This window comes from Vibrio sp. MED222 (genome assembly GCF_000153005.1).
Taxonomy (GTDB): Bacteria; Pseudomonadota; Gammaproteobacteria; order Enterobacterales; family Vibrionaceae; genus Vibrio; species Vibrio tasmaniensis_A.
The window spans coordinates 54,570-112,240 of sequence record NZ_CH902609.1; the positions used below are offsets into that span (position 1 = coordinate 54,570).

Annotated in this window: 45 protein-coding genes and 1 riboswitch (1 of these 46 only partly in view); of the genes, 12 read left to right on the forward strand and 33 right to left on the reverse strand. The window is 43.8% G+C overall.

Features of this window, described 5'->3' with window-relative positions; genetic code table 11:
• Window positions 1-129 precede the first annotated feature (129 nt).
• The gene (gene ispB / locus MED222_RS06765) at window positions 130-1,101 is read left to right on the forward strand and encodes an octaprenyl diphosphate synthase (RefSeq protein ID WP_009847832.1); all 972 of its coding nucleotides are present in this window, start codon (window positions 130-132) and stop codon (window positions 1,099-1,101) included.
• A gap of 88 nt (window positions 1,102-1,189) precedes the next feature.
• Here ispB and MED222_RS06760 read toward each other — a convergent pair whose 3' ends face one another.
• Window positions 1,190-1,381: a hypothetical protein gene (locus MED222_RS06760; RefSeq protein ID WP_009847833.1), complete on the reverse strand. Its 192-nt coding sequence runs from the start codon at window positions 1,379-1,381 to the stop codon at window positions 1,190-1,192.
• A 130-nt stretch (window positions 1,382-1,511) separates the two neighbouring features.
• Window positions 1,512-2,447, reverse strand: coding sequence for a malate dehydrogenase (gene mdh, locus MED222_RS06755; RefSeq protein ID WP_009847834.1), 936 nt, complete (start codon window positions 2,445-2,447; stop codon window positions 1,512-1,514).
• Between the two features lie 332 nt (window positions 2,448-2,779).
• Between mdh and argR the strand changes: the two genes are divergently transcribed.
• The 4 genes from argR (at window position 2,780) to MED222_RS06735 (ending at window position 7,942) form a co-directional block, all read left to right on the forward strand.
• Window positions 2,780-3,250 (forward strand): transcriptional regulator ArgR, encoded by a 471-nt coding sequence (gene argR / locus MED222_RS06750; protein ID WP_004735909.1) that lies wholly within the window; start codon window positions 2,780-2,782, stop codon window positions 3,248-3,250.
• Window positions 3,251-3,593: 343 nt separating this feature from the next.
• Window positions 3,594-4,562, forward strand: a complete 969-nt coding sequence (locus tag MED222_RS06745) for a TAXI family TRAP transporter solute-binding subunit (protein ID WP_009847835.1) — start codon at window positions 3,594-3,596, stop codon at window positions 4,560-4,562.
• Window positions 4,563-4,817: 255 nt separating this feature from the next.
• Window positions 4,818-7,397, forward strand: a complete 2,580-nt coding sequence (locus tag MED222_RS06740; RefSeq protein ID WP_009847836.1) for a TRAP transporter permease — start codon at window positions 4,818-4,820, stop codon at window positions 7,395-7,397.
• 107 nt (window positions 7,398-7,504) lie between these two features.
• The gene (locus MED222_RS06735) at window positions 7,505-7,942 is read left to right on the forward strand and encodes a universal stress protein (protein ID WP_009847837.1); all 438 of its coding nucleotides are present in this window, start codon (window positions 7,505-7,507) and stop codon (window positions 7,940-7,942) included.
• Between the two features lie 92 nt (window positions 7,943-8,034).
• Here MED222_RS06735 and MED222_RS06730 read toward each other — a convergent pair whose 3' ends face one another.
• Window positions 8,035-8,997, reverse strand: a complete 963-nt coding sequence (locus MED222_RS06730) for a D-2-hydroxyacid dehydrogenase (RefSeq protein ID WP_009847838.1) — start codon at window positions 8,995-8,997, stop codon at window positions 8,035-8,037.
• A gap of 34 nt (window positions 8,998-9,031) precedes the next feature.
• A complete protein-coding gene (locus MED222_RS06725; RefSeq protein ID WP_009847839.1) occupies window positions 9,032-9,766 on the reverse strand; it encodes a pseudouridine synthase in 735 nt (244 codons plus the stop codon).
• A gap of 158 nt (window positions 9,767-9,924) precedes the next feature.
• On the opposite strand from MED222_RS06725, the gene MED222_RS06720 reads away from it, so the two are divergent.
• Complete coding sequence (locus MED222_RS06720; protein ID WP_009847840.1) at window positions 9,925-11,196, forward strand: NRAMP family divalent metal transporter; 1,272 nt, start codon at window positions 9,925-9,927, stop codon at window positions 11,194-11,196.
• 116 nt (window positions 11,197-11,312) lie between these two features.
• On the opposite strand, the gene rapA is transcribed toward MED222_RS06720, so the two are convergent.
• Window positions 11,313-14,222 carry an RNA polymerase-associated protein RapA gene (gene rapA / locus MED222_RS06715; RefSeq protein WP_009847841.1) on the reverse strand — a complete coding sequence of 970 codons (2,910 nt, stop codon included), beginning with the start codon at window positions 14,220-14,222 and terminating at the stop codon, window positions 11,313-11,315.
• A 419-nt stretch (window positions 14,223-14,641) separates the two neighbouring features.
• On the opposite strand from rapA, the gene MED222_RS06710 reads away from it, so the two are divergent.
• Window positions 14,642-16,021, forward strand: a complete 1,380-nt coding sequence (locus tag MED222_RS06710) for a PhoH family protein (protein ID WP_009847842.1) — start codon at window positions 14,642-14,644, stop codon at window positions 16,019-16,021.
• A gap of 104 nt (window positions 16,022-16,125) precedes the next feature.
• Here the strand turns inward: MED222_RS06710 and tldD are convergent, their stop codons facing one another.
• The 26 genes from tldD to MED222_RS06580 all read right to left on the reverse strand — a co-directional run bounded on the left by tldD (window position 16,126) and on the right by MED222_RS06580 (window position 47,373).
• The gene (gene tldD, locus MED222_RS06705) at window positions 16,126-17,571 is read right to left on the reverse strand and encodes a metalloprotease TldD (protein WP_009847843.1); all 1,446 of its coding nucleotides are present in this window, start codon (window positions 17,569-17,571) and stop codon (window positions 16,126-16,128) included.
• A 19-nt stretch (window positions 17,572-17,590) separates the two neighbouring features.
• Entirely contained in the window at window positions 17,591-18,403 is an 813-nt protein-coding gene (locus tag MED222_RS06700) for a carbon-nitrogen hydrolase family protein (RefSeq protein ID WP_009847844.1), read from the reverse strand.
• Between the two features lie 135 nt (window positions 18,404-18,538).
• A complete protein-coding gene (locus MED222_RS06695) occupies window positions 18,539-22,411 on the reverse strand; it encodes a YhdP family protein (RefSeq protein ID WP_009847845.1) in 3,873 nt (1,290 codons plus the stop codon).
• Between the two features lie 10 nt (window positions 22,412-22,421).
• Window positions 22,422-23,891, reverse strand: a complete 1,470-nt coding sequence (gene rng / locus MED222_RS06690; RefSeq protein WP_009847846.1) for a ribonuclease G — start codon at window positions 23,889-23,891, stop codon at window positions 22,422-22,424.
• A gap of 20 nt (window positions 23,892-23,911) precedes the next feature.
• Window positions 23,912-24,544: a Maf family protein gene (locus MED222_RS06685; protein ID WP_009847847.1), complete on the reverse strand. Its 633-nt coding sequence runs from the start codon at window positions 24,542-24,544 to the stop codon at window positions 23,912-23,914.
• A 7-nt stretch (window positions 24,545-24,551) separates the two neighbouring features.
• Complete coding sequence (gene mreD, locus MED222_RS06680; RefSeq protein WP_009847848.1) at window positions 24,552-25,040, reverse strand: rod shape-determining protein MreD; 489 nt, start codon at window positions 25,038-25,040, stop codon at window positions 24,552-24,554.
• Window positions 25,030-25,917 carry a rod shape-determining protein MreC gene (mreC, locus tag MED222_RS06675; protein ID WP_009847849.1) on the reverse strand — a complete coding sequence of 296 codons (888 nt, stop codon included), beginning with the start codon at window positions 25,915-25,917 and terminating at the stop codon, window positions 25,030-25,032. Before mreC ends, mreD begins: the two co-directional genes overlap by 11 nt.
• Before the next feature lie 94 nt (window positions 25,918-26,011).
• Window positions 26,012-27,055 carry a rod shape-determining protein gene (locus MED222_RS06670; RefSeq protein WP_009847850.1) on the reverse strand — a complete coding sequence of 348 codons (1,044 nt, stop codon included), beginning with the start codon at window positions 27,053-27,055 and terminating at the stop codon, window positions 26,012-26,014.
• Window positions 27,056-27,203: 148 nt separating this feature from the next.
• Window positions 27,204-31,418: a DUF6701 domain-containing protein gene (locus MED222_RS06665; RefSeq protein WP_009847851.1), complete on the reverse strand. Its 4,215-nt coding sequence runs from the start codon at window positions 31,416-31,418 to the stop codon at window positions 27,204-27,206.
• Complete coding sequence (locus tag MED222_RS06660) at window positions 31,418-31,846, reverse strand: hypothetical protein (RefSeq protein WP_009847852.1); 429 nt, start codon at window positions 31,844-31,846, stop codon at window positions 31,418-31,420. The genes MED222_RS06665 and MED222_RS06660 overlap by 1 nt, the downstream gene beginning before the upstream one ends.
• The gene (locus MED222_RS06655; RefSeq protein WP_009847853.1) at window positions 31,836-32,558 is read right to left on the reverse strand and encodes a PilW family protein; all 723 of its coding nucleotides are present in this window, start codon (window positions 32,556-32,558) and stop codon (window positions 31,836-31,838) included. The genes MED222_RS06660 and MED222_RS06655 overlap by 11 nt, the downstream gene beginning before the upstream one ends.
• The gene (locus MED222_RS06650) at window positions 32,558-33,109 is read right to left on the reverse strand and encodes a type IV pilus modification PilV family protein (protein WP_083784122.1); all 552 of its coding nucleotides are present in this window, start codon (window positions 33,107-33,109) and stop codon (window positions 32,558-32,560) included. The genes MED222_RS06655 and MED222_RS06650 overlap by 1 nt, the downstream gene beginning before the upstream one ends.
• A complete protein-coding gene (locus MED222_RS06645) occupies window positions 33,100-33,651 on the reverse strand; it encodes a prepilin-type N-terminal cleavage/methylation domain-containing protein (RefSeq protein ID WP_009847855.1) in 552 nt (183 codons plus the stop codon). Before MED222_RS06645 ends, MED222_RS06650 begins: the two co-directional genes overlap by 10 nt.
• A 139-nt stretch (window positions 33,652-33,790) precedes the next feature.
• Window positions 33,791-34,345, reverse strand: a complete 555-nt coding sequence (locus MED222_RS06640) for a type II secretion system protein (RefSeq protein ID WP_009847856.1) — start codon at window positions 34,343-34,345, stop codon at window positions 33,791-33,793.
• A 34-nt stretch (window positions 34,346-34,379) separates the two neighbouring features.
• Window positions 34,380-34,955, reverse strand: coding sequence for a prepilin-type N-terminal cleavage/methylation domain-containing protein (locus MED222_RS06635; RefSeq protein WP_009847857.1), 576 nt, complete (start codon window positions 34,953-34,955; stop codon window positions 34,380-34,382).
• A gap of 79 nt (window positions 34,956-35,034) precedes the next feature.
• The gene (locus MED222_RS06630) at window positions 35,035-35,490 is read right to left on the reverse strand and encodes a hypothetical protein (RefSeq protein WP_009847858.1); all 456 of its coding nucleotides are present in this window, start codon (window positions 35,488-35,490) and stop codon (window positions 35,035-35,037) included.
• A 3-nt stretch (window positions 35,491-35,493) separates the two neighbouring features.
• Window positions 35,494-36,717: a type II secretion system F family protein gene (locus tag MED222_RS06625; protein WP_009847859.1), complete on the reverse strand. Its 1,224-nt coding sequence runs from the start codon at window positions 36,715-36,717 to the stop codon at window positions 35,494-35,496.
• 12 nt (window positions 36,718-36,729) lie between these two features.
• Window positions 36,730-38,454 (reverse strand): GspE/PulE family protein, encoded by a 1,725-nt coding sequence (locus tag MED222_RS06620; RefSeq protein WP_009847860.1) that lies wholly within the window; start codon window positions 38,452-38,454, stop codon window positions 36,730-36,732.
• On the reverse strand, window positions 38,444-39,619 hold the full coding sequence (locus MED222_RS06615) for a tetratricopeptide repeat protein (RefSeq protein ID WP_009847861.1): 1,176 nt from the start codon (window positions 39,617-39,619) through the stop codon (window positions 38,444-38,446). The genes MED222_RS06620 and MED222_RS06615 overlap by 11 nt, the downstream gene beginning before the upstream one ends.
• Before the next feature lie 2 nt (window positions 39,620-39,621).
• On the reverse strand, window positions 39,622-40,461 hold the full coding sequence (locus MED222_RS06610; RefSeq protein ID WP_009847862.1) for an ExeA family protein: 840 nt from the start codon (window positions 40,459-40,461) through the stop codon (window positions 39,622-39,624).
• A gap of 56 nt (window positions 40,462-40,517) precedes the next feature.
• Window positions 40,518-42,206 (reverse strand): pilus (MSHA type) biogenesis protein MshL, encoded by a 1,689-nt coding sequence (mshL, locus tag MED222_RS06605; protein ID WP_009847863.1) that lies wholly within the window; start codon window positions 42,204-42,206, stop codon window positions 40,518-40,520.
• A gap of 15 nt (window positions 42,207-42,221) precedes the next feature.
• Complete coding sequence (locus MED222_RS06600; protein WP_009847864.1) at window positions 42,222-42,554, reverse strand: hypothetical protein; 333 nt, start codon at window positions 42,552-42,554, stop codon at window positions 42,222-42,224.
• Complete coding sequence (pilO, locus tag MED222_RS06595; protein ID WP_009847865.1) at window positions 42,547-43,194, reverse strand: type 4a pilus biogenesis protein PilO; 648 nt, start codon at window positions 43,192-43,194, stop codon at window positions 42,547-42,549. Before pilO ends, MED222_RS06600 begins: the two co-directional genes overlap by 8 nt.
• Entirely contained in the window at window positions 43,194-44,636 is a 1,443-nt protein-coding gene (locus MED222_RS06590; protein ID WP_009847866.1) for an MSHA biogenesis protein MshI, read from the reverse strand. The genes pilO and MED222_RS06590 overlap by 1 nt, the downstream gene beginning before the upstream one ends.
• A 2-nt stretch (window positions 44,637-44,638) precedes the next feature.
• Window positions 44,639-46,654 carry an RNase E specificity factor CsrD gene (csrD, locus tag MED222_RS06585; protein ID WP_009847867.1) on the reverse strand — a complete coding sequence of 672 codons (2,016 nt, stop codon included), beginning with the start codon at window positions 46,652-46,654 and terminating at the stop codon, window positions 44,639-44,641.
• Window positions 46,655-46,815: 161 nt separating this feature from the next.
• A complete protein-coding gene (locus tag MED222_RS06580; protein WP_009847868.1) occupies window positions 46,816-47,373 on the reverse strand; it encodes a single-stranded DNA-binding protein in 558 nt (185 codons plus the stop codon).
• Window positions 47,374-47,651: 278 nt separating this feature from the next.
• Here MED222_RS06580 and MED222_RS06575 point away from each other — a divergent pair, with 278 nt between their 5' ends.
• From MED222_RS06575 to MED222_RS06560, 4 genes are all read left to right on the forward strand, one after another.
• Complete coding sequence (locus tag MED222_RS06575; RefSeq protein WP_009847869.1) at window positions 47,652-48,299, forward strand: LuxR C-terminal-related transcriptional regulator; 648 nt, start codon at window positions 47,652-47,654, stop codon at window positions 48,297-48,299.
• A 154-nt stretch (window positions 48,300-48,453) separates the two neighbouring features.
• Window positions 48,454-49,326, forward strand: coding sequence for a UTP--glucose-1-phosphate uridylyltransferase GalU (gene galU / locus MED222_RS06570; protein WP_009847870.1), 873 nt, complete (start codon window positions 48,454-48,456; stop codon window positions 49,324-49,326).
• Between the two features lie 197 nt (window positions 49,327-49,523).
• Entirely contained in the window at window positions 49,524-52,355 is a 2,832-nt protein-coding gene (uvrA, locus tag MED222_RS06565) for an excinuclease ABC subunit UvrA (RefSeq protein ID WP_009847871.1), read from the forward strand.
• 96 nt (window positions 52,356-52,451) lie between these two features.
• Window positions 52,452-54,215 (forward strand): PglL family O-oligosaccharyltransferase, encoded by a 1,764-nt coding sequence (locus tag MED222_RS06560; RefSeq protein WP_009847872.1) that lies wholly within the window; start codon window positions 52,452-52,454, stop codon window positions 54,213-54,215.
• Window positions 54,216-54,326: 111 nt separating this feature from the next.
• Here MED222_RS06560 and MED222_RS06555 read toward each other — a convergent pair whose 3' ends face one another.
• A complete protein-coding gene (locus MED222_RS06555; protein ID WP_009847873.1) occupies window positions 54,327-55,466 on the reverse strand; it encodes a pyridoxal-phosphate-dependent aminotransferase family protein in 1,140 nt (379 codons plus the stop codon).
• Window positions 55,467-55,642: 176 nt separating this feature from the next.
• Window positions 55,643-55,820: riboswitch (Lysine riboswitch) on the forward strand.
• A 109-nt stretch (window positions 55,821-55,929) separates the two neighbouring features.
• On the opposite strand from MED222_RS06555, the gene lysC reads away from it, so the two are divergent.
• Window positions 55,930-57,297 carry a lysine-sensitive aspartokinase 3 gene (gene lysC, locus MED222_RS06550; protein WP_009847874.1) on the forward strand — a complete coding sequence of 456 codons (1,368 nt, stop codon included), beginning with the start codon at window positions 55,930-55,932 and terminating at the stop codon, window positions 57,295-57,297.
• Window positions 57,298-57,412: 115 nt separating this feature from the next.
• Here the strand turns inward: lysC and metH are convergent, their stop codons facing one another.
• Window positions 57,413-57,671 carry the 3' end of a methionine synthase gene (metH, locus tag MED222_RS06545; RefSeq protein ID WP_009847875.1) on the reverse strand. The gene runs 3,419 nt beyond the window's last position, so the window shows 259 of its 3,678 coding nt (coding positions 3,420-3,678); its start codon lies off the right edge, out of view; it ends in the stop codon at window positions 57,413-57,415.

Consider the following 57,671-nt stretch of genomic DNA (forward strand, 5'->3'; position numbering starts at 1 on the left):
ATGTTCGCCAAAGAAAAGTGCGGCAATGATGCCTTTAAGTGATGTATTAATCAACGTTTTTTAGTGTATTATTCAACAATTAAATACAACGTATAAGCCTTACAGGGTCTAACTTCAGCCGGATGAACAATGGATTTTAAAGCTATCCAAACGCTTACTGCCAATGATATGGCAAAAGTGAATGAAACAATTCAAGCCCAACTTAATTCTGACGTAAGTTTAATCAACCAGCTTGGTTTTTATATCGTTAGCGGTGGTGGCAAACGCCTACGCCCTTTGCTTGCTCTTTTATCAGCTCGTGCACTTGGTTACCAAGGTGAAGCTCACATCACCTCAGCCGCTTTTATTGAGTTTATCCACACAGCAACACTGCTTCATGACGATGTTGTCGACGAATCAGACATGCGACGTGGCAAAGCTACAGCGAATGCGGCTTTTGGTAATGCAGCTAGCGTTTTGGTTGGTGATTTTATTTACACCCGCTCATTCCAGATGATGACGACGCTTGGATCTTTAAGGATCCTTGAGCTAATGAGCGAATCAGTAAATGTGATTGCCGAGGGTGAAGTTCAACAATTGATGAACTGTAACAACCCAGACACCACAGAAGAAAGCTATATGCAGGTGATCTATTCAAAGACCGCTCGTTTGTTTGAAGCCGCAACCCAAATCGGCGCAATTCTTACAGAGTCTACACCTGAGATCGAAACGGCGATGCAAAACTACGGTAAGTACCTAGGAACAGCATTCCAGCTTATTGATGATGTGATGGACTACACCGCTGATGGTAAAGAGATGGGTAAAAATGTTGGTGATGACCTAGCAGAAGGCAAACCGACGTTACCGTTGCTTTACGCAATGCGCAATGGTTCCCCAGACCAAGCAAGCATGATTCGTGAAGCGATTGAAAAAGCTAATGGTATGGAACGTCTCGACGACATTATGTCTGTCATGAAAGAGACTGGCTCGTTAGAGTACACGACCAATAAAGCCTATGAAGAAGCTGATAAAGCTATTGCTGAGCTTTCTATTCTTCCTGAGTCAGAATACAAGCAGGCTTTAACTACGCTAGCTCACCTTGCAGTAAAACGTAGCAAGTAAATAGAAGCTAAGTAGTAAATAGACAGCTATATAATAAAAAAGAGCCTGTTGGCTCTTTTTTTGATCCTGCTAGATAATACTCTGGGTCTCAATAACGACTCGATTCTAACGATAGAGGTAGTTGCGCTTCGATCTCTTCAAGTTCTTCCAACGGAACTGCATATTGCTTATGACTATTGTAAGACTCAAACAACGCGAACTGCTCTTGCTCATCGATAACCAATATCTTGCCCAAGCGACCTAGATAGTTAACATTCATCCCTTTTTGTACTCTAGTCATCGTTCAATACCCTAATTCTTCGTGGTTATAAAAAGATTACGAGTGGATTGAATACAAGGATCAAAAAAGCCGATCGCAATGATCGGCTTTCGTTAACTGTCGTTTTTAGCAGAGTTCAGTTATCTATCGCTTATTTAGCGAATTCAACACCAATCTCAATATCGCCATTTAGCGTTTCTAGCATGCTGTCTAGTGCATTGCGTTCGAAGTCGCTCAGTTCACCGTAGCTAAGAATCGCTTCAGCGCCTTCTTTGCCAAGTTTAACTGGTTGTGCGAAGAATGGTGCGTGCTCGCCTTCACCTTCAACGTAGGCACACTCAATCACGTTCTCTTCGCCTTGAAGTGCTTTCACTAGAGCAAGACCGAAGCGACAAGCCGCTTGACCCATAGATAGGGTCGCACTACCGCCACCCGCTTTAGCTTCTACTACTTCAGTACCCGCGTTTTGGATGCGAGTTGTTAGCGCTGCGATTTCTTCGTCAGTAAACTCAACACCTTCAACTTGAGAAAGCAGAGGAAGGATCGTTACACCTGAGTGACCACCGATAACAGGAACACGAATGTCGCCTGGATCTTTATCTTTCAGCTCAGCAACGAACGTTTCAGAACGAATGACATCAAGAGTAGTAATACCGAATAAACGACGCTTGTCGTAAACGCCCGCTTTCTTAAGTACTTCAGCAGCGATTGGCACTGTTGTATTTACTGGGTTAGTAATGATACCAACACAAGCAGTAGGACAAGTAACGGCAATTTTTTCAGCTAGAGACTTAACAATGCCAGCGTTCACATTGAAAAGATCCGCACGATCCATACCAGGTTTACGAGCAACACCCGCAGAAATAAGCACAACATCCGCACCTTCAAGTGCTGGAGTTGGATCTTCACCCGCGTAACCTTTGATCGAAACAGGCGTTGGGATATGGCTAAGATCGGCAGCAACCCCCGGGGTTACCGGAGCGATGTCGTAAAGTGCAAGATCTGAACCAGCAGGCAGGCGGTTCTTTAGTAGTAGGGCTAGGGCTTGACCGATGCCACCAGCGGCACCAATAACAGCTACTTTCATTGTTATTCTCCTTGAGAGCTTTCTCTTATAGATTCTTTGTAGGGTAATTCTTGAGCTAAATTTAAGTTAAAAAACTATATTAATCACAAAGTGATTACAATCAATTAACGCTAGCTTTGCGACTTCGCGCAAGTCAATAAAACCGTGCTACACAGCAAGTTCGCATTATGGCGATAATCATTTGAAATGACAAAACAACTCGTCTTAAATAACACATTATCCTATTAAATTTTTACAGTGATATGACTAACAAATTACCGTGATATTTTGGCGAGAACTGAATATATATGCGAGAATATGCAAACATCTTTGTTAATGAATAAGAATGACATATGCGCAATACAGAAAAACAAGACAACTTAGTTCGAGCTTTTAAATCACTACTAAAAGAAGAACGTTTTGGTTCGCAAGGCGAGATTGTCGATGCTCTGAAGCATGAAGGCTTTGAAAGTATCAACCAATCTAAAGTTTCGCGTATGTTAACTAAGTTTGGCGCCGTGCGAACACGCAATGCAAAAATGGAGATGGTTTATTGTCTTCCTGCTGAACTTGGTGTTCCGACGGTTTCGAGCTCTTTAAGAGAGTTAGTGTTAGATATTGATCACAACAATGCATTGGTTGTGATACACACTGGCCCTGGTGCCGCGCAGCTTATTGCTCGCTTATTAGATTCATTAGGTAAGTCAGAAGGCATACTGGGGGTAGTTGCTGGAGATGATACTATCTTCATTACTCCAACCTTATCAGTTACCACTAAGCAACTGTTCGATTCTGTATGCGAACTGTTTGAATACGCAGGATAATTGCTCACAGTTTCATAACTATCAGCCATTACTATTGGATCACAAACACCTATTTAGTTCGTGATCCAAATCACATCCTAAGATATCTATCCCGCCTCTCCCAAAAATCACTAACTCATTGATTTTAAAAAACTCAATAGCAAATCAAACACGAGATCCAACCGTCATTTGTTAGATTTTTTCGCTATATCTTTTAACATTTGAGTAATTTTCTGCCAATTTTTGATATTATTCAGCCACTTTTTCATCACATGGATTGAAAAAGGTGCCGTTTCCAAATAGGAAACTCCAGAAACGACTACACTTGTTTCAGGGTTAATAATGAATAAAGGAAGGGAAATTCATGGCATTTACCAAACTGATTAAAGTTGGGGCTATTGCAGCTGCTGTAATGGGCGCTGGCGCAGTTAACGCTCAAGAGTTCATCACAATTGGTACTGGTTCAGTAACGGGTGTTTATTACCCGACTGGTGGTGCAATTTGTAAGCTAGTGAACAAAGGCCGTAAAGACCACAACATTCGTTGTTCTGTCGAGTCTACTGGCGGTTCAATCTACAACGTTAATACCATCCGTGCTGGTGAACTAGATTTCGGTGTTGTTCAATCGGACTGGCAATACCACGGCTACAACGGTACAAGTAAGTTCAAAGACCAAGGCGAATACAAGAAACTTCGTGCTATGTTCTCTCTACATACAGAACCGTTCAACATCATCGCTCGCACCGATGCAGGTATTAACAATGTTTCAGACCTAGCTGGTAAGCGTGTCAACATTGGTAACCCGGGTTCTGGCGACCGTGCAACGATGGGTGTTGTAATGGACTCTATGGGCTGGACTAACGATAGCTTCAAGCTTGCTTCTGAACTGAAAGGTTCTGAGCGTTCACAAGCACTTTGTGATAACAAGATTGATGCATTCATCTACATGGTTGGTCACCCGAACGGATCAATTAAAGAAGCGACAACGTCTTGTGATGCAAAACTGGTTTCTGCAACAGGTCCACAGATCGACAAGATCGTAGCTGAAAACCCATACTACGCATACAGCACAGTACCTGCTGGTATGTACCGCGGTACAGATGCTGACGTAAATAGCTTTGGTGTTGCTGCAACTATGGTAACAACTTCAGACGTTTCAGATGAAGTAGCATACAACGTTGCTAAAGCAGTATTTGAAAACTTCGCAACATTCAAACGTCTGCACCCAGCATTTGCTAACCTGAAAAAAGAAGACATGGTTAAAGCGGGTATCTCTATCCCTCTTCACCCAGGTGCCGCAAAATACTACAAAGAAGTAGGTCTTCTAAAGTAACTCTACTTTAAGCCTACTAAACCAATAAGGAGGCTAGTCCTCCTTATTGGATTTTCACGTTTTATAAAAATAATTTAAGTGAAAAGAACAACCCTTTAAGTTTCTCCAATTTGGAGGATTTACCTTCGTATCAAGCCTAAGACAAAGACGAACAAAGAACGCATTTCTCTATCCATTCACTACACTAGATAGGAAAGAAATCACGTTTAGTTGTTCGTAACAAAAGGCAGACCATCAATAATAAGGATAAAGTACATGACGCAGACAACATCACCGTCTCCAGATGTGCAAGAAATGGTGGCACAATCAGATACTGGTGCGCGTAGCCCTCGTGGTATCCAAGGCCGTATTTTATGGTTTGTGCCTCTATGTTGGTCACTGTTCCAACTTTGGTATGCATCTCCGCTGCCATTCATTTTTAACTTCGCAATTTTAAACGACACTGAAGCTCGAGCAATTCACCTTACGTTTGCTATTTTCCTAGCCTTTACCGCTTATCCAGCCATGAAGAATTCGCCTAGGGATCGCATCCCAGCTGTCGACTGGATACTAGCGCTTGTAGGTAGCTTTTCAGCTTCTTATATCTATATTTTCTATACTCAGCTCGCTGAACGCTCGGGTGCACCAACAACATTCGATATTGTTGCGGCCGTATTCGGTATGGTTCTACTGCTTGAGGCAACACGACGCGCTTTAGGTCCACCTCTTATGGTTGTGGCAGCAGTCTTCTTACTTTACACCTTTGGCGGTCCACACATGCCAGACGTTATCGCCCACAAAGGTGCGAGCCTGAACAAGGCAATGTCGCATCTGTGGTTAACAACAGAAGGTGTGTTCGGTGTTGCTCTTGGCGTATCAACGTCATTTGTATTCTTGTTTGTACTGTTTGGTGCAATGCTTGAGCGCGCGGGTGCAGGTGCTTACTTCATCAAAGTGGCATTCTCTCTGCTTGGCCACATGAAGGGCGGCCCAGCGAAAGCAGCCGTTGTAGCATCTGGTTTATCTGGTCTGGTATCAGGTTCTTCGATTGCTAACGTAGTTACCACTGGTACCTTTACTATCCCGCTAATGAAGCGTGTTGGTTTCCCGGGAACAAAAGCGGGTGCAGTAGAAGTCGCAGCTTCAACCAATGGTCAATTAACACCACCGATCATGGGTGCAGCAGCATTCTTGATGGTTGAGTACGTGGGCATCTCTTACGTAGAAGTAATCAAAGCAGCACTACTGCCCGCTCTGATCTCTTACATCGCCCTGATTTACATTGTTCACTTAGAGGCATGTAAAGCAGGTATGACGGGCTTACCTCGTCGTCACACACCAACTATCGTGCAAAGCCTACTCTCTTTCACTGGTACTATCTTAGGCCTATGTGTCATCAGTGCAGCGGTTTACTACGGTGTCGGCTGGACAAAAGATGTCTTTGGCGCTGCAGCCACACCAATTGTGACTGTTGCTCTATTAGTCTCTTATGTCGCTCTGGTTCGTGTTTCTGCTAAATACGCAGCTGAAGGTGGCATGGAAATCGACGAGAACCTAACAGAAGTACCTGATCCAGGCCCAACGATTAAGTCTGGCCTTCACTTCCTACTGCCTATCGTAGTTCTAGTTTGGTGTTTAACGGTTGAACGTTTCTCTCCAGGTCTGTCGGCATTCTGGGCGACCGTGTTCATGATCTTCATTCTGATCACTCAGCGTCCTTTAATGACTCTGATGAACAAATCAGACGATCTCGCAGAACAAACAAAAGCAGGCTTCGTTGATCTAGCAGAGAGCTTAGTTTCAGGCGCACGTAACATGATCGGTATCGGTGTAGCGACAGCTGCAGCTGGTACGGTTGTAGGCGTGGTAACGCTGACAGGTATCGGCCTTGTAATGACCGATTTTGTTGAGTTCATCTCAGGCGGTAGCATCATTCTAATGTTGTTATTCACTGCGGTAATCAGCTTGATCTTAGGTATGGGCTTGCCAACAACGGCGAACTACATCGTTGTATCAACATTGATGGCACCAGTAATTGTTACCTTAGGTGCAGCGCACGGCTTGATCATTCCACTGATTGCGGTTCACTTATTCGTGTTCTACTTCGGTATTCTTGCGGACGATACACCTCCGGTAGGTTTGGCTGCATTTGCGGCCGCTGCGATTGCTAAATCAGACCCGATTCGTACCGGTATTCAAGGTTTTACCTACGATATCCGGACCGCGATATTGCCGTTCATGTTCATCTTCAACACCCAACTACTGTTGATGGGCATTGATTCTTGGTGGCACTTAGCACTGACGATTTTCTCTTCGGTTACTGCGGTACTTATCTTTGCAGCAGCGACACAAGGTTGGTGGTTCACTAAGAACAAGTGGTGGGAAACTATACTGCTTATCGTTCTGACCTTCTCTTTCTTCCGCCCTGGCTTCTGGTGGGACATGATTTATCCAGAGAAAGTTCTTTCACCTGGAGTTGAGATCGCTCAAATCACAGAAAATCTATCTGTGGGACAATCACTTGAATTGAGAGTCGGTGGCGAAAACTTAGAAGGTAACTATTCTGAGAAAACAGTTCGCCTTCCGTTTGAAGATTCTGCGACAACAAGTGAAGACCGCATTGCTTCAATGGGCCTAATGCTGACCCAAGCTGACGACAAGATGATTGTTGATATGGTTGAGTTTGGTAGCCCTGCTGAAGCTGCTGGCATTGACTTTGATTGGGAAATTAAATCCGTTATCCAAGATGCAGAACGACCAATGAAAGAGTGGGTATTCTTACCTGCCCTATTAATTTTGATTGGTTTAGCGATGAACCAAAGAAGGCGTGCTCGTAAGGATGAGATTAGCGCGTAATGGATAGAGCCAAATAGCGCTCTACTCTATTTGGCTTTTTTACTACATGGAAAAGATAATTACAGCGCTTGGTATGTACTCGGCGCTGCTCAAAAAGAGACGAATACATGTATAGACAAATCCTTGTTCCCGTTGATCTGAACGACAAAGGCTTTTCTGATAAAGCGGTCGAGCTAGCGGTATGGCACGCGAAACACAGTAATGCTGAGATCCACATTCTGAACGTATTACCGGGCATCCACATGTCGATGGTAGCGTCTTACTTCCCGAAAGATGCAGCAAACCAAATGAAGCTTGATGTTAAAAATCAGCTGAAAGAATTTGCTGATAAGCATATTGACGATGATGTGATCTATAAAGTTCACGTTGCCGAAGGCAAGGCCTACACAACGATTCTTGATTGCGCAGAGAAACTAGGGGCAGATCTTATCGTGATGCCTAGTCATAAGCGCTCGAAAATCGACAAGGTTGTACTGGGTTCTGTTGCAAGCAAAGTGGTTCAGAACTCACCAATCAATGTATTGGTAGTTAAGCCGCAAGGCTAAATCACTTAATCGACACAACGATCTAAATCTAAAAAGGTTGGCCTAAAAGCCAACCTTTTTTTATTTTGTGCTTGCACCATTCAATTCTTCAATCAACTCACTAAGTTCTGCGGATTACCTGCAACAAACCCATCAATATTATCGATTAAGATATCAGACAGTTTTTGAATTGAACTGTCGCTGCCCCACGCCACATGTGGTGTTAGCAGTAAATTAGGTAAGTGGCTGTTAGCCAATAGTGGATTCGAATTATCTGCAGGTTCTTGTGTAAACACATCCATGCCCGCACCTGCAATCTCATTACTTTTCAAAGCTTCAACTAAGGCCTGCTCATCGACAAGTCCACCACGGCCAGCATTAATTAATACCGCACTTGATTTCATCATGGTTAGCTCTCGCTCTGAAATCAGATTTCGAGTCGCTTCAGTTAATGGACAATGTAAGCTGATCGCATCCGCTTGCTGTAACACCGTATCAAAAGGTAGATACCCTTCTCGACAAGAATCAGCCCCTTTACGCTCAGTAAAGATGACATTCATACCAATCGCTTTTGCTAATATCGCGGTCGCTTGCCCTAAGCTACCACTCCCGATTAAGCCCAATGTACTGCCTGCAACATCTTGAATCGGATGAGTAAAGAAACAGAATTGTTTGTCCTTTTGCCACTCGCCAGCCTCGATATCTTGATGATAACCAACGAGGTTTCGCTTAAGCGTAAACAGCATCGCGATAACATGTTCAGGTACCGATTGAGTCGCGTAGCCTTGCACGTTTGTCACCGCTATGTTGTTACTCTTGCAGTAGCCAACATCGACATTGTTCACACCCGTTGCTGAAACAGCTATTAGCTTAAGTTGTTGTGCTTGAGCCAAATTCGATTCGTTAAGCACGACCTTGTTGGTAATAACAACATCAGCGCCTTCTATTCGTTCAGACACTTGTTCTGGCGAAGTGAAGTCATACTCCACCCACTGATGCTCAAAGCTAAGGGGTTTTAAATGTATTTGAGATGGGATGGTAGCTCGGTCGAGAAAGACCACTTTCAACTTCGGCATTGTACGTCCTTGCATTGGTATTAATTTAACCATTCTAAGCTTTTAGCTTACTGTAGTCTGGAAGCTCTGGCGCAATTTCAAAGTGCTGCTCGATTTGTGGCGATGCTTGAGGGTAAAAATCACATGGCACGAAAGCTTTGAAAAGCTGATTATTAGCCGGATGATAAAAACTCAGTTCACATGCGTGTAAAGCTAACCTGTCACTATAATTAAACGCATCTGGTGTTGCATAAAACTCGTCGCCCACAATTGGATTCCCTAGCTCCATGCAGTGAACACGCAACTGATGAGAGCGACCAGTGATCGGCAGCAATTTCAATAATGTCGTTTGAGGCTCTTGTTGCTCAACCACATAGCGAGTCTGAGATGGTTTACCATCGTCGAAACACACTTTCTGTCTAGGGCGATTCGTCCAATCGCAAATAAGAGGAAGGTCAATCAAACCTGCCTTGTCTTCCATTGAACCCCACACTCGTGCGTAATAAAGTTTGTGTGTCAGTCGATATTGAAATTGCTTCTTCAAATGCCGCTCAGCCTGTTTATGCTTAGCCAATAGCATCAAGCCTGATGTAGACATATCCAACCGATGCACAACTTGAATCTCCGGAAATTCGACAACCAACCGACTCCACATACTGTCGTAGTGCTCCGGCAGTCTCCCCGGTACCGAAAGCAGGCCTGCTGGCTTGTTCACCACAAGAATATCATCATCTTGATAGATAATATCAGTCCACGGTTCACGTGGTGGTGTGTACTGTTCTAACGCCATTAGAGCCTCTTAATTACTGGTTAATAAATAACTCATGGTCGATTCGTTTATTAAAAAATACAATTTTAAACACTTTTGTACATAAAAGTTGACGAAATTACGAAACATGGTATTGATAAGGTAACGGAAAATAAGAACTAAGCCTCAAAGGAAAAACGATGGAAAGTACGGCTAAAACCACCTCAACACCAACCTCCACACCACTTTCAAGCCTGATTAAATCTTTTGGCCCAGGAATCATGATGGCCGCAGCTGCGGTCGGTGGATCTCACTTAGTCGCTTCAACGAAAGCTGGCGCTATTTATGGATGGCAACTAGCCGCACTGATTCTTTTAGTTAACGTATTTAAGTACCCATTCTTTAGAGCCGGCATCCAATATACCCTTGGTACTGGGCAAAGCTTGGTGGAAGGATATTCTAACCTCGGTCGACCTTACCTTGTTATCTTTTCGATACTAAGTGCCATTTCCGCCGTGGTAAATACCGCAGCCTTACTGCTATTCAGTGCAAGCTTACTGAGTTACTTTATTCCTTTTGATTTGGCCACCAGCACATTGTGCATGATCGTTTTAGCTACGTGCTTGATCATTCTATTCGCTGGCCATTATCGCGCGCTCGATACACTGTCTAAAGCGATCATGGCGATCCTGACCATCACAACCTTGGCTGCAGTCGCTATTGCTATCGGCTCTCCAGTTGAACCTGATGCGGCTTTTGTTCCACCATCACCTTGGTCATTGGCAGCTATTGGCTTTATCGTTGTCACTATGGGTTGGATGCCCGCGCCTATCGAGATATCAAGCATCACCTCTATGTGGCTAAAAAGCCAAAAAGAGAAACAAGAAGTGACCGCTCAATCTGCACTGTTCGATTTCAACGTAGGCTACATTGGTACGGCACTGCTTGCTTTGGTATTCGTTGCTTTAGGTACACTAGTACTTCATGGAACAGGCGTTGAATTGTCTCGCTCTGGTGTTGGCTTCACCCATCAATTGGTCGGCATCTACGCTTCCACGATTGGTGAATGGTCTCGCCCACTGATCGCTCTTATCGCCTTCTTCTGTATCTTTGGCAGTACCATTACCGTTATCGATGGTTACTCACGCGTGCTTGCCGAATCACAGCGCCTGTTATTGAAAAAAGAATCGAGCCCAAAAATGCTGCAAGGCTGGATCATCATTGTCTCTCTCGCGGCACTCGCAATTGTGATGTTCTTCAGCGCAGCACTGATGCCAATGCTTGATTTTGCGATGGTGCTTGCCTTTGCTACTACGCCATTCTTCGCATTGCTTAACTTCATCTTAGTAAGCAAAACTAAGCTTCCTGAAGGATTGGCGATTGGCACTAAGCTAAAATGGTTGTCTGTGGTAGGCCTTGTTTACCTATTTGGCTTCTTAGCTCTGTTCGTTTGGTGGAAATGGTTGATGTAATCTGCTCTCCAAATTCTTAGCCAAACTGTTAACCAAGCTCTTAACTAAGTTATAGATACAAATAAGGCCTTCATGATGAAGGCCTTATTTCGTTAAAGCATTTAGCTAATTCAAAACTAGTTGTGAGAAACCACAATCAAACGTAGCGAATCAAGCTGAACCTGAGCCTTGCTGATGTAACCTGTCAGTTCGTTGATTTGAGCTTCGATAACCTCTAGCTCTTCATCACGAATGTTAGGGTTAACCGCTTTAAGCGCTTGTAGACGCTCTAACTCACCGTTCAAGTTAGTTTGCATATCTTTCTGAGCTTGTTGACGAACCTCTTCAACCTTCGGCAGTACATGCGTCTCACCTGCTTCGATTAGTTTGTGAATCTCACCTTGTACCGAGTTCACTAGCTTGCTCGCTAAATGACGGTTTACCGGGCTTAGTTGACGGTTAAAGCTATCGAATTCAACCTGAGCAGATAAATCGTTACCACGACCATCCATCATCAAGCGAATCGGCGTCTTAGGCAGGAACTGGCTGATACCGCTGCGCTTTGGCGCTTGTGCATCAACAAGGTAAACCAACTCAAGTAGAATCGTACCGACTGGCAGCGCTTTGTTCTTCAGTAGAGATACCGCAGACGCACCCACACCTTCACTCAATAGCAGATCAATACCGCCCTGAATCATTGGGTGTTCCCAGCTAATAAAATTCATGTCTTCACGAGAAAGCGCGGTTTCACGGTCAAACGTAATCGTTGCACCTTCATAAGGTAAGCCTGGGTAGCTTGGCACCATCATGTGTTCAGAAGGTGTCACAACTAGTGCATTTTCACCCTTGTCATCTTGGTTCAGACCAATGGTGTCAAACAGGCTCAGTGCAAAAGAAACTAGGTTAGTATCACCATCAGTAGACGCGATCTTTTCAGCAATCTCATGGGCTTTATCGCCACCATTTGAATGCATCTCTAGTAGGCGATCTCGGCCTTTTTCTAGATCCGATTTCAGGCTTTGATTGAGCTTCGCTGATTCTTCAATGACTTCATCAAGCTGCTCAGTGTTACCAGAAGCCAGCATTTCGATCAGTACATCAGAATACTTATCGTAAACCGTGCGACCAGTAGGACAAGTCTCTGCGAATGCATTCAAACCTTCATCGAACCAACGCGCTAGAATCGCTTGCGATGTGCCTTTTAGGTAAGGGACATGAATGTCGATATCTCGAAGTTGACCGATACGGTCCAAACGACCAATACGTTGTTCAAGCAAATCCGGGTTAAACGGAAGATCGAACATCACTAACTGGTTAGCAAACTGGAAGTTACGACCTTCAGAACCGATTTCGCTACAGATAAGAACCTGAGCGCCGCCCTCTTCTTGAGCAAAGTAAGCCGCAGCTTTATCACGCTCTAGAATCGACATGCCTTCGTGGAATACCGTTGCACGCACACCTTCACGCTCACGCAGTGCTTGTTCTAATTGCAAAGCAGTACTTGCACGAGAAGCGATCACTAGGATCTTTTCGCTGCGCTTGTCTTGGATTTTTTCAATCAACCAGTTCACACGTGAATCGAACTGCCACCAGCTTGAATCTTCACCTTCAAATTCTTGGAAGATCTCTTCTGGATACAACATCTTCATCGCTCGAGCTTCTGGTGCCATCTTGCCACCGATCATGCCCGATACACGCATCGAGGTTGTGTACTGCGTTGGAATGTCCATCGGCAGTAGGTTTACATTACGCTTAGGGAAGCCTTTGATTGCAGCACGTGTATTTCTAAAAAGAACACGGCCAGTACCATGGCGATCCATAAGGTTATCAATCAGTTCTTGGCGAGCTAAGGCTTGCTCTTCTTCGCTGCTATCACCTTCGATAACACGGAACAGTGGCTCAACATCTTGCTCAGACAGAAGTTCTGTAATTTGGTTCTTCGCGCTGTTTTCAAGCTTCACGCCAGAGAACAATGCCGTTACTGCATCAGCAACTGGCGCATATTGGTCTTCTTCTTCAACGAATGCTTCGTAATCGTAGAAGCGATCAGGATCAAGCAGACGCAGACGCGCAAAGTGACTCTCACGACCCAGCTGTTCAGGGGTCGCTGTCAGTAGCAATACACCAGACGTGTTTTCAGCTAATCCTTCAACCACTTGGTATTCGCGGCTCGGTTTGTCTTGGCTCCACTCAAGGTGGTGCGCTTCATCGACAACCAACAAATCCCACTCACCTTCAAGTGCTTGCTCGTAGCGCTTACGGCTCTTGCGTAGGAAATCCAAAGAACACAGGACGTATTGCTGTGTATCGAATGGATTATCTGATTCTGCAAAAGATTCAATACAACGCTCTTCATCAAAGATAGAGAAGTGCAGGTTGAAACGGCGCATCATCTCAACTAGCCATTGGTGTTGTAGTGTTTCAGGAACCACAATAAGAATACGTTCCGCACGGCCAGACAACACCTGCTGGTGGATAATCATACCCGCTTCTATGGTTTTACCTAGGCCAACTTCATCAGCCAGTAAAACGCGTGGAGCGTGACGACGACCGACTTCATGAGCAATGTAAAGCTGATGAGGGATAAGACCTGCACGCATACCACACAAGCCGCGCATTGGGCTCTTATGTTGTTGGTATTGGTTGCTTAAAGCACGGTAGCGCAACGCAAAGTTATCCATACGGTCGATTTGACCTGCGTACAGCTTATCTTGTGGCTTGTTAAAGCGGATCTGGTTACTTAAAAAGATTTCACGCAGAGTCACCTCTGTCTCTTGAGTATCTTCACGAATACCCAAATAAGTCAGTAGCCCTTTATCTTCGATAACTTCTTCAACAGATAAAGACCAACCTTCTTGGCATTCGATGACATCGCCTACATTGAACGCCACTCGGGTTACGGGAGCATCTGTGCGTGCATAGACGCGGTTTTCTTCTGACGCAGCAAACATTACTGTTACTGTGCGAGCATCCATTGCTACAACGGTACCTAAACCTAAATCGCTCTCCGTATCGCTTATCCAGCGTTGCCCCAAAGCAAATGTCATGAATCGACTACCTCAATCTTATAGTTGGAATTTGGTCTTTCTAACTGCAATTTCAAACAAGAACGTTATTGCTCTTGAACTAAAAATATAGCCAAAAATGCCTAGTTTGCAGCCACTTTTTAAGTGCGCTCTTAATAATAAATATCTTGAGAAAATGGTGCAGAAAAAGGTCGCTAATCTTACTCGATGCTGTGATTTAGGTCACGCCTAAAGGAGACGATTTCATACTTTTTTTCTGTTTTCATAAGTGCAATCAAACTGTCAAAAAATCATGGTTATTCTATGGAGAGCAGAATGCAGCTCTCAAATGAAGTTTAGGTGAGTTGTTGACTATCACTAGAATCAGATACTAACCTTTATATGAGCTTAATCTACGTTCAATGAATGCAAGGCAAGCCGCACGTCGGCAAGGAGATGCTATGGGCGAGACCAACCGGAAGCTATTTGTTTTAGACACCAATATCCTACTTCACGAACCCTTCGCTATATTTTCTTTCCAAGAGCACGATGTCGTTATCCCAATGACAGTGCTAGAAGAACTCGACAGAATCAAAGACAGTAAAAGAGATGTTGCTCGAGATGCGAGAATTGCGATTCGAACTCTCGAAGACTTATTCAGGGAAGCCACACCAGACCAAATATCGGAAGGCATCCCTTTTTCTAAAGACATAAACGCATCTGGCAGTATTTCAATACTCGCAGATTACGAACTTCAAGAAAGCATCAAAGCCTTCGCCGATGACAAAGCTGGCGATAACCGAATCCTCAACGCAGTCCTCTATCTTCAAAATAAACGCGCGCCACGCGAAGTGGTTCTTATCACCAAAGACATCAACATGCGTTTACGAGCCAAAGGCGCCGGTGTCCGTTTTGTTGAAGACTATCAAACCGACCAATTGATTGATGATATCCAATACCTCACCAAAGGCTTCCAACAACTGGAAGGCTCATTTTGGGATGGTATCGATAATGTCGAGAGCAGAAGTTTAGGCGGAAAGACCCTGCACACCTTAGCAAGAGCGCCGTTCGAGCCAACCTTTCTCAACCAGTATGTGATTGACGAAGAAAGTGACTTTGCAGCTCGAGTCGAAGAGATTGAAACTGAAAGCATTACACTAAGAGACCTCAGTCGCGAAAGACTAATGAATCGCAGAGCATGGGACATCACACCCAAAAACGTATACCAAGGTATGGCGATCGATGCCCTGCTCGACCCTGATATTGATCTGGTGATTCTCACTGGCGCTGCTGGTAGTGGTAAGACACTGTTAGCCATGGCTGCTGCACTTGAACAAACTATTGAACGTAAACAGTTCGATAAGATCATCGTAACCCGAAACACACCTGATATAGGTGAGTCGATAGGGTTTCTTCCGGGTACAGAGGAAGAGAAGATGTTGCCTTGGTTAGCTGCAGTGACCGATACACTGGAAGCGCTGCACAAGAATGATCACTGCACAGAGGGCTCGATGAAGTACATCTGTGATAAAGCCAACATCCAGTTCAAATCGATTAACTTTATGCGTGGTCGTTCAATTCAGAATGCATTTGTGCTTTTGGATGAGTGTCAGAACCTGACCGCTTCACAAATCAAAACCATCATCACCCGTTGTGGTGAAGGGACCAAGATCGTCTGCTCAGGAAACCTAGCGCAGATAGATTCTTCCTACCTAACTCCTGTGACCTCGGGGCTCACCTACATGGTCGAGCGTTTTAAAAACTTCGAAGGCAGTGCCAACATCCACCTCAATGGTGTGGTGCGTAGCCGACTGGCTGAGTTCGCGGAAGAAAACATGTAGACTCTGCGCGCTCACAGAACCAGTAACCTATAAACAAAAAGCGCCTCACAATAGAGGCGCTTTTCAATTTATCTTTATAGTGATTTTTCAGAGGCTAATCTGCTTTACTCAGTACCACCGACGGTTAGCGAGTCTAGCTTCAACGTTGGCTGACCAACACCCACTGGCACACTTTGACCAGCCTTACCACACACACCAACACCACGGTCAATGCTTAGGTCATTACCGACCATAGACACCTGCTGCATTGCTTCGATACCAGAACCGATCAGCGTCGCGCCCTTCACTGGGTGAGTGATCTTGCCGTTTTCAATCATGTACGCTTCAGAAGCTGAGAACACAAACTTACCTGATGTGATATCAACCTGACCGCCACCGAAGTTCGGTGCGTAGATGCCTTTCTCAACCGTTGCAATGATCTCTTCCGGTGTGTGTTCGCCCGGCAGCATGTATGTATTCGTCATACGTGGCATTGGAAGATGCGCGTAAGACTCACGACGACCATTACCTGTCGGCGCTACACCCATTAGACGAGCGTTTAGCTTATCTTGCATGTAACCTTTTAGGATGCCGTTTTCGATTAGCGTATTGTACTGACCATTAACACCCTCATCATCAACGTTCAATGAACCGCGTAGATCCGTTAATGTGCCGTCATCAACAATCGTACATAGGCTTGATGTAACTTGCTCGCCGATCTTGCCAGAAAATACTGAAGACTCTTTACGGTTGAAATCACCTTCTAAGCCGTGGCCTACCGCTTCATGCAGTAGAACACCAGGCCAACCAGAACCAAGAACCACAGGCATTGCACCAGCAGGCGCAGCAACCGCTTCAAGGTTAACTAATGCTTGGCGAATGGCTTCATCAGCGAACTGGTAAGCAACTTGAGAACCGTTAGCATCACTTAAGAAAAAATCGTAACCAAAACGACCACCGCCACCGGCACTGCCACGTTCACGACGATCGCCTTTCTGTGCAAGTACGCTAATTGATAGACGAACCAACGGGCGAATATCACCAGCGAAAGTACCATCAGTTGCCGCAACAAGCATCTGTTCATGTACACCACTTAGGCTCACCGATACTTCAGTTACCATCGGTTCTTTAGTACGAATGTAAGCATCAAGCGCTTTAAGTAATTCTGTCTTTTGCTGCTTTTCCCAGCTTGCTAGCGGATTAACTGCATCATAGTAAGCTTGGTTAGAGTTACGCTTGAAAGCTTGTACCTTACCGTTTTGCCCTTGCTTAGCGATACCGCGAGCCGCGATTGCACTCTGTTTAAGGCCATCCAATTGGATTTGGTCAGAGTAAGCAAAACCGGTTTTTTCACCAGATACCGCTCGTACACCAAGACCACAATCGATATTGAAAGAGCCGTCTTTAATAATGCTGTCTTCTAGCACTAAAGATTCATGCCAGCTTGACTGAAAGTAAATATCAGCATAATCAATTTGGCGGGTAGCAATGCTCGCCAATGTATCTGCGATATTTTGCTCCGTCAGCCCTGTTGGGTTCAGTAGCGCTTCTTCAATTTGATTGATGCTCATAAATGGCTCTTATTTGTAATTAAAATTGATTGGTAAATCGAGAATGCTGCGCGATTGGCATATTTTGCCTGATTGATTCGCAACTGGATGTGTCTATCTCAACCACCATACTTTTAGGATCTTGGTCTAGCTGTGCAACCACTCGTCCCCATGGATCAACCACCATTGAGTGTCCCCATGTTTCTCTTTGGCAAGGATGATTTCCGCCTTGCCCTACCGCAATAATCCACGATTGTGTTTCGATCGCGCGGCATCTTAATAATGCTTCCCAGTGAGCTTGCCCTGTTACTGCGGTAAAAGCTGCCGGTACCACTATGATTTGTGCACCTTGCTTGCGTAACTCTGAATACAAGTGCGGAAAGCGCACATCATAACAAATACTCAAACCTAAGCGACCAAAAGGCGTTTCCGTTGTTACCACTCGGTCACCGGGCGTGAAAATATCCGATTCTCGATAGCACTTATGTGCGTCAGCGACATCCACATCAAACATGTGTAGCTTGTCGTAATGAGCAACGAGGCAACCAAAATCATCAACCACCAAAGTTGTGGTAGTCACGCCTTTAGCTGTGCTTATCGGCATACTGCCAATAACAATCCAAATTCGGTAAAGCTTTGCTAGCTCAGAGACTTTCTTTTGCAGTGGGCCATCATTTAGAGGCTCAGCATACTGGTGATAGTCGGCTTTACTGCCAAAGACTAACGCATTTTCAGGGCACACAACCCACTTAGCCCCCAACTCTTTGCACTTTGCTACTTCTTGAGCAAGATAATCAAAGTTCAAGTCAGGTCGAGGGCCTGATGTCATTTGAATCAACCCAACACAATCCATGTGTATCGCTCCTCCATTCATTATGATTCAGAAATCAGCATTTCACCGTATATTAGCTGATTAGGATACTAAGTTTTTTTCGGCTAATTTAAGGTTTATTTGGCTAATTTAAGGCTTATTTGGCTAATTTAAGGCTTATTCGGCTAATTTTCTGAGTTTTTCTGGTAGCTGGAATTCTCCAGAACTGCGAGAAAGCTCGCTCACTGTTGGTGAATCCAACGGCCCTTTCACCGAATAATTAACTTGGGTAAAGACTTCAACAACCGGAGAAATAACCGTAGTCACCGCTAACACGTATAGCGCTGTTTGAGGCGTTACCGCAAAAGCCGTTAATACTGGAATCCCGGAGGTGATATCTGGGGTGAAGTTCACTTCAGCATCGACCTCGCGTGTATTGAGGTTGGCGATCCCTTTTATTTTCATCTCACCGGCGACCGCATCCATATTCAGATCGTTAGTCAGAAAGATACCATTTTGAATCTCGCCAGTTCCTGTGATGCTGTTGAATGCCATGCCATTATCAAATACGTCCGAGAAGTCGAGCTGCATCTTACGGATAATCGAATCTAGGCTAAACAGCCCCAGTAATCGAGCTGCGCCACTCACATCCGAGATAATACCTTTACCAAATTGGGTTTTAACGTTGCCATCAAGGGTATCCATTTTGATCCCCCAAGGCGAACCATCCCAAGTCAATTGACCTTCTAACTCAAAGGGCGCTTTTTGAATCCCGGAAGTAATACCGAAACGCTCCATTAACTCACTGTTGTTTTCACCTTCAACATCAAGAGTTAACGATGAATGACTCTTATCGCCTTGCAGTTCCCACCAGCCACTGATATCCGCTTTATTTCCGCCGCTTCTCACCTGAATCTTATTCCACTCAATGCGGTCTTCCTTTCTCGCCATTTCAACATCAACCTTGCCAACTTTATAGCCTTGAAGCCAGAAGTCGTTCAAGGTCAGCGTCAAATTCGGCATCGCATCATGGAGCTTTCTATCCAACTCAGAGATCAATGGTGCTTCTTGCGCCTTACGCTGTAGCAGTTGATCTTGGTTTTTCTTGTCACTCCACCCAGGAACAAACAGATGCAGGCGATCCAATGAAACCGTCAAATCATAAGGTGGCAGGTAGTTAATATCTCCTTCTAGCTCTTGGCTAGACACTTCCATTTGCCATGCTTGCTTATTTTTTCGAGCGCTAAAATCAACATCATTCCAAGAAATACCACCTAAGATCAGCTCTTTGCTCTCGAAGGTGATGCGACGTGGCGCTGGAATGGTTGGCCTGTTCATCTGGCTAAGGACAGCATCCGATGGTTGCACTGGCTCCATGACTACTGACAGCCAGTCATCGGCATTGAACTTATCGGTACGAATCAAGGCATGGTGCCCTACCACGGGGCTAATTTTATAGCCACCACGACCAAGGACTAAATTGGTCGCCGTTAATTCAGGAACATCGCCGGAAATATCAATCTCAGCTTGGTATTTAGTGCTCGGCAATTGCAGACGCGCGGTAATCGATTCTTGATTGCCCGAGGCTTGTAGCCTTGCCGAGCCACTTTCTAATGACTTTTTAGCTAATGGGTATGGGTAATCACTCGCTAAGTATTTGAGGTCTGACTGTAAGTCGAGTTGGTAAGTAAAACCAATATCATTAAGTTGAATATCGATCTGGCTTTGCCATTGTGCATGACCCGACAAACGGCTTAACCACTGCTCTCCGACATACGGCTTTAGAGGATTGACGTCCCAATCACCTAACACATCAAGATCCACTGCATAGCCAGGTCCATCATTAAGACCTTTAAAGTCAACCGAGATACCTTGATTAAGCAAATCAGCTGCAAGACCACTTGCTGTCACGACATCATTATCAAATTCAATACGACCAGTGGTGTTCTCTAGCACCATTGGTGGAGCTTCAATCTCAACATGATTACCACTCAGATCTGCATATCCCCACGCTCTAGGTTCTTGTTCAGAATCAAACGGAATATTAAGCTGGAACTCAGAAGAGACATCACCACTCACTTTAAGCGCAGTTAACGCAGCACCCACAGAATCTACGAGTGGCGAAGCAGTCATGTAATTTCGAACTGCATTACCAGACGCCGTTGCTTTAGCTTCAATTTCGATATGACCGCCTTCCCCTAAATAAGGAATACGACCAGTGATTCGATCTGCCGCCACATCCATCAATTGAGCGGAGCGAGAGTCTAAATACATCGCATCATTTTCAAATAACAGGTCAAGTTGAAGGTCGGTTATCAATGGCCACGCGGTATCGAAGCTGAACTTAGCGTCTTCTAAGCCAACCCAAACTTGGAAAATACCATCATGATTGGTGTACGGGTATTGGGCTAATTCACCATGCCAAAGTAATTTAACGGTGTCGGCCTTACCCGCTTGAATCGCTGTTGAAAGGTAATCGGTTAAGTCTTGGCCAAGTGCCAATGTCGGCAAATAGCGCCATGTCTCACCGACGTTGTAAGCGTCCGCTTCACCATAAAAAGAAAGGTAAGGGCTAGCGTTATCTGGAAAGTCCAAGCGAAATGCGCCTAGTACTTGTAAATCTGGCGTGGCTGCAGTGATTTTGTCCGACCACAGTTTCCAGCCGTTTTCATCTTGCTGCCAAACAATATCAACCTGACCTTGTTTGATATTCAGAGGCGCTTGGAAAACATCACCATAAGGAAACACATCATCAATAACATATAAGCTGGCTTTCGCTTCCGAAGCCGAGCCAAACACATGCCCAGATACTTGGCTAAAGCCAGGGACTAACTCCCATTGTTCGATCGCCAAATCGGAAAAGTTCGCAGAGTAACGCAAGCTTTCAATTCCAGAGTCCATCGCAACGCGAATGTCTGAAACGATACCGCCCGGTGCCAATGCATTGATCATTTGGGTAGATTGCGAAGAATCTGGCATCAACTTGATCAACGGAGTAATGGTTTCAACATCAAGTTCAGAAACATTAAGTTCCCACGGGCCTTTATTCCACTTGAAAGCGACATCAAGTTCAGGCCAAGGCCTGTCATCCGTTCTTAGATTTAGTGAGTGACCATTAACCTGCCATCCACCATCAATGGGGGATAATTTAAAAACACCCGACTCAAGCATCAAGTCATGTTGACCATCTTCATTCCAAGTCAGTTCTGAAGGTAATACCTCAACATAAGCGCTAACTGGCTTGCTATTTCGTAGCGTTAGCCAGCTATTCAAGCTCACCGTGCCCGTCTCAATGCCGGATTCTGCCTGCATATAACGAGTTAACCAAGGCATTACTGAGATACTATCCGCGCTGACATAAAACTCGCCCGTCATATCAGTTAAAGAACCACCATCAACAAAGTTAGCACTTACTGACAAAGAGTTGAGGTTAGCGTCTTTAATACTTACTACCCCCTCCGCAAGGTGATGTTTACCTGAGTTTTGCCATTTTAAAGTTTCGATATCAAGCTGACGTTCTTCACCAGAGATAGTTCGATATAGAAGAGAGGAATCTTTAGCGGTCACATCCACCAAAGTTTTTAAAAGTAAATTGTCCAGCTCCTGCATCACTCGCTTGGAAGAGCCGGGGTCTTTAGGTTCATCTTTACCGTTTTGCCCGGCAAATAGATCAATTGAGCGGATGTCGAGGTACATTTGATTCATGACCAAATCGGCCACGACAGGACGCATCTGCACGACCGATTGAATCAAGTCAAACTCAACTTCAACACGCTCAACAGAGAAAGCCACATCTTCTGCGTTGGGAAGGCTAGCCTTAACACCTTGCAGAGCAATAGAGGGGTGAGTGTTACGCCAAAAACCACCCACATCTTGAATAGAAAACTCAAAACCGGAATGTTGGTTTACCCAAAGCTCAATTTCAGATTGATACTTATTTAAATTGGGTAAGGCTACACGCAGTGTAGTGACAGCAATGGCTAGTGTTACTAAGAGAGTAACCACTAACCATAGACATGTACGAAGAATCAGAGTAACGCTTGAACTCACAAAATATCCATTACATCATAACAACATCAAACTGCTCTTGTATGTACAGAGGCTCAGCCTGAATTTTAACTTGCTTACCAATAAACACTTCAAGCTCAGCAAGCGCGTGAGATTCCTCTCCTTCTAACGCCTCGGCAACGGCAGCCGCCGCATAAACAACAAACTTATCGGCGTCATACGCGCGATTCACTCGTGTGATCTCTCGAAGAATTTCATAACAAACGGTTTCAACTGTCTTCACGCTACCGCGACCTTCACAAGCAGGGCAGCTAGAACACAGAATATGCTCAATACTTTCACGAGTACGTTTACGAGTCATCTCAACCAAACCAAGCTGTGTGAAGCCATTAATGTTGGTTTTCACACGGTCTTTGTCTAATGCCGCTTCTAAAGAAGTTAGTACTCGCTTACGGTGTTCTTCAGACAGCATATCAATAAAATCGATAATGATGATGCCGCCTAAGTTACGAAGGCGAAGTTGACGAGCAATAGCTTGTGTCGCTTCGACGTTAGTATTGAAAATCGTTTCTTCTAGATTACGACGACCAACAAAGGCACCAGTATTGATGTCGACGGTTGTCATCGCTTCTGTTTGGTCGATAATCAGATACCCACCAGACTTCAATTCGACTTTGCGATCCAATGAACGTTGAATTTCGTTCTCGGTATCGTACATATCAAAGATAGGCTTATCACCTTCATACAACTCAAGCTTGTCTGTTAGCTCAGGCACGTATTCAGAAGTAAACTCTTTTAGGTTTTCATATTCTAGACGAGAATCGACCTGAATCTTGCTCAGCTCAGTACCGACAAAATCACGTAAGATACGTTGGCTTAAGCACAACTCACCATACAAGCGAGTACGAGCTTTGTGCTTACCACGACGTTCTAACACCTTTAGCCATAATCGCTTCAAGAATGCGGCATCTTGCGCCAACTCATTTGAATCTGCGCCTTCTGCTGCCGTACGGATGATGAAGCCACCGTGCTCGTCACAGTAACGAGACACGACTTTTTTTAGGCGGTTGCGTTCTGACTCACTATCAATTCTCTGAGAAACACCAACGTGGCTTGCGCCCGGCATGAATACCAGATAACGAGATGGTAATGTAATGTCAGTGGTTAGACGGGCACCTTTGGTACCAAGAGGATCTTTGACCACTTGAACGACAATATCTTGCCCTTGGCGAACAAGCTCTGAAATATCACGAACCTGAAATTGCTTCTTTTCATTCTCAGCAACACATTCAGTGTGGGGGACAATATCAGAGGCGTGCAAAAAAGCTGCTTTATCAAGGCCAATATCCACAAATGCCGCCTGCATTCCAGGCAAAACACGGCTTACACGTCCTTTGTAGATATTTCCTACGATCCCGCGTCGAGCATCTCGTTCGACATGGATCTCTTGAAGAGCTCCCCCTTCAATCATGGCCACACGAGTCTCACTCGGGGTCACGTTCAGCAACAATTCAGCACTCATGGTGCACCTCAGATTAGTAATTATAAGAATTCTTGCAGTAGCTGGTCCGTTTCAAATAAAGGTAAGCCGACAACGGCGTAATAACTACCTTCGATTCGGGTAACAAAGCGTCCGCCCAAACCTTGGATCCCATAGCTACCAGCTTTATCGCATGGCTCCCCTGTTTGCCAGTATTGTTCTATTTCTTTTTCACTGAGGGGTTTAAACCATACGTCGGTAATAATGATTTCTGTCTTTTGTTTTTCTTCCGATACAACAGAAACTGCCGTCATCACTTGGTGACGATCATTCGCTAACTGAGTAAGCATACGCTTAGAGTCAGCAAGGTCTATTGGCTTTTCGAGCACTTGCCCTTGGCTTACGACGACCGTGTCAGAGCCCAGAACCACTGTTTCAGAATCAAGAGAACTAGCAACTACAGTATCAGAACCAGAAGCAACATGCTGTTTTTCAGAAGGGTTATCTTTCAATAAAGACAACGCAGCTAAGGCTTTATCTAAAGATAGTCGCTTAACGTACTCTTCGGCGGTTTCTTGAGCGTGTTTACACTCTTCGACATCAGTTACAAGGACATAAAACTCATAACCGAGTTGAGATAACAATTCTTTGCGGCGTGGAGAGCCGGATGCCAAAACTAAATGTTTCTTTTCCATCGTCACTCTACCTTACATGCCAATGGCGACGTACACGTCTCATTAATAAAAACATCCAAGGCCAAAGTATACAGTTTATCAATGCGCTCCATAGCGATAACGGATTGAAAACGACATCTTGGATCAAATATTCACCAAAGAATATTAGCACCTCAAACAACACAGTTAAGGCTGCAATGATTATCGCTTGCTGCCATAGCGCCATATTTCGAATCACGAGGAAGTTCATTGCAATAATGTACATTACTATTGCCATCATCATGCCTCTAATACCGAGAGTCGAACCGATCAAAAGGTCCCACAATAAGCCCAGTACTAGAGCACTACCAACGTTAACTCTGTAAGGTAACGCTAAAACCCAATAGCAGGTAACCAGTAATAACCAAGATGGCCTGAATAGGTCTAAACTACCCGGCCAAGGGATCGTTTGTAGAATAAGTGCTATCAAAAATGAGCAGCCAATTACTACTTTGCTTCTTAAAACGCTATTGGCCATTTTCACCTTCTAACAATGCTTGTTCGATACTAGATTGCTCTGCTTGCATCTGTTTATTTTCATCAGGCCACACAAGCAACAAGTATCTGAGCTTATCAAACTCAACTACAGGTTCTGCTTTGATAACGGCGAACTCGCGCTTCGGGTCATAATCAACGGCAGTCACATAAGCGACTGGGTAACCCTCTGGATATACACCACCGAGTCCAGATGTCACCAACAGATCTTCTTCTTGAATATCAGTACTGGTTGGAATGTGCTCTAACTGGATCTCATCAATCATGCCATTACCAGAAGCAATCACACGTATATCGTTACGAATAACCTGAACAGGAATTGCGTTATTTGCATCAGTCAGTAGCAAAACACGACTATTATGAGCAGCAACAAAAGTGACTTGACCAACAATGCCTTTTTCATTGATCACAGGCTGACCTTCGTACACCCCATCAATCTGACCTTTGTCGATCACGACTTGGTGACGGTAGGGTGAAGTATCAACGGCCATAACTTCTGTGACGACTTTCTTTTCATCACGGATAAACGGAGAGCCTAATAGCTTACGAAGGCGCTTGTTTTCCTCTTGATATTGCTCAAGCAGAATCAGCTCGCTCTTCAGGCGCAAGACTTCTCGTTTAATAGTATGGTTGGATTCAATTAGCCCTTTGCGAGTACTAAAACGGTCGTATACGCCATCAAACATGGTGCGAGGCAAATTAGCGGCATACTGAATTGGCGCAACCATGCTGTTTAATAGATAGCGGACATTTGAGAATGCATCTAAACGACTATCAGCCAGCATAAGGCTGGCTGATAATGTTACAGCAAAAAACAGGCGCAATTGTAGAGAGGGACCTCTACCAAAAATTGGCTTCATTCTATATTTGGTCCTAGAGCGACATTTGATCCTATAGACAAGGTCTTAGGCTCTTTACATAAAACTAGATAAGAAAAGAGCCTAACACTAGATACTATTCTTCGCTGAAAAGATCACCGCCGTGCATGTCGATCATCTCTAGAGCTTTACCACCGCCTAGAGCAACACACGTTAATGGCTCTTCCGCCACAACAACAGGGATACCCGTTTCTTCAGTTAGCAGACGATCAAGGTCTTTAAGCAGTGCACCACCACCTGTCAGTACCATACCGTTTTCTGAGATATCAGAAGCAAGCTCTGGTGGACACTGTTCAAGTGCAACCATGACTGCAGATACGATGCCAGATAAAGGTTCTTGAAGCGCTTCAAGGATTTCATTTGAGTTCAGACTAAAGCTACGAGGAACACCTTCAGCAAGGTTACGACCACGTACTTCAATCTCATCGACTTCATCGCCTGGGTAAGCAGAACCGATTTCGTGTTTGATCTTTTCGGCTGTTGCTTCACCGATCAAGCTGCCGTAGTTACGACGAACGTAGTTGATGATAGCTTCATCAAAACGGTCACCACCGATACGTACAGAAGACGAGTAAACCACACCGTTTAGTGAGATAACGGCAACTTCCGTCGTACCACCACCGATATCAACAACCATTGAACCTGTTGGCTCAGATACACGTAGGCCTGCACCAATCGCAGCAGCCATAGGCTCATCGATTAGGTAAACTTCACGAGCACCAGCACCCAGTGCTGATTCACGGATTGCACGGCGCTCAACTTGCGTTGAACCACAAGGAACACAAACCAATACGCGAGGGCTTGGTTTAAGAACACTGTTATCATGCACTTGCTTAATGAAGTGCTGAAGCATTTTTTCCGTTACGTAAAAGTCAGCAATTACGCCGTCTTTCATTGGACGGATTGCTGAGATATTACCAGGCGTACGGCCAAGCATTTGCTTAGCAGCGTGACCAACCGCAGCGACACTCTTTGCAGAACCCGCACGATCTTGGCGGATAGCTACAACTGAAGGCTCATCAAGAACAATGCCTTGGCCTTTTACATATATAAGGGTATTGGCAGTACCTAAATCAATCGATAGGTCGTTTGAAAACATGCCACGAAGCTTTTTAAACATATTCTTCGCTCATCCTGCAAGAATTAGAAGACAAAAATTGCACTAAATGTACCAATGCCTTGCTGTCACGGCAAGGCATTGAAGTATAAACATGGACTGAAACCCACAATTTCTTACAGATTCCTAACTTAACAGCCAAAAAATCATATTATTGCTGACCTATTAAGCCACTTTCACCTCGGTAGATCACACGATCGTTCCCGCGATGGATACCAAAGGTGACTACTGTTGATGGGTTTTCTTCATCAATACCATCTTGGTCCCAATCAAACATTAGCCAAGGCATATTATTATTTATGGAGTCAAGCTGTTGCCAAATTTGCACTTGCTCCCTAGTTACAGCATTAGGGGCTTGCTGTGCTGTAAAGTTGTTCGACACTCCATTATTCACATCAGCAGCTCCCGTTAATGTCGCCGTAGTCGCTCCCCCAACAGGCCATATAACCGTAGGGTTTCCATCCATTTCAGCATCGATATCAGTAAAACTATCAAATACATTGTTAATAAAAGCACCGTTTGTCCAATACTGAACTTGAAGAGGAACGGTAATCGAACTACCTTCAACCCCACCTACATCACTCAAATTCACACGACCAAAAACCACATTGGGTTGGCTATCAGGCAGTCGTTGTGTTGTCATGCCTGAAGGATCGGTTGGTTGTGTTTTGAATTGCACAGGATCTGAAAGTGTTGCTGTAAAAATATTCAAAGAGACATCTCGAATTGGCCCCCCATCAAAATTAAAAGGACCATCAGGCGAAAAGTCAGCCTGCTTCTGCCATGATATATCGTTGTTATTGATCGCCCCTCGACTACCTCGATAAGTTAAATTCAAGCGATTACCGTTGAGTAAACGCCCTTCATCTAACTCAAAAAAAGCTTGCTGAATAGTGTTAAAACTTCCGTAATTCTGAGTTTCGTTCCCCAACGCACTGTAAGCCTCAACGTCAACGGAGACATTATCAAACTCTTGATTCATGTAAGCAAAAGCTTGCCCTGCAGGGTTTCCCCACACATTATTCAACGTATTAAAGTAATCAGGATAAAAGCGGCCAATGACTTGGTGATCTTTTTGTATATCACGACCAAGATAAATAGCACTACTAATAAACTCGATAGCGCCAACTTCGCTCCAAGTATGAACGAGAGTATTCAGTACTTGGTTGGTACTAAATGAAGGAATCACATTAGGAGTCACAGCCCCTGGTTGGGGGTTTAATGATGGAGCTGGGTAAACCACCTTAAAATCTAAATCTAAGGGACCACTATCAAGTGAATAATTACTTGTCACTGGGTAGGCACACTCATCAGTGATGCCTAATGCTGAATCTGGATGAATGATTGGTTTATAGTCAACAATGAAATCTGTTCCTGCTGATATAAAGCCACCTCCTGTTTCCCCACCAGCAGGGTTAAACGAAGATCCTGAACGAACATTACATATTGCTATTTTCCAAGGGCGAGCCTTCAAGGTAATTTGACCTTTCAACGTACCGCCATCGCTAGGGCAGTTCGCGACTGTCGGGGGTTGAGTTGAACACCTAAAGCTCTTATCTTCAAGTGTGACAACTAACTCGCCTGAGTTATCAAATTGAATAGCAACATCCTCAACCACCCCTTTAGAGAAGTTAAAATCGCCACTGCCAAGGCTACCGCCACCACTTCCGGGCTTTTGAAGCACGTATCCAAGATCGTTCACATCTAACTTTTCCGCATAATTCATCACAATCGGCGTTGGTGATGCATTATTACTACAAGCCAAGACTCGAACATCAATATCTTCTGCTTTTCCGGCAATGACCTCTAGCGGCTGATTGTTCCATGTAGAACTAGCACTCGGCTTAATATCAAACCGATAAGGTACAAAGCTAATGTCTTTTTGGTCTTGGATAGTCGTTCCATTAACTGATGCAGTCGCAAGCACATCACCGTATTTATTACCACTTCGACCATCAATATCAAAAACAAACCTCTTGTTTTGGCTATCAAAAGAGCCACCGCTAAAAGTTACCTCAGGTGCACTTATAGATACCGTCTCCCCATTGACATCGCTCATTGGCTGACTGTTTTCATCATAAGGCACGACATACACCTCAGCCTTGTCATCACAAGTTAAGTGATAGTTGTTTGGTTTGATCTCTATATATTTTATCGTTGGGCTAGGAGGCGTGTAACATCCTGCTATTGACTTAGCCCTTATGAAGCTAGTGTCTGACGACCTAAATGAAACTCTAGGAGCGGTAATTGCTCCTGTCATTTGAAAACGAGCGACACCATTAATATCGAAACCAGCACTGATAGCCTCTGGCGATACATACACATTCGCATTCAAACGGATATCAGAACCACCTAAAGGCCAAAAAGATGAAAAACGGCCATGACCAATAAACGTAAAGTCATTGTGATCATAGCTAGAATCACTCTGCTCATCTATTCCTGCATTAATATATATACGACTTTTATGAGACAAATTTATATGGTTGTAGTGAATAACAACTGGACCATCACCTTTAACCTTAATGTAAGAATCGTTATGATTAAAATTGATGGTGTCAATCCAATACTCTCCAGCGGGAAAAACAACTGTGCTCGTATTTGCGCTAAAAGATAATGAAGTATAATTAAATTGAGTCGCCTCAGTCGTCTGATTATTGCCAGCCGCTATCAACACACCGCCCGAAGGGTTAAAAGCAGTAGTATCCGGAACACCTAACGGAAATAAGTTCTTAGCCGAACTCACCGTACAACTTCCGCCACTATTCTGCCCGTCTTTATAAACACAAGCTCCAAGACCAGACACTCTAGAAGAAGTAAAACCTAATGCTTCTGATTTGGAAATTTGATCGAGATAGATATTATTTCCAGTACCACTTCCTGAAGATATATCCAGTTGTCCATCCCATGGAGTCCATTCTCCGGGATTTGCACCTGGCAAATAACGGTTTGATTGCAACATTTCAGGAAAGTAATCACATTTTTGAATAGGGGGTTTTGGCCTTACTTCTTCAAATGCAAAGAACCCAACTCTTTCATATGTCTGATGCGAGCGATTTGAAGCGTCTTCTTCTAGCATAAATGTAAAATAATCCGGATTCGATAGTTCACATAACCTTAACCACCCTCCATCCGATCCACTTCGAGTTTGCTTTTGAATAATCACACCAAAGTCTTGGAACGACTGGCCATGGAACACCTGATTATCAATACAAGACTGCGCTAATGAAGCGCTTTGATTGTATGAACTACTGGGTTTATTAAAAACAAAACGAATACCACCTGAAGTTTGCCCAGAAAACTCAGGTGCCGCCATATACCCTACAGTTCTGCGTCTATAGCTTGTAGGAGTTGGTACATTTTGCCGGCCAAACTCTAAGGCCAGCCGAAAATTCGAGGTTCCAACATTTTTGTGTGCGGTAGTTACCCAAAAATCCTTACCGCTATCGGGCTGAACTTGAGAAAAGACAATAGGAGCCGCAGAGAAACGTTGAGAGTATGTTTCTCGTTTCCAGCCTTCCCTCCTTGTATCGCCTGCCGTTTGGAAGTGGTTCAACTCAACTTTACTTACACGTATTATTTTCCCTGGCTGAGATTCATCTAGTATTACGTCCCCAACCTCTGCGGCAAAATAATAGATCGGATCCATTAAGTTAGGGTCCGAGCTTAAAGGGAAGCGCTGTTTCACTTCGACCCGATCTTTAGTCACAGATGTGACGAACATTGCCGATGGATTATCATTTAGATTATAAGAAGACATCAATATAACGACAGGCGTCGTTTTAAAATCTTCATCAAAATCAAAGCTACACGTATACCCATTACAAGAGCTAGCGTCTACCTCTCCAAATTCAAATAGCGGTTTAGAACGTGGTACCAAGGGCTGGCAATCTTTTTCCGATATACAGTATTGGGAACTACTAGTGAAACTATCACCAATCAGTGTAATGGTAACAAATGGGTCGAATTTATCGGCGCCAGTGGCATAAGATAAATCAAAGTTATTAATAACTTTTTTCTGAGTACCATCTACTGAGTAGGTTAATTTTCCACTTATCCATCTAGCGTTATAATTAGAAGTACGCTCAAACTTAACCTGAAATTGTCGAAGGATGTCATCATCTTCATAATCTTCGTCAAAGATTTGCTGATAATAATCATCAAAATCATCATCATCTGTCCATAACGGGAAATATTGGCTATTCGCTAATCGAATTCGATTCGACCCGTCAGACTCAAGAGAAAAAGTGATACAAAAACCATTGCGAGCATCTACAGAAGAGCCATTAGCTAGACAAGTGGAAGCATACGAAAACGATGATATGCCGAGAGAAAACAACAAAAACAATGATAAAAATAGTACTCTCATTATCTCACCCACACATCTTGACTACGTTGCATTAAATTCACACCCGTTCCGCACATTGCGACCGCTCTTACCGTGTATAACTGAGAACTATCGACAAGTTGACCACCTGTTGGTGAGCACGTTATTTGAACATCTGCACATGTAATTGTCGTTGCGAAGTTCATTGCTGTTCCATTCAAGTTTGTACACTCTGCAGCCACATCAAATGAAACCGTTGTGTTGGCTCTAGGTGGATATATCTGCATTAAGGCTCGCTCTATTGCCGAATGAGCTAAAAGATGGGCTTGAGTACCAATCACATCTTTTGTATGTGCGTCATTATTGGACCACTCTATGCGGCTTAAGGTTGTAGCAAGAAACCCCATCACCACCAATACAAAAATAACGACAATATACAGGCTTCCGACTTGTCTTTTTTTAAGGAACATTGATCACCTGTATGTCTTGCTGGAAATTGGTCAGTTCATCCCCGACTTGGTTTCTAAATTCAAACTCAAGATGGACGATACCATTACGCTGAACATTTGCGGGTTGATAGTCTAAATCCCCAGTCACTCCCGTATCCGAAATTGGGATTAGCGCGCCATTACCTTCACTTCTCCATACTCGGCCATTCACAATGCAATAGGTGACGCGGCCATTAGGATTGTAAATATAATGTCGATTTGAAACCGAATTACCCACAAGGTTTACAGACTCATTAGCAAGCAAGAAAGTATTATTGGTTGCAGTTACAGTAGCTAAGGGGAAAATATTATTGGTCGGCGCCGCCTCTGTAGGGTTTATCACTAAAGATAATGGGGTTAGCGCAGCTGTCGTCAGTGTATTATCAGCCGTAACAAATTGAATATCATCGCCCGACACCGCATAAATCCCAGAGGTAACGATAGGGAAAAATGAAACACAGCGAGCTCCCGGGACGACAGCATTCTGATTGAACATATTCGGTACAGCATGACGCACTTCACGAGTGATTTTTTCCAAGACAAACTTGGCTTGAGTTTGTAAACGCTGCCTATCTACGGTGTCCGCATAGCCACGCGCACCCAATTCAACAAACCCAGCAATGCCTACAACTAAAATGCTACCAACAATCATGGTGATAATCATTTCAATAAGAGTGAAACCTTGCCTTCTCATTAGTAATTCCCTCGATAGGCATCCAGCACGATAGGAGGATAATTTGAGGCCGAGATCGTTAGGTTGATTCTTTTCAGTTGATCGACCATTTGGTACGTCACATCAACATCTAGGCGGTAGTTTCTGTAGGTTGTTGCGCCATTTTCATCCAGTAATAGATTAAGGTCTCGACACCCGTTAGTTGCACCGGGTTCCCAACACCCATCATAGTCATCGACATCATTGTATAGAGCAATGTCAGCCTCTTCTGGGCCAAAGTTAGCCTCAGCAGTGCAATTCACACCAGACGCCCCCTCACCGCATCTAAATTCCCCACCATCAAAATCACTATTCTCGTCGAACCCTCGAGCAAGAATCATCGACATCACGCTTTGCCCTAGCGCGGCTGAACGAGTCTGATAATGAGGATCACCAGATCGACTAACCTGAGGCGCTAAAAAGTTTATGATGGTCATCATCGCGAGCCCCATAATCACAATCACAATCACACTTTCAATTAATGTAAAACCACGTTCTTTTACAGGTGATTTATGAATACTATTCATGAGCACACCCCATTTTCGACATAACCTTGCGCGTTAATTTCCACACGGCAGGTATTCACATTTGAAGTAATCGTAATCACCACACCAGCTGCAACGTTAACGACAACGCCTGCAGGTGTTTCACCTGTTGTAGGGTTACCTAATAAATCAAAGTTAACTAGAGATAGAGGAATAGCGGGAGTGGTATCAGATGCAGCCGTTAAGTTAGCTCCGTTGAGCATAACCCAATCACTCCGCGCTTGGCTTCGCGCGGTACAGCTCACTTCCGAGCCGATACAATTCCCAACGATAGCGAGAATAAAATTGCTCTCTCCAACGACGGCCCCAAGGTCCACATTGGACTGCATACGATTCACTTGAACTTGGCGGACAACAGAAGTTACTTGCTCTTGAGCTGCAAAGGCAGAAAAGCGATCCCTTCCAGAAAGACGGCTAGCAGCGTAGGCAGAGACAATCGCGATCAACAAGATCACAATGATTAACTCGACTAAAGTAAAACCTTGTTGCTGAAATCCGATGTTTCTGTATGTTCTATTGAATTGATTCACCGAAATCCAATCCGCTAAATATTTGATAGTTTGAAGATTAAGTGTAACTCAGGGAAAGGAAGTTGTCTTTGTCGCTTACCTGAATTTCAGATAGAAAAAAGACCAGCAATGCTGGCCTTGATATCCTCTAATAATACTATTAACAGCCATCCGCACCAGTAGTGACAACATCAACAAATGCTGGTGTTGTGGCATTGGCAGCTTCAACATAAATGACAAAACAGCCATTGTTATTCGCAGGTGTAGTTGCATCGTATACAAAACCATTGTTCGCTTGTACTGGGTCAGTCCCCGCAAATGAATAAGCGACAGCGTCTGGAACAACGCCAGTTTCCGTCACATTCACTACAACCCAATCGGTACCAGGTAAACCAACTACAGCAGTTTCAATACCAGCCGGAACACCTGCGATATCAGCAGAAGTTGGATAACCAAAGTTAATAGCCACACCATCTGTTGTTTGTGGCGTTGTTGCCAGAGCTGTTTTAGGTTGACCTTCACGACCATCTACTGCTGCACGGCCATAAACGATACCCGTCGCACCTGCCATTGCGCCACGCAGGCCTTGCATAGATGATGTACGGGCATCACCTTGTAAGTTAAGAAAACGAGGTGCTGCAGTAACTGCAAGAATACCTAGAATAACAATTACCACCACTAGTTCTATTAGGGTGAAACCGCTTTGTTTTTTCATAGTCTTTTCTCTCTATGTATATTTAAACGCAGGTTTACTGCAGTGTTACGGTCACACGACCAGTTCTAATCTCGTAAACGAATTGATGCTGAGTACCGCCTTCCAATTGAATGTAAGTGCAGTAGTCATTGCTGTTATCCGCTTGCGCTGAATATTTGTAATTCGAACCATTTGCCACATTGGTTAATGTTCCAACCTTAGGAGGGTTCTGAAGTAGATTTTCCATTAAATCGACACACGAAGCATCGGTCACATCATTAGACGGAGCTGAAGCTGAATTGGTGTTTATAGACCATGGGTAGCCGTCTCTAAAATTAGTACTTCCATTGCTACTTGTTGATCTGGTTAGCCAAAAATCAACACCATCGTAATTTACAGTATTGTATGTTTCAACACCAATTCTTTCTGATGGACGAGCTTCTGCTTCCCATTGCGCTCTTGCTGAAAGTACTCCTGTCGCAAAACCACCCGCGACACCTTCAATACTGGCTTTCTTGGCTTCGTCTGTCACATCCAAGAAACGGGGTAAAGCTGCAACAGCTAATAAACCCACAACAACAATCACTATGACTAACTCAACTAGGGAGAAACCCTTTTGATTTTTAAGCACTTTCTACCTACTCATCTAATTGCTAATGCGCATTATACATTTGAATATGCATAAAACCATAAAAACAGCGTCAATACGTTCACAAGGCCAATATATTGACTTTGACACTAAATCTTTCTTTTTTGAGTAATATATCTATCTGATACTTATCACTATAATGATAACGGCAATGAAAATGAATGTTATCACTTTTGTCTTCAATGTTTGGAGAGCTGAGACCTAAAATACGCCCCTTAGGATATAATTGCTCCAACCAATAACCGCAATTTCGAGCCGAGTCTTGAATTGGCATAACCCACCCCGTTCTGCTGTAAGTCTTTGGCGGTTTCGCATCATTCTTTTGCTCCACACCAGATAACAAATACTGCTGTTTGAACAAATTCGCTTGCTCAAGAATTCGCTTGCTCGCAACGATTAATGCCGTGTTCGTTGCTTCTTCTTCTACTGTTTTCCATACAGAAAGCAATCCCATAACGAGAAAAAGAATAACCGTAACCCAAATAACAAAACGTGAGCGCTGTAGGTTATTCAGCATCCCCTAACCTTTGATTGCATCCAGCATTCCCCACATTGGCAAGAAAATACCCAGAGCTAAAACCAGCACCATTCCCGCAACGATCGTCAACAGAATAGGTTCAATTCTAGCGGTTAACGTTTTTAGATCGTAATCAACCTCTCGGTCGTAAAAATCCGCAACTTCAAGCAGCAACTCATCAATACGACCCGTTTCTTCACCCACAGAAATCATTTGTATCACGAGTGGTGTGAAAATCTCGCTGTTAATCGCGGTAGAAGAAACGGTACTTCCCGCTTCTATTGCCGATTTCATACCTTGAACACGAAGTTCTAAAAAACGATTGTCCAAAGCTTCAGCCGATAGCGATAACGATTGGTTAAGCGGTACACCTGCTTTTAGCATCAAAGCAAAAGTACGTGAGAAGCGCGACAATAGAGCTCGATTGACCACCCCACCAATCACTGGCATTTTTAAGCGCAGCCGATCCCACTTTTCCCACCCTTTATCTGTCTTAACCCATGCTTTAAAAGCAAAAACAAGACCAAAGATTAATCCAAGCATTAACCCCCAGTAATTAACAAAGAACTCAGACATTCCCATTAAAATACGAGTTGGAAGTGGTAAGTCGACCCCAAAACGCGCGAACATACTCGAAAACTGAGGAATCACGAATATATTCAAGACAAACATAGCGATTGTAATAAAAGTAATCACGAACGTTGGGTAACGCATTGCCGTTTTGATTCGCTTTCGAGTTTCAACCTCTTGTTCGTAGTATCCAGCCAGTTGTAACAATGCCTGATCTAAACGACCTGTATTCTCACCAACACTGATCATCGATACAAACAATGAACTAAATACCTTAGGGTGCATTTGCATCGACGCCGCTAACCCACGACCGTTTGTGAGTTCAGCGACCACTTCTTCAAGTGCTACTTTCAGTTGCTTATTTTCACAATGTTGAGTTAACCCTTTCATCGATCTTAATAGCGGAACACCCGCCTTAGTTAAACTATACAACTGTCGGCAAAACAGAACCAACACCTCTAAAGGCACATTCGGGGAGAACAGACTGGATACATCCATATCCAGGATTGAACCGCCACTTTTTCCAAGTTTAATCGAAGTTGGAATGATCCCTTTACTCATCAAACTGTCAGCAGCAAGATCTTCGTTATTTGCATCCAACTGGCCTGTCACTTGACTGCCATCAGAACTGCGACCTACATAACGATAAGTTGGCATATCACTCTACCCCTACAGATAAATTGGATCAGTGGCACCAGAAGCATCGCCTTCGCCAAGGTTCATTACCTCATCAAAGCTCACAACCCCCTGTATGGCCAATTCCATCGCAGAAGCTAACAGCGGTTTGTAATTTTCAGACTGCCTTGCCGTTTGAGCAAAAACAACGGCATCATTGGCTCTAAGCGCATCCATCATAGGCTGATCGAGCTCCAACATTTCAAACACACCAATACGACCACTGTAGCCTGTCAAATTACAATTTTGACAACCACGCCCTTTCATAAATGGCGTACCTCGCTGGTTTGGGAAACGAACACTCAACCATTGCTTACGCGCTTCATCCAGCTCATCATCAACCTTGCAATCAGTACATACCTTACGAACTAACCGCTGTGCGACCACGGCTCGAACAGCACTTGCTACCAGATAACCCGGAGCCCCCATGTCCATCATACGCAGTGCACTGTCTACTGCATCGTTGGTATGCAGAGTACTTAACACTAAGTGACCAGTAAGTGCCGCTCTCAAACCAATTTCAACGGTTTCGTGATCTCGCATCTCACCAATAAGAATGATATCCGGATCCTGACGTAGGAAGGTTCTCAAAATCGTTGAGAAATTGAGGTTAATCTTAGGGTTTACCTGAACCTGATTCACACGAGGAAGACGGTATTCTACAGGGTCTTCAGCGGTAATGATCTTTTTACCCGGTTCGTTTAATTCACTTAACGCACCGTATAGAGTCGTTGTTTTACCTGAGCCCGTAGGCCCGGTTACGAGAATCATGCCATGTGGGCGGCGTAATTGATGACGAAGACGAACGAGCAAATCACTCGGAATGCCTGACAACTCCAATTTACGTAGGCCAGCCGATTGATTAAGCAAACGCATAACCACTGACTCACCGTGCTGTACTGGCATAGTCGACATACGAATATCGACCGATTGACCTTTAACGCGAATATTAAAGCGACCATCTTGAGGCAGTCGTTTCTCTGAAATGTCGAGGTTAGCCATCAGCTTCAAACGCAAAACCAGTGCAGAAGCAATATTCACTTCATTCAACAACGTTTCATGCAGGACACCATCAATACGCTGACGTAAACGTAATACGTTTGAATCTGGTTCAATATGAATATCAGACGCACCAACTTGAATAGCATCTTCAAACAGCGAGTTTACTAGCTTAACGACCGTAACTTCGTCGCTGTCTTCTTCAGCGATATCAAAGTCAAAGGCTTCATTAACTTTATGCTCAGCATGAAGCTGCTCAGCAAATGAGGCAATCTCTTTGGTTCTTCGGTAATAACGGTCGAAACCATCAACTAATTGTCTCTCTTGTGCGACGACAAATTCGAGTGCGTAGTCGCCTAGTTGACTCAGCAAAGATTCTTGGGCAAACAGATCAGCAGGATCACTCATTGCAACACGTAATGTGTCACCTTGACGCCCAATGACCAAAGCTCGAAGGCGGCGAGCATGAACCTCAGGTAAAAGCTGCACAGCTTCGACGTCAACATTAGCTCGGCTAATATCAATAAGAGGAATAGCAAGCTGTTGCGACAAGAAACTGAGCATTTGCTGCTCTGATAAAAAGCCAAGCTCGATCAGTGCATCACCAAGCTTGCGGCCTGTCCTTTTTTGAGCGGCCAGAGCTTGTTCAACTTGATCTTCAGTAATGATGCCCTCTTCTACGAGCAAATCACCGAGCCTTTTTCTTAATCTAATTTGCATCGCCACTCTCCTCTAAAGCATTGAGTATTTTTAAACGATCACGTACAAAGCCTTGCGACTGAGATGAGATCCCAACTCTAACCAATGCTCCTTGGTATGATTGCTTTGCAGCCATGAAATCAAGCTGACGTTCTTGCTGAATCGCTAAACCTAACCACCAGCGAGCATTATCTGAATCGACCTCAGTCAATTTTTGGTAGCTCTCTAGCGCAATATCTTCTTGCTGAGACTTTTGACTTAATGCAGCGCGCATTGCTAAGTAGTCTTGAGTTGGACTAGGTGGTAAGTGTATTAATGGGCTCAAAGCAGCTTCCGCTTGATTGGCTTTCACAAGTAGCTTCGATAAACCTAGGCGCAGTTTTTCACTGTTGATATTGAGTTTGATACCCGACTGAAATAACTCATACGCTTTGCGAGTATCACCTTTACCAAAATAGAGAATTGCTAGTTTCTGACGGACATCTTCATTTCTTGGATCATAACGAAGCGCTTCGTTATAACCTTTCAACGCACCAGAAAGGTCATTGGCATCAAGAGCTTTCTGAGCTCGGCCTTGAGCATTAATAGAAAGTTGTTCAGGCGTTAATTCTACCTGCTCAATCAACATTCCATTACTTTCTAAATCGCCAGACGTTTCAGGTTGATTTGATACTGGTGTGGGATCTTTTTTAGCCACGCTAGCAACAAGCATTGGCTTTGCTACTTTTGCTTTAGGTGTGCTTTGAGATTTAGGTATAGCTTGAGATTCAGGGTTTACTTTAGGCTTTGTAACTGACTGAGTTGATGCAGCAATGACTGAATCCGATTTAGATTGAGTACTTTTTAGTATTACCGTGTTGTTAGCCGAAATGTTCGCTGAATCTAGCGTCACTAACTTCTTAGTCGGCGAGGACACAGGTTGAGTAATGGCCGCTTCAGGACTACCCTCTGAATTGCCTTCTGAAGTATCAATAACGGAAACTTGTATATCTCGAGTTGATATTGAGTTATCGACAGCAGGGCCTTGTGATATAGCCCAGCCCCCCATGGCCAAGCTAAGGGTAAAACCTGCGACCACCCAAACCAATGGAGAGCGTGTTTTTACTTTAGGTACCACCGCAGCTTCAATCGATGCTGTTGACTCTTTTTTTGCCAATTCAGACAAGGCGTTATTAATGACGCTCATAATTAGTTCCAACCCCACAGCATTGGCGTTTTAAATTTAGGTTTACACACATCGTATGTTTCATGCATTGCAGCAAAGAGATGTTGGTTTTCTATATTTTTCTTATCTTCACTAAAAGCAAGCAACAAAGCTTTATGACACAACTGGTTAATCAACCTTGGGATCCCCAAAGAAGAGCGCCAGATCGCTTTTTTATGGCTCAGGCTAAAGGGAGCATATTTGCCACCAGATTTAGCGATCCGGTTATCAATGTAAGCCACTGTTTCATCGAGAGTCAGTGGCCTCAGTGTCGAACTAAATGTGATTCTTTGACGAAATTGCCTTAGATGATAAGCCTCTAATCGAGCATCCAATTCCGGCTGCCCTAATAGAACAATTTGCAGCAGCTTTTTATCTTCAGTTTCTAAGTTACCAAACAACCTTAAGGTCTCTAGAGCTTCATCTGACAAAGCCTGAGCCTCATCAAGAATCGCAACCACTCGTAAGCCTGAGTTATGCAATTCAATAAGTTTATGTTGAATGTTATCCACTAAGGTGGCTTCATTATCGGTAATCAAACCAAGCTCTTTAGCCACGGCTTGTCGTAAGTCAGCCCCAGATAGCACTGGGTTAGGCAGGTAGATTAAAGCAGTACAATCATTGAGATGATTGACCAACATTCGGCACACCATGGTTTTGCCTGTGCCGACCTCCCCTGTAACCTTAACTACCCCCTCGCCCATTTCTAACGCCGAAATGACCGTTTGAATTGCCTCAAAATGAGGTGCTAAACCATAAAAAAAATCGGTATTCGGCGTTAAGGTAAATGGTAACTGTTCAAAATCAAAATGAACTTGATACATAAGACGACCTAGCTTAGTAATTCACTACCAATCTGCATTGATAAAGTGAGTGGTTACTATTCATCAGGGAACCATTCTTGTAAAAGATCTCGAGAACGCTCCATTTCTGATTGCCAAGTATTTACACCTACAACCGTTGGCTTTAATAGAATAACAAGTTCAGTTTTTTGAGTTAGTTGACTGGTATTACGGAACAAATGACCGAGTGCCGGGATATCACCAAGAAATGGAACTTTTGAAGTCATGTCACTGGTGTTTGATTTCATCAATCCGCCAATAACAACCACATCACCATCTTGCGCTCGAATCACGGAGTCAGACTCACGAATAGAGCTTTTAGCCAACGGCAGCGTCACAACACCAGTTGTTGAGCCAAGATTAAGCTCTTTCACTTCCTCTTCCACCTCAATCACTGCGGGGTGAACATGCAGGAACACATTTCCTTTATCATCGATCTGCGGCGTCACATCCAAAGAAATACCGGAGAAGAACGGGGTTAGCTCAACTTCAGGGGCAACATTCGCGTTATCACCACTACCGACCGAACTTGATAAATTCGTCACGAAATATTTATCTATACCCACTTTTATAACAGCTTTCTGGTTATTAGCTGCTGTCACTCTTGGGCTAGATAACACATTCAAGTCACCCTGTGTATCCATAAAACTCAATACAGCTTCAAAGCTACCTCCGGAAACAACGAGGTTAGATTGACCACCTAAAGCGGTACCGATTGGGTCCATGCCTGGTAGTTTGCCTGGGATGATCGTACCAGCTGCATTTTTAACGATAGAACCCATACCTAGCGTGTAGTTAGTACCGTTCGACGAAAACATCTTGGTCCAGTTAATGCCTTGTTGATAGCCGTCACTAAGTGTCACTTCCATAATTTTGGCTTCCAAGATAACTTGGCGCTGCAGACGTTTCTGAGAAATACCAAGGAACTCACGAACCTCTCGGATTTCATCGGGGTAAGCACGTACCGTAATCACACTCGCTTGTGGCGTAACCACAACGCTTTGCCCATCACCAGAACCAATTAAGTGAGCGACTGCCGCTTCAAGCTGCGGCCAAAAATCACTTTCAGATATCGTTTCAATCTCCGTACCACCGTTAGATGTGGAGCTAGACGAATTAGAGTTCGAGTTCGAGTTCGAGTTCGATGAGTTTGAATTAGACGAATTAGAATTCGAGTTAGATGAGTTCGAGTTAGAGTTAGAGTCTGAAGTGGAAATTGTTCCAGTAGTAATCGTCGTTAAAGAACGACCAGAACGCTTTACTTGCAAGTAATCCACTGGAATCGTGACTGTACGCAGGCCAGCAGGGTAAATTTGAATGACCTTGCCACGCTTTTCAATATCGTAACCATACATATCCTGAGCAACAGCCAGTACTTCATCTAACGTCACGTCTGTTAGATTTAGAGTGAGTTTTCCAGCAACGCTTGGATGAATCGCGGCACTGTACTCAGTACCTTTCACTAGGCTTGCAAAAAAGGTTCTCGCTTCAACACCTTTTGCTTGAATACGAAAGCGCTTGACGGTTTCCACACTCGGAGACATAGAGTCCGAACTTAGCTGAGGCATAAGGTCATCTTGTACCGACGAAGGTAAGTCATGAAGTGCTTTACTATTCGCTTCATTAATAGATTCGTTTAAAGACTCTTTTATCTCAACAGGATCTCTATGCCCCATCGAACAGCCGACTAAAGATGACACTAGAATTGCTACTACAAGTTTACGCATGTCTTCACTCTAACCTTAATTATTCTTAACATCTAAAGAGAACATCTCTAATTTCCACTGCTTAGAGCTTCTCTGCAGAGTGACGTACTCTGGATCTATGTTCTTAACTCGGTACCCTCTGATCGTTTCTCCTTGTTCGAGAATCTGACCATTCATAATCGCATAACAAGGTGTATCGCCCTTGCAAACAATGCTCTCTAGGGACGGTAAACGATATTGAACTGGCGCCTTTTTAGCTGATGCTGATTTCTGTTGGGGCGAAAGCCAACCTAATGGCGCTGTTGGGTCTTGTTCTGCCCATACCACTGAACTACCAAACAGCAAAGATAACACTAGAGTTCTAACCACCAATAAACTCCTGTCTGGTACCTAGGGTGTAAACCTCGAACACAAGTCGAGCTTTGGGATATTCTTCTACTGAATACTCAAACGTGCGCCAATAATAGCTCACAGGAAGTGACTCAAGTGCTTGAAGATAAATTGAAATATCGAAGTAGCTACCCGTCAACTCCATTCTAACAGGATGGAGAAAGTACTTTGAATTGTCACTGTTCTCTTGATTGTCCGAAATAGCTTCTGGTTGTAACGATTCTAAAGACTCAAGCTTCAGTCCATTACCTGCATTAAGAACGCTCTCTAATAACTGCGCCATTTGAGAAGGCGTAACCAACCTATCAACGATTTCAGCGAGCTCAAATGATAGCTCTTGGCTCTCAACCAATAGTTTTTTTAACTCAAGATCAATTTCTTTATCTGGGTCTTTGTTCAACTTGGCTTGTAGAACAAGTAATTCACCTTGTTGTTTCTGATTTGACTGCGTAAGGCTCATCGACTTCACATTCTTTTCTTGTAAATCAAGATATGCAGGTTCAATCAATAAGGTAAATACAAGCATGGATAAGCCCACTAGACCACACACGAAAAGTAGCCATTTCTCTCTCAGGCTTAATGCAAGGAACTTATCGCTAAGCTGGTTCCACAGTTGCATTATTCACTCTCCCTATGAGTACTTAACTCAAACGTCACCACATCTTGCTCATTTCGACCTATCTTTATCTTTTCAAAGGTACGTCCGACTAAATTAAGTTCATTCTTAAATTGACCAACCCAATTTGGAACTACACTTGCATCACGGGCAAAACCATTAAGCTCTAAGGTATCGTGAGTCATGTATATATGCGAAAGCGAGATGTCATTTCGGCCTAATTGAGCGAAGGAGTTCATGACGCCAGAATACCCGACTTGCTGAGATTCATCGAATTGACCGACCGCCTTCAACGCCTCTTTTTTCGCTTGCGTCTCACTAGTGAGACGAGCAACCGCAGCTACCTTGTTTGGAGACGGTTTATGTTGAATTAACTGACTGTTTAATTGGTTAACTTCTTGGTTAAGCTGATTCAAGTCATATTGTAAAGCTGCTAGCTCTTCATCCAAATTCGATGCTTGATACTGCATTACACTATAACTGCCAAGCAACAAGGTACACACAAGCCCCCAAACCATAACCACATTCACTAGAGTGAAATACTCTTTTTTAGGCTTAAGGTGCTCAGGGTAGAGATTAACGTTAAAAATATTCTTTTCAGCCGCGAGCGTAACTAACCATTTCTCTGAATTTTCGCGTTCACCTTCAACAAGCAAAGAAACGGTCGAACTCAATGTGCTATTTAACACACTCTGTAATTCAGCTTCATCTTCATCATCACAGCAGATTTTTAACTGATGAAGTTGAGTGCCTTTAATTTGAGAAGACAGGTAATCAATCGATCGTTGGAGTTCTAAAGCTAGACCATCCAACTGCAATGCACTTGATGCGGTACCAGTTAAGGGGGGGACAACACTGCGGATTGTTCTTTGGAAGCAAACCGTGTTTTCAACAAATGCACCAAGCTTAAAATGTGAGTTGGGGCTGCGTTGTAAAAGAATGAAATTAGAGAGCTCACCAGCACTGTAGCCCCAAACTTCATCTTCGGGAGCAATACCTTTAAGATCAACTTGTGCTGAATTAGTAATGCTTACAAGCTTGTCCAATAGCTTTTTAGGCAAAACATACACTTGTAGCTTATTCGAGGTCGGTAGCGCTACCGCACTCGCTGTAATCTCAGTCACCCTTTCAGAGATCAGATCTTTCAATAGAAAAGGCAATGCAACCGACCATTCACTCTGTGGAATGTCCGGTTTATCAATTTGATAAGTTTGGTAGTAGTTAGCACAAACAATTAGCTGAAGGCAATCACTGGTAAGCGACTCACTGCTCAACAATTTTTTCAGCGCACTTTCCCAGTCACCGTTAACCACAGGGAAACTGGTGACTTGAGGTTTTGACTCAGTCGATGAAATATAAACGGTATCATTACCCAAAAGGACAATTTGAGAACTACCGTTATTATTCGTTGGCTTTATTTTGTCTAAAATCGCTTTAAAATTCATGCTTAACTATTACTCTTACGCCATCGATTTCTTCGACCGACTTTTACAACGGATTCAGCTTTCACTGTCTTCTTCCCTTGAGTAGGCAAGGGAATGATTTGTTGTTCTTCGTCGAAATATCTCCCTTGATAACCGTTAATGCCTAACTCTATCAAGGTATTCTTTTCTTGCTTTGTCTCAACTCCGACCGCGATCACTTCAGTTGGAGAATCACCGCATGCTCCAATCAGACTTCGAACAAACAGTTGGTTTTCATGCCTTTGATCGATTTTCTTTACCAAACTTCGATGAAGCTTAATATAGTCAACCTTCAAATCCTTTATATAATGAGTACTAACAATGGTTCGCCCAGCTTGGCCAACCACCACTTTACACCCTAACCCTCGTAACATCTTCGCCACTGGTCGCATATAATCAAGGTGAGTAATTAGATGGCCTTCTGAAAACTCAAAAGCAAGCTGAGAACGATGCTGAGCAGAGAGCTGTAACAACTCACTTCTGAACCATTTAAAATGTGATTTATTTGCAAACGGAGTGACACTCAAGTTCACCGAATAATTGACAGGCTGTGTTGATACTTTCAGCGACTTAAACAAAACCGTCAAAACCGATTGATCCATTTGAGCTTGATAACCGACTTGTTCTACCGCAGACATAAAACGAGAAGATTTCAATAGACCTTTGTCTGGTTCTTGAATTCTAATGAATATTTCTTTATGCAATTCATTAACTTGACCGGAATCCGGCATAAGATAACACCGCTGAGCAAAGATTACTAAATTTTCAGGTAGTAGGGCTTTATCAAGTAATGTTCTCCAGCGAACACTGCCTCTGTCTATCTCACTTTTATTTTCTTTTGGGTAACGGCTCCAGTTATTAATGCGCTCTAACTGAGCGCTCTTTAACGCTGTTTCCGTTTCATCCATGATTTGGCTATGGCGTTCACCTTCGACATACATTGTCACGCCAATATGGCACCAGTTATCTGACTCCAAAGGCTCCGGCGGAGTCAATTTATCTAATTGCCTTAAACATTGAGCAGCCAACGTCGCAATATCCTTTGTTCCTTGATGCGGAATAAACACGGCAAAGTCTGCTTCGTAATAGCGAGAAAAAATGACATCGGGATAACGCTGAACAATATTCGACAATACTTCACCAACTTCAATAATAAATCCGTCGGTGAGCTGCTTGTCATTGGAATCTCGAACTTGTTCCCACTCGTCGATACGTATCAGTAAAACGCCTCCACGAGCGCCACTTTCATGCAGTACAGATTCAAGTTTGTTATCAAATAGTACTCGGTTGGCTGTACCAGTGAGCTTATCTAGAAAAGTATGGGTGCGGATAAAAGTATCAAAGCGACTTCGCTCTTGGCGTGCATCTTTCAACTCTTCAATCAGTACATCAAGCGCTTCACTTGCCGTATATGGCCATTCTCGCTCGTCCCCTTTTGAATGAGCCTCTACCTGCCCAGCAAGGATCATTCTCCCTCGCTCTTCCAAAATCTCTGAGCCCATTAACTGTTCTTTTAACCAACGAACACCACGAGCCAAACAAAAAAGGATCAATGCCACCGCCAAAGTAATCGACCACATAGCTTCAATCGAGTAGTTGTAACCAATATAAGGGGGGAGTGCTTTAAATTCGATTTGATAGCCTTCATTTCGATCTAAAATGAAGCTTCTTTCATAGAGACGGTTTGGATCAATTTGTGGGGAGGTATCTTTAAATCGGTAAACGATACCGGTTTTGTTTGAAAGCTTCATCTCAACGATATTGCTTGCCTGCAACATCTTCGGCATCCAACGTTGCATTGAATACGCAGCATCTGGATCTTCCATCTCTTTATCTACGACGTCGACAATGCCAACCAAATAATGATCTAAATATTCCTGTCCTATACGCTTAAAGGAGAGTGTGCCACCAATAAAAAGGATGAACATCGCACTGATCACTATCACGGTGACAAATGCGACCAATCGAGTGCTCAATTTTAGTGTCGGGGTATATCTCATGAATAACGAAATCCTTTTCAACTCACATTATACCGTATTGCTACTTATACTATAAATTGACGTTGTAAATAAAGCGTTAAGAATTGTAGGTAACAAAAAGCCGCGATGAACGCGGCTTCTTCCAATTTAATACTGCTTTTATAATATATTAAAAACAGTGCTTAAAATGGGATGTCATCATCAAAATCCATCGGCGGCTCATTATATTGAGGTTGAGCCTGCTGAGGAGCTTGTTGAGGTGCTTTCGGCTGCTGTTGAGCTGGCGCACTGTATTGTTGCTGCTGTTGTTGTGGCTGCTGTGGTTGCCCCCAACTACCTTGCTGTTGGTTGTTACCCATACCACCTTGGGCAGGAGCACCGCCTTGAGCACGACCGCCAAGCATTTGCATTACACCGTTGAAGCCTTGAACAACGACTTCTGTTGTGTAGCGATCTTGACCGCTTTGATCTTGCCATTTACGCGTTTGAAGTTGACCTTCAATGTAAACTTGGGAACCTTTACGTAGGTACTCACCAGCAACTTCCGCCAGCTTGCCAAACAGAGCAACACGGTGCCATTCTGTTTTTTCGCGCTGTTCGCCAGTTGCTTTGTCACGCCATGACTCTGACGTTGCAATGGTAATGTTCGCTACTGCACCGCCATTTGGCATGTAACGAATTTCAGGGTCATTACCTAGGTTACCCACTAATATAACTTTGTTAACTCCACGGCTAGCCATGATTTGCTCCGTCTAAATTCATAGTCTCAGAAAATTTTAGCGCACAAGAATAGCATGCTTTTCTGCAGTGATAAATCGCATTCCTATTCTCTCCTCACGACAAAGATTAAAAACGTAACAAATCATGATATTCAGAGCGATGTTGCTTTTTCCTCCACTTACAAACCACTCATTTACTTTGAGAGTTGATATTCAACGCAAGTCACATAAAAGGTGCTAGAGAAGTAAAAATGTGCATGACAACGTGAAATCTCATTAAATATAAACAGGACGTTTCAATGAGAAAATCTCGATACGCTCGCACTTTACACTTTCTGTGCATCGATCCGAGTGACACTTACCTACACGTAAAAGAAATCGAAAAACACTTATCCATTATTCTCTACAAAATGACACCAAGTGAATTGATGCTAGTTGATAGAAAGCAGAGCAATCGCATCTTACTCGTTGATTACAAAGAGGTACCACAGCTATTGGCTATTTGTCCTAACCTACCCGTGATGTGGAAGAATCATGAGATAATTTTATTCAATGTTCCTCTGCAACTTCCTACCTCAGAACTGCTGACCTATGGGGTATTAAAAGGACTCTTTTACAACACAGATCAAAAGGACAAGATTGCTCGTGGTCTTCAAGAAGTGATCGATGGTGATAATTGGTTACCAAGGAAGGTGACTAATCAACTTCTGTTTTATTATCGTAACATGGTCAATACCAATACGACCCCAACCAATGTTGATTTAACTATTCGTGAAATCCAAGTCATTCGCTGCCTTCAATCAGGATCATCAAATACTCAAATAGCCGATGACCTTTTCATTAGCGAATTCACGGTCAAATCCCACCTCTATCAAATATTCCGTAAGTTAGCGGTGAAAAATAGAGTCCAAGCTATTGCATGGGCAAACCAAAACTTGCTTGCATAACCGCTTCGCCTCTAATCTGACAATAATAATGAGGGAAGCTCGAGTAATCATAGGTATTGTTGCTGAATTTTCGACATAACATATGCTAGAGTTGCCCTCAGAAATATCAACAAATCAGTTGAATCAATAATTATTATAGATAAAGGGTCTTATCATGATCAAAAAGTGCCTTTTCCCGGCAGCTGGCTACGGTACACGCTTCCTACCAGCAACTAAATCAATGCCTAAAGAAATGATGCCTGTTGTCAACAAACCTCTGATTGAATACGGCGTTGAAGAAGCCATCGAAGCAGGTATGGATGGTATGTGCATTGTTACAGGCCGTGGTAAGCACTCATTGATGGATCACTTTGATAAGAACTACGAGCTTGAGCACCAAATTAGCGGTACCAATAAAGAAGACTTGCTAATCAATATTCGTGAGACGATTGAAGCAGCAAACTTCACCTACATTCGTCAACGCGAAATGAAAGGTCTAGGTCATGCTATCTTGACGGGGCGTGAGCTTGTGGGTGATGAACCGTTCGCGGTTGTGCTTGCTGATGACCTTTGTGTGAACGAACAGCAAGGTGTACTGACTCAAATGGTTGCATTATACAAGCAATTCCGCTGTTCAATTGTGGCAGTACAAGAAGTTCCTGAAGAAGAGACTCACAAATACGGTGTTATCTCTGGCGAGATGATCAAAGATGACCTGTTCCGTGTCGATGACATGGTAGAAAAGCCAGAGCCAGGCACTGCTCCAAGCAACCTAGCGATCATTGGCCGTTATATCCTGACCCCAGATATCTTTGAGCTTATCGAGCAGACTGAACCAGGCAAAGGCGGTGAGATCCAGATCACTGATGCATTGCTGAAACAAGCAAAAGCAGGCTGTGTATTGGCTTACAAATTTAAAGGCCAACGTTTTGACTGCGGTAGTGTTGAAGGCTACATCGAAGCAACAAATTACTGCTTTGAAAACCTATATAAAAAAGATCAACAACAAATCGAGCTAGGTAAGCACTCAACCACAAAAGAAGCTTAATCGCTAATTTTGGCTTACTCACTGTTTAGCTATTTAATTAATAGCAATGAGCGGTTGGTTAACAGCACATTAAATGATTCCAAGGGTGACTCAAAAGAGTCGCCCTTTTTTATTACTGTTTTTTTATCCAGTAAAACTTTGCACAAATCTCACTCTATGTAATACTTTAGCCACTTAAAATTACATGGTCTGTTGAGATGGATAAAATAGAAATTAGAGGCGCTCGTACGCATAACCTCAAAGACATTAACCTAACCATACCTCGTGATAAGCTGACGGTTATCACTGGATTATCAGGTTCAGGAAAGTCGTCACTTGCGTTTGATACCCTCTACGCAGAAGGTCAACGTCGTTATGTTGAGTCTTTGTCGGCCTACGCTCGTCAATTTCTATCTCTCATGGAAAAACCCGATGTCGACCACATCGAAGGTTTATCTCCAGCCATCTCCATAGAACAAAAATCGACTTCACATAACCCTCGCTCAACCGTCGGTACTATTACTGAAGTCTATGACTATCTTAGATTACTGTACGCGCGAGTTGGTGAGCCGCGCTGTCCTGATCACAATACCCCTCTTGCAGCACAAACCATCAGCCAAATGGTCGATAAAGTCTTAGAGCTACCGGCTGGTTCAAAGATGATGCTGTTGGCTCCAATAGTCAAAGAACGTAAAGGTGAGCACGTTAAAACGCTTGAGAACCTAGCGGCTCAAGGCTTTATTCGTGCCCGTATTGATGGTGAGACCTGTGATCTGTCCGATCCTCCCACATTGGAGCTGCACAAGAAGCACACCATTGAAGTTGTCGTTGATCGCTTTAAGGTTCGCCCAGATCTTCAACAGCGTTTAGCTGAATCGTTTGAGACAACATTAGAGCTCTCTGGTGGCATCGCCGTAGTCGGTTGGATGGATGATAAAGAACAAGAAGAGATCGTGTTCTCTGCAAACTTCGCTTGTCCAAAATGTGGCTACAGCATGCAAGAACTTGAGCCTCGCCTATTCTCATTCAACAATCCTGCTGGTGCATGTGGTACTTGTGATGGACTTGGTGTTCAACAATATTTTGACCCAAGTCGAGTAATTTTAGATGAGAACCTAAGCATTGCAGAAGGTGCGATAAAAGGCTGGGATCAGAAAAATTATTACTATTTCCAAATGCTGACATCGCTATCAGACCATTATGGTTTTGACCTTTATGCTCCGTTCAACTCTTTACCAAAGAAAACTCAAGAGATCATCCTCAAGGGCTCTGGTAGAACTGAAGTTGAATTCAAATACATCAATGATCGTGGTGATATCCGAGTCAAGCGTCACCCCTTTGAAGGTATTTTAAATACGCTGGAACGCCGTTACCGCGACACTGAATCTAGCGCGGTGCGTGAAGATCTTGCCAAGTACATATCAACGAAGTCATGCTCTAGCTGTGATGGTACGCGTTTAAGATTAGAAGCAAGAAACGTCTTTATTGGCGATACCACACTGCCAGAAATCGTTCAGCTCAGCATTGCTGACGCACTACAATTTTTCCAAGAGTTGAAGTTAGACGGCCAGCGTAGACAAATTGCTGATAAAGTGATGAAAGAGATCAATGATCGTCTGCATTTTTTGGTGAACGTTGGTTTGAATTACCTGAACCTATCACGCAGTGCAGAAACACTGTCAGGTGGTGAAGCGCAAAGAATTCGTCTAGCAAGTCAAATTGGGGCCGGTTTAGTTGGCGTTATGTATGTGCTGGATGAACCATCGATTGGCCTCCACCAGCGTGATAATGAACGTCTACTGCAAACTCTGGTTCACCTAAGAGACTTAGGAAATACCGTACTTGTTGTTGAGCATGACGAAGATGCGATTCGTTGCGCTGACCATGTTATCGATATAGGCCCAGGCGCAGGTGTTCATGGTGGTCACGTGGTCGCTGAAGGCACCATGCAAGACATCATCGAAAATCCGAATTCTTTAACTGGGCAATACCTCAGCGGCGCCAAAGAAATTGCGATCCCCAAACAAAGAACGCCTATCGATAAGAAAAAGGTCGTCGAGATCGTTGGCGCGACTGGGAACAACCTAAAGAATGTCACTGCGACAATCCCTGTAGGCTTGTTCAGCTGTATTACTGGTGTATCGGGATCCGGTAAATCAACACTCATCAATGACACCTTCTTTAAAGTCGCCCACACTCAATTGAACGGTGCAACAACTGCAGTTCCGGCGCAGCACAAAAAGATTAAAGGCTTAGAGCATTTCGACAAAGTAATCGATATTGATCAAAGCCCTATCGGTCGAACACCAAGATCGAATCCTGCAACCTACACTGGTATTTTCACTCCAATTCGAGAGTTATTTGCAGGTACACAAGAATCACGATCTCGTGGCTACAAGCCAGGTCGATTCAGTTTTAACGTTCGTGGTGGTCGTTGTGAAGCGTGTCAGGGAGACGGTGTCATCAAAGTAGAGATGCATTTCTTGCCAGATGTGTATGTACCGTGCGATGTGTGTAAAGGTAAGCGTTATAACCGTGAAACGCTAGAGGTCCGCTACAAGGGGAAAACCATTGACGAAGTTCTAGAGATGACTGTCGAAGATGCTCGAGAATACTTCAACCCTGTTCCTGTTATTGCTCGTAAGCTGCAAACCTTAATGGATGTTGGCCTTTCCTACATTCGCCTCGGACAAGCAGCGACAACCTTATCTGGTGGTGAAGCCCAACGTGTTAAATTGGCACGTGAGCTGTCGAAACGAGATACAGGTAAAACCTTATACATTCTCGACGAGCCAACAACAGGGCTTCACTTCCACGATATTCAACAGCTATTAACGGTACTGCATAGATTACGTGATCACGGCAATACGGTTGTCGTGATTGAGCATAACCTAGACGTCGTCAAAACCGCGGACTGGATCCTAGATCTTGGCCCTGAAGGTGGTCAAGGAGGCGGTGAAATTGTTGCAGAAGGTACTCCTGAAGATGTGGCGTTAGTCGAAGGTTCGCATACGGCTCGCTTCCTTAAACCTATGTTAAATTTGAAGTAGGTGTAAAATAGCGTCCTGCGAGCAGACAGAAAAATGTTAAAGTAACAGAGCTTGTTTCAGAAGGAACAAGCTCTGTTTTTATAAGGTTAGGGATTTATGGCAACAATACACACTAGCGGTACCCAACTAGAAAATCAGGTAACTAAGCTACCACTCAATAAAGCATTTCTGGCCTCTCTAGCTGTTGTATTCTTATTAGCCATGCATTTTTTCATGCCTAACCCAGGAGGCTCAGGCCTTACTTTATCCTTTAATCCAACCACTTGGTTAGCCCTTAGCTTTACGCTGGCGATTGGCTTCTACCAACTTGCTACTAACCGAGTACTCAAGTATTCCAAATTAACGATTGGCTTGTTGATAAGCTGCATCATACTCACACTGCCGATTTTATACAGCAACGCCGCTCCTCAAGGAGCGTCAGGGCGCTTACTTGGATTGTGGGCGGGCTTTACATTATTCGTCGTGCTGCAACAATTTAAGTTCAGCAATAAGCACAAGCAGCGCATATTGTGGTTCATTGTGCTTGCTGTTGTCATACAGGCACTATTTGGCTATGTGCAATATTTCCTATTAGAACCTGGCAACCTATTTGACTACAACACTGCGGCCAATAGACCTTATGGGATATTCCAACAACCGAATGTTATGGCAAGCTTTCTTGCTACAGGTTTTGTGCTGTCAGCTTATCTTTTAGCAAGGCAACCAACTAAATATAATCACCAAATTAGCGAGTCGCTTCTACTTTATTTAACACCAGCCTTAACCGTACCTTTGCTGATCATCATCGCATCACGTACCGGGTGGTTGGCTGCCGTCATTGGGTTTGTATGCATTCTGCCTTATCTATACAAGTTCTCGACCAAGAAACGCTTCTACGGGTGGTGTGCATCAGTGGTAGTCGGTATCGTCGTCGCCTTTTCGGTAATCAGCCTCAGTGCAACTGATAGTTTCGCCAGTAAAAAAGCAAACTTAGAAAGTCCACGAGCTTATACCTTTCCACAAGCGCTCGATATGATGATCGAAAAGCCATTTACCGGTTATGGCTACGGAAAATTCGAATCCGAATACACGCTATACACAGCCCGCCAACATCAACTTAACTCAAATTATCATCCCGGCCTTCCTTCAATGGATCACCCACACAATGAGTTCCTGTTTTGGGGGGTTGAAGGCGGAATAGTACCAATCATCGGGATCTTGATTGCTGCAATGTTGGTGATGTCACGCATAGCAAGCTCAGCGAAAGGAACACGTCTAGCACTACTTGCGCTATTCATACCTATGCTCTTACATTCTCAGCTTGAGTATCCTTTTTACCACTCGGCGATTCACTGGATAACCTTTATCATTTTGATTTACTGGGTCGACCAACGGACTTCTCGCCACTATCAGCAGCCGTTTAGTATCGTAAGTAAAATCCTATTCAGAGTGTCGAGCTTAGTCGTTCCTATCTTGGTGAGTTTTTACATGCTGAGTGCCTTACACACCAATTATGTACTCACTAAATTTGAAATGTCTAAGCCGAAAAACCCGGACATTCTTAAGCAGGTAACGAACCCCGTAGTCTGGAAAGATCGCTATGATTGGGATGTGTACAGTACCTATCTAAATATCGGCCTCTACAAAGCCGATCCTAGCCTGATCCTTCCTTATATAGATTGGTCGTTAGAAATCATAAAGAATAAGCCAAGGCCTGCTTTCTACACCAACCTGATTCTCGCATATCAAGGATTAGGCGATCACAGCAAGGCAGAACAAATTCGCAGTGAAGCGAGCTTCTTGTTCCCAAATCGAGACTTTTCCAAGGTTCAGTATAAGAAGATATCCGAAGCAGAAAACAACATTTCTTCAGCTAAATGACGCCAAGGAATCTAGAGTCATTTTGCTGTAATGACATTTAGCCTATAGCCTAGACACAAAAAAGCGCACATTCTCTCGTGCGCTTTTCTTTTAAACTTCAATTTATTACCGTTATTTTAAAATGTCTTGTAACGCTTTTAAGCACAAAGCGACATTCTCTTTACGAGCACCGTAACCCATTAGGCCGATACGCCACGCCTTACCAGCCAAAGAGCCAAGCCCAGCACCGATTTCAAGATTATACTCTTCTAACAGCTGCGTTCTTATTTTGGCTTCATCAATCCCTTCAGGGAAGTAAAGCGCATTCAATTGAGGTAAGCGACTCTCTTCAGCAACCACAAACTCCAACCCCAAAGCTTCTACGCCAGCTTTAAGTTCTTGGTGCATCGCATAGTGACGAGACCACGCATTGTCTAGGCCTTCATTTTTCAACAAAACCAACGACTCATGCAGAGCATATAGGCTGTTCACGGGCGCAGTGTGGTGATAGCTACGCTTACCTTCTCCACTCCAATAACCTAATACCAAGCTCTGATCCAAGAACCAGCTTTGTACGGGAGCTTGACGTGCTTTCATTTTATCGACAGCACGTTGAGAGAACGTCACGGGAGATAAACCAGGTACACAAGACAGACACTTCTGACTGCCTGAATAAACCGCATCGAGTTGCCATTCATCAACCAACAATGGCACACCACCTAATGATGTCACCGCATCCACAATCGACAATGCATCAAACTGGCGAGCGACTGCGGAAATAGCTTGAGCATCCGATAACGCGCCAGTAGACGTCTCGGCATGCACAAATGCGACAGCAACAGCATCGGGGTTTTCTGCCAATGCCTTTTCTACCTTTTCAACTGAAACGGGCTTACCCCACTCGTCATCAACAAGGATGGCTTCACCACCGCAGCGAACAACATTCTCGCGCATACGCTCACCAAAAACACCGTTACGACAAACAATGACCTTTTCACCAGGCTCAATCAAATTAACAAAACAGGTTTCCATGCCCGCACTGCCTGGAGCAGAAACAGCAATCGTAAATTCATTCTCTGTTTGGAATGCATACTTAAGAAGTTGTTTAAGCTCATCCATCATCGCAATAAATAGCGGGTCGAGGTGACCAATGGTTGGACGGCTTAAGGCCTGTAAAACTTGAGGAGAAATGTCTGAAGGCCCCGGCCCCATTAACGTTCGGTGTGGCGGATAAAAGCTATCGATAGCAGCAGTGAGTGTTAAATTAGACATGTACATCCCTTACGTTAATGTTGTGAACAATCCACCCTAAAGCAAATTGATTACCTCAGCAATTAGCCATAAGTATTGAGGTCAAACCAGTGTCACATAATTGTTAAAATTATTTTTCAATTATCTCACGTTACGGATTGACATTATTTGCGCAAACACGTTCAATGAAATGGCTATCTAGCAGAAGAGGAGCACTGCCCAGGCAGGTGTTTTGTGGAACCGCATTTCCAATACAAAACATTCATGGGGAGCAGTGCCGAGATAATAAAAGGATGCAGGACCTTTATTATCGGTTGAGCGGGCTGAATCCCGTTAACTGTCGCCATTTCTATATGGTGAAGAGCTTCTGAGGTTACTATTCTAATAATTCCTCTCTTTTTTGCTCTAAAACTCTCTTCGAAAAACATCGGACGTTGGATTACCCAACAGTAATTTTATTTTAGGAAATCGTGGGAGATATATCGTGAGTGCATCTAATGTAGCTGGTTCTTTTAATGTCGCTAAGTTTGGTGGAACAAGTGTTGCCAACTTTGAAGCAATGAGCCGTTGTGCTGCCATTATTGAAAACAACTCAAATACGAAATTGGTCGTGAGTAGCGCATGCTCTGGCGTGACTAACCTGCTTGTTGAGCTCGCGAATGGTGTTCAAGATAAAACTCGTCGCCAAAAACTAGTGACACAGTTAACCGACATTCATAATACGATTCTTGCTCAGCTAGCTGACCCAATTAACATTGAAAAAGATGTGCACTGTATTCTGGATGATATTGCGAGCGCTGCAGAAGCGGCATCATTCCAAGCCAGTACCAAACTCACCGATCACCTAGTGGCATGTGGCGAACTGATGTCGACACATATTCTGACTCAGATCATTCGTGAACGTGGGACACCCGCTGTTCGTTTTGATATCAGAGAAGTGATGCGCACCAATGATGACTTCGGTAAAGCAGAACCACAATTAAAAGATATTGCAGCTTTAGCACAGCAGAAATTGATTCCACTATGCCAACAGCAAGTTGTCGTTACCCAAGGCTTTATCGGTGCCGATAGCGAAGGTAACACCACAACGTTAGGTCGTGGCGGCAGTGATTATTCTGCTGCACTAATTGCCGAATCAGTACAAGCGATTGGTTTAGAGATCTGGACTGATGTTCCAGGGATCTACACCACAGATCCACGTATCGCATCGAAAGCATCTCCTATCCCAGAGATCAGCTTCAGTGAGGCATCTGAGATGGCAAACTTTGGCGCGAAAATATTACACCCTTCAACTCTGGTTCCTGCACTACGCCATCAAATCCCTGTTTTTGTCGGCTCATCAAAAGCACCAGAGCTTGGTGGAACATGGATTCGTCAACAAGTTGAAAGCTCTCCTCTGTTCAGAGCGCTTGCCCTACGCTGCAACCAAACCATGGTTACGCTACGCAGCGCTAACATGTTCCATGCCTATGGTTTTTTGGCAAAGGTATTCGAGATCCTGGCTAAACATAAGATCTCAGTCGATCTTATCACTACCTCAGAGATCAGTGTCTCACTGACTCTCGATCAAACCGATACCTCTGGTGGTGCTCCTGAGTTACCTGAAGCCGCTCGCCTTGAGCTTGAAGAGTTGTGTTCCGTAGATATTGAGCACGACCTATGCCTCGTTGCTCTTATTGGTAACAACATGAGCGAAAGCAAAGGCTATGCAAAGCAGGTATTCGGCACTCTAGAAGATTTCAACCTACGTATGATTTGTTACGGAGCAAGCCCACACAACCTATGCTTCTTGCTAGATGAATCTGTGTCTAAGTTGGCGGTTCAAAAACTTCATCAAGAGTTATTTGAGTAGATAGTCCGTTTATCATCGACAGATAAATAACTAAATTACAGATACAAAAAGGGTTGCTATTAAGCAACCCTTTCTCTTTTTTACGTTACGAATCAAAGCTCGTTATAGATTCAAACTAGTTAATGTTTGGGCCTAACCACTTCTCAGCTTCCAACATATCCCAACCTTTACGGTCGGCATAGCTATCCACTTGATCCTGTTGAATCTGTGCAATCGCAAAGTATCGGGCATCAGGATGTGAAAAATACATACCAGACACTGAAGCACCAGGCCACATCGCGTAGCTCGTGGTTAGTGACATGTCGATCGCTTTTTCAACACCCATCAACTCCCACAACGTTCCTTTTTCTGTATGTTCTGGGCAAGCAGGGTAA

What these genes read in the sequence shown, in the direction of transcription:
- ispB (WP_009847832.1), top strand. Translation starts at nt 130, where the DNA reads ATGGATTTTAAAGCTATCCAAACGCTTACTGCCAATGATATGGCAAAA.
- MED222_RS06760 (WP_009847833.1), bottom strand. Translation starts at nt 1,381, where the DNA reads ATGACTAGAGTACAAAAAGGGATGAATGTTAACTATCTAGGTCGCTTG.
- mdh (WP_009847834.1), bottom strand. Translation starts at nt 2,447, where the DNA reads ATGAAAGTAGCTGTTATTGGTGCCGCTGGTGGCATCGGTCAAGCCCTA.
- argR (WP_004735909.1), top strand. Translation starts at nt 2,780, where the DNA reads ATGCGCAATACAGAAAAACAAGACAACTTAGTTCGAGCTTTTAAATCA.
- MED222_RS06745 (WP_009847835.1), top strand. Translation starts at nt 3,594, where the DNA reads ATGGCATTTACCAAACTGATTAAAGTTGGGGCTATTGCAGCTGCTGTA.
- MED222_RS06740 (WP_009847836.1), top strand. Translation starts at nt 4,818, where the DNA reads ATGACGCAGACAACATCACCGTCTCCAGATGTGCAAGAAATGGTGGCA.
- MED222_RS06735 (WP_009847837.1), top strand. Translation starts at nt 7,505, where the DNA reads ATGTATAGACAAATCCTTGTTCCCGTTGATCTGAACGACAAAGGCTTT.
- MED222_RS06730 (WP_009847838.1), bottom strand. Translation starts at nt 8,997, where the DNA reads ATGCCGAAGTTGAAAGTGGTCTTTCTCGACCGAGCTACCATCCCATCT.
- MED222_RS06725 (WP_009847839.1), bottom strand. Translation starts at nt 9,766, where the DNA reads ATGGCGTTAGAACAGTACACACCACCACGTGAACCGTGGACTGATATT.
- MED222_RS06720 (WP_009847840.1), top strand. Translation starts at nt 9,925, where the DNA reads ATGGAAAGTACGGCTAAAACCACCTCAACACCAACCTCCACACCACTT.
- rapA (WP_009847841.1), bottom strand. Translation starts at nt 14,222, where the DNA reads ATGACATTTGCTTTGGGGCAACGCTGGATAAGCGATACGGAGAGCGAT.
- MED222_RS06710 (WP_009847842.1), top strand. Translation starts at nt 14,642, where the DNA reads ATGGGCGAGACCAACCGGAAGCTATTTGTTTTAGACACCAATATCCTA.
- tldD (WP_009847843.1), bottom strand. Translation starts at nt 17,571, where the DNA reads ATGAGCATCAATCAAATTGAAGAAGCGCTACTGAACCCAACAGGGCTG.
- MED222_RS06700 (WP_009847844.1), bottom strand. Translation starts at nt 18,403, where the DNA reads ATGGATTGTGTTGGGTTGATTCAAATGACATCAGGCCCTCGACCTGAC.
- rng (WP_009847846.1), bottom strand. Translation starts at nt 23,891, where the DNA reads ATGAGTGCTGAATTGTTGCTGAACGTGACCCCGAGTGAGACTCGTGTG.
- MED222_RS06685 (WP_009847847.1), bottom strand. Translation starts at nt 24,544, where the DNA reads ATGGAAAAGAAACATTTAGTTTTGGCATCCGGCTCTCCACGCCGCAAA.
- mreD (WP_009847848.1), bottom strand. Translation starts at nt 25,040, where the DNA reads ATGGCCAATAGCGTTTTAAGAAGCAAAGTAGTAATTGGCTGCTCATTT.
- mreC (WP_009847849.1), bottom strand. Translation starts at nt 25,917, where the DNA reads ATGAAGCCAATTTTTGGTAGAGGTCCCTCTCTACAATTGCGCCTGTTT.
- MED222_RS06670 (WP_009847850.1), bottom strand. Translation starts at nt 27,055, where the DNA reads ATGTTTAAAAAGCTTCGTGGCATGTTTTCAAACGACCTATCGATTGAT.
- MED222_RS06665 (WP_009847851.1), bottom strand. Translation starts at nt 31,418, where the DNA reads ATGAGAGTACTATTTTTATCATTGTTTTTGTTGTTTTCTCTCGGCATA.
- MED222_RS06660 (WP_009847852.1), bottom strand. Translation starts at nt 31,846, where the DNA reads ATGTTCCTTAAAAAAAGACAAGTCGGAAGCCTGTATATTGTCGTTATT.
- MED222_RS06655 (WP_009847853.1), bottom strand. Translation starts at nt 32,558, where the DNA reads ATGAGAAGGCAAGGTTTCACTCTTATTGAAATGATTATCACCATGATT.
- MED222_RS06640 (WP_009847856.1), bottom strand. Translation starts at nt 34,345, where the DNA reads ATGAAAAAACAAAGCGGTTTCACCCTAATAGAACTAGTGGTGGTAATT.
- MED222_RS06630 (WP_009847858.1), bottom strand. Translation starts at nt 35,490, where the DNA reads ATGCTGAATAACCTACAGCGCTCACGTTTTGTTATTTGGGTTACGGTT.
- MED222_RS06625 (WP_009847859.1), bottom strand. Translation starts at nt 36,717, where the DNA reads ATGCCAACTTATCGTTATGTAGGTCGCAGTTCTGATGGCAGTCAAGTG.
- MED222_RS06620 (WP_009847860.1), bottom strand. Translation starts at nt 38,454, where the DNA reads ATGCAAATTAGATTAAGAAAAAGGCTCGGTGATTTGCTCGTAGAAGAG.
- MED222_RS06615 (WP_009847861.1), bottom strand. Translation starts at nt 39,619, where the DNA reads ATGAGCGTCATTAATAACGCCTTGTCTGAATTGGCAAAAAAAGAGTCA.
- MED222_RS06610 (WP_009847862.1), bottom strand. Translation starts at nt 40,461, where the DNA reads ATGTATCAAGTTCATTTTGATTTTGAACAGTTACCATTTACCTTAACG.
- mshL (WP_009847863.1), bottom strand. Translation starts at nt 42,206, where the DNA reads ATGCGTAAACTTGTAGTAGCAATTCTAGTGTCATCTTTAGTCGGCTGT.
- pilO (WP_009847865.1), bottom strand. Translation starts at nt 43,194, where the DNA reads ATGCAACTGTGGAACCAGCTTAGCGATAAGTTCCTTGCATTAAGCCTG.
- MED222_RS06590 (WP_009847866.1), bottom strand. Translation starts at nt 44,636, where the DNA reads ATGAATTTTAAAGCGATTTTAGACAAAATAAAGCCAACGAATAATAAC.
- csrD (WP_009847867.1), bottom strand. Translation starts at nt 46,654, where the DNA reads ATGAGATATACCCCGACACTAAAATTGAGCACTCGATTGGTCGCATTT.
- MED222_RS06580 (WP_009847868.1), bottom strand. Translation starts at nt 47,373, where the DNA reads ATGGCTAGCCGTGGAGTTAACAAAGTTATATTAGTGGGTAACCTAGGT.
- MED222_RS06575 (WP_009847869.1), top strand. Translation starts at nt 47,652, where the DNA reads ATGAGAAAATCTCGATACGCTCGCACTTTACACTTTCTGTGCATCGAT.
- galU (WP_009847870.1), top strand. Translation starts at nt 48,454, where the DNA reads ATGATCAAAAAGTGCCTTTTCCCGGCAGCTGGCTACGGTACACGCTTC.
- uvrA (WP_009847871.1), top strand. Translation starts at nt 49,524, where the DNA reads ATGGATAAAATAGAAATTAGAGGCGCTCGTACGCATAACCTCAAAGAC.
- MED222_RS06560 (WP_009847872.1), top strand. Translation starts at nt 52,452, where the DNA reads ATGGCAACAATACACACTAGCGGTACCCAACTAGAAAATCAGGTAACT.
- MED222_RS06555 (WP_009847873.1), bottom strand. Translation starts at nt 55,466, where the DNA reads ATGTCTAATTTAACACTCACTGCTGCTATCGATAGCTTTTATCCGCCA.